The following is a 57,671-nucleotide window of genomic DNA, read 5'->3' on the forward strand; positions in this document are numbered from 1 at the left end:
CACGTCCTTGAGGGCCGCCCAACGGGACTCGCGGGTGGCCTCGCCGGGCCATGCGGCCGCCGGCTGGGGCGAGGGTTCGGCGGGCAGGAAGTCGTACGGCCCGAACCCCGCCTCCTCCTGGTCGCGCAGCGCGCCGTACGCGTCGTCCTGGTCGTAGGGGGCGGAGAGCGTCCCGGCGTCCGCCGGATTCTGCGCCCCGCCGGAAGCCGACTTCTTCTTCCAGAACCGGCCCCTGCCCTTCGCCTTCACCGCCTTCTCCGCCTTCTCCGCCTTCTCCGCCTTCTCCGCCTTCTTCGCCTTCTCCTGCTTCCCCTGCTTCTCCTGCTTGGAGTCCGCGGCCTCCGGCCTCGGCTCGGTGGTCTTCGCTTTCGGGTCGATGGTCTTCGGCCTCAGATCGAGGGTGTTCGACCCGGGTTCTCCGCCGCGCCCCCGGCGCGTCCGGCACCGCCAGGCCCGCACGCCCACCGCCGTCGGAATCGCCGCGACCGCCGTCCATACGACCGCCGCGCCCCCCGTCTCCCACCACACCGGCCCGAACCTGGCAAGCTCCCCGACGCCGAGCCGCCCGCCCGCCATCGTCGCGAGTACGGCCATGGCGGCCCCGCACAGCAGAGCCGCCAGCAGGGCGGTGCCCGCGGTCTGCCGGGCGCCGGAGGTTCCGGCATCCGCCGAGGAGGACGCACCGCGCGCCTCCGCCCCGCCCACGAACCACCCCACCGCCAGTCCGGCCGCCACCGGCACCGCTCCCGCGACCCAGTTCGGCCACCCCCCGGCCCCCGCGTCCGGCACCGCGGCCAGCAGCGGAAACGGGGGCAGCAGCGGGGCCGGCGCCGAGGACAGCGGGTCCACCACATGCCCCGTGCCGAGCACGAACCCGGGCCCGAGGGCGTACGCCGCCCCCCACACGGCCGCGTTCGGCACCAGCACCAGGCACAGGAAGAGCACCGCGAAACGGCCCGACCAGCCCTCCGTGAGCTGCAGGAAGGAGACCCGCGCCGTCCCGCCGTGCCACACCAGCGACACGGCCACCAGCGCCGCCCCACCCCCGACGAGCACCGCCGCCCCAGCCCCCGCGGACCGCGCCGCGATGCCCAGGCGGGCGTGGGAGCCCGGCCCGCGGACGAAGCTGCGCAGACCGGACGGCAGCAGCTTCAGCACACCGTCGAACGCCCGGCGCGGATGCCCGTACGCCGTCCACACCCCGGCCCCCGCCATCACCATGACGAGCACCGGCAGGCACAGCATGTCCCGCCCCCACGAGGGCCGCAGCTCGCCGCCCGAGGCGTACAGTGCCGTGGCCGCGCCGACGCCGAGGTAGCCGAGGACCACGCCCGCCCAGGCCGTACGGGCGGACAGCAGCGGCCCGTCCTCCTCGCCGCCGTACACCACGTCCCGCGCCGCCCGGTGCACCAGCAGCACCGGGACCGCGAAGAGCAGCAGCGGAGTGACCCCCACCGGGGCGGGGACACCGGAGAGCGTGTCGGTGCGGAGCAGTTCGGTGCCGTGCGCCAGCAGCCACAGCGCGGCGGCGACATGCAGTGCACCGCCTGGCCCGCTGTCGGGGTACGGCGAACTGATCCAGAACACCATCACCAGCACGGTGATCGCCCCGAGCCCCAGCCCGGCGGCCACCGCACCGCCCGCCACGCCGGCGCCCAGCCCGGGCGATCGGTCCCGCATCCTCGCCCGGATCCGGGCACGCAGGTACGGCAACGGAGCTCGGCGAGCGGTCGTCTGGATCACGACCGCCATGCTCCCAACGACACGCGCTTTCTCGTCGTAATAGGCAAACCGCCGAAGTGTCGCTCAATATAAGTTTATGTACTTTTTCGTACGAAAGGGCGCCCCGTGACGCCGAACCCTGCGAGCCCGCTGGCGCCCGAGCTGACGCCTGCTCAGGCCTTCGACGCGCTGTACGCGTTCTGCGCCCCCGCCCTCGTACGGCAGACGTTCCTGCTCACCGGGCGGCGCGAGCTGGCGCGCGAATCGGTCGAGCGGGCCTTCCAACTCGCCTGGCAGCGCTGGCCCGAGGTGGCCGTCGACCGGGATCCGGCGGGGTGGGTGCGGGCGACGGCGTACGAGTACGCGCTCTCGCCCTGGCACCGGTTCCGCCCGAGCCTGCGGCACCCCGAGCCGCCACTCGTCGACCGGCGCGACCGCGAGCTGATGAACGTGCTCATGGAACTCCCGCCCTCCTACCGTCGGGCGCTGCTGCTCTACGACGGTGTCGGCCTCGATCTGCCGGAGACGGCGGCCGAGGCGGAGGCGAGCACTCCGGCGGCGGCGCACCGGCTGCTGCACGCGCGCGAGGCGATCGCCGCACGCCTGCCGGAGCTTGCCGACCCGTCCGAGTTGAACCGCCGCCTGGTCGAACTGGCCTCCACGGAGCGGCAGCCCGCGCCGAACCCGCCGGCCGTCCGCAGCCGCGGCGAACGCAGCGCCCGCTTCTGGACGCGGGCCGCCATCGCCTTCACAACGGCCCTGATCGGAACGACCGCCCTGGCCCTGCGAACGGCCCCCACCCACTACGAGGCCCCGGTGCCGCCGGGCGCAGCCGTGCAAGGGGTCCCACCCCGGGTGGCCCGCGGAGCCCTGCCGGCCCCCCAGGCCCAACTCCGGGCAAAACTACGCTCGGGGACGGCCCACGGCCCGGAACGGCTGGTACCGCTGATGTCGTAGCTGGCCTCCTTGGCCTGCGGGCAGTCGTGCCGCTGGGGCGGCACCCGTCCCAAAGAGAGGCGGCACCCCGCAAGCGCGGGCAAGCGAAAACGCCGGTGGGCCCGCCCCCACCCCGGGGAACGGGCCCACCAACGCTCAGCTATGAAACCGTTCAGCCGGCCAGGATCTCCCGCGCCAGCTTCGCCGTCTCGGTCGGCGTCTTGCCGACCTTGACGCCGGCGGCCTCAAGGGCCTCCTTCTTCGCCGCAGCCGTACCGGACGAACCGGAGACGATGGCACCGGCGTGGCCCATGGTCTTGCCCTCGGGCGCGGTGAAGCCCGCGACATAGCCGACGACCGGCTTGGTCACGTTCTCCTTGATGAACGCAGCCGCGCGCTCCTCGGCGTCGCCACCGATCTCACCGATCATCACGATCAGGTCGGTGTCGGGGTCGACCTCGAACGCGGCGAGCGCGTCGATGTGGGTGGTGCCGATGACCGGGTCGCCACCGATGCCGACGGCGGAGGAGAAGCCGATGTCACGCAGCTCGTACATCATCTGGTACGTCAGCGTGCCGGACTTCGAGACCAGACCGATGCGGCCCGGCTTGGTGATGTCGCCCGGGATGATGCCGGCGTTCGACTGGCCCGGGGTGATGAGGCCGGGGCAGTTCGGGCCGATGATCCGGGTCTTGTTGCCCTTGGACACGGCGTACGCGTAGAACGCGGCCGAGTCGTGGACCGCGATGCCCTCGGTGATGACGACCGCGAGCGGGATCTCGGCGTCGATCGCCTCGACGACGGCGGCCTTGGCGAAGGCCGGCGGGACGAAGAGGACGGACACGTTCGCGCCCGTCTTCTCGATCGCCTCGGCGACGGTGCCGAAGACCGGGATCTCGGTGCCGTCGACGTCCACGGTCGTGCCCGCCTTGCGCGGGTTGACGCCACCGACGATGTTGGTGCCGTCGGCGAGCATGAGCTTGGTGTGCTTCATGCCCGTGGAGCCGGTCATGCCCTGGACGATGACCTTGCTGTCCTTGTTGAGGAAGATAGCCATGGCTGTGTGTCCCTCGTCCCTTACTTCGCAGCCGCGAGCTCGGCGGCCTTGTCGGCCGCGCCGTCCATGGTGTCCACGCGCTGCACCAGCGGGTGGTTGGCGTCGGAGAGGATCTTGCGACCCAGCTCGGCGTTGTTGCCGTCCAGACGGACGACGAGGGGCTTGGTGACTTCCTCGCCCTTGTCCTCCAGGAGCTTCAGCGCCTGGACGATGCCGTTGGCGACCTCGTCGCACGCGGTGATGCCGCCGAAGACGTTGACGAAGACGGACTTGACGTCCGGGTCGCCGAGGATGATCTCCAGGCCGTTCGCCATGACGGCCGCGGAGGCGCCGCCGCCGATGTCGAGGAAGTTGGCCGGCTTCACGCCGCCGTGGTTCTCACCGGCGTACGCGACGACGTCCAGGGTGCTCATGACGAGACCCGCGCCGTTGCCGATGATGCCGACCTCGCCGTCGAGCTTGACGTAGTTGAGGTTCTTCTCCTTGGCGGCGGCCTCGAGCGGGTTGGCCGCGTCCTTGTCCTGGAGGGCCTCGTGCTCCGGCTGGCGGAACTCGGCGTTCTCGTCCAGCGAGACCTTGCCGTCCAGGGCGATGACGTCACCCGAGGCGACCTTGGCCAGCGGGTTGACCTCGACGAGGAGGGCGTCCTCCTTGATGAAGGTGTCCCACAGCTTGACGAGGACGTTCACGACCTTGTCGGCGACCTCGGCCGGGAACTTGGCGGCCGCGACGATCTCGCGGGCCTTCTCCTCGGTCACACCCTCGTTGGCGTCGATCGGCGTCTTGGCGACGGCCTCGGGGCGGGTGGCCGCCACCTCCTCGATCTCCATGCCGCCCTCGACGGAGGCGATGGAGAGGAAGGTGCGGTTGGCACGGTCGAGGAGGAAGGAGACGTAGTACTCCTCCACGATCTCGGGCGCCGTCTCGGCGATCATCACCTTGTGGACCGTGTGGCCCTTGATGTCCATGCCGAGGATGTTGGTCGCGTGCTCGACCGCCTCGTCCGGGGTGGCGGCGAGCTTCACGCCACCGGCCTTGCCACGGCCGCCGACCTTCACCTGGGCCTTGACGACAGACTTGCCACCGAGGCGCTCGGTGGCTGCGCGGGCCGCCTCAGGCGTGTCGATGACTTCACCGGCCAGCACCGGTACATCGTGCTTGGCGAAGAGGTCCCTCGCCTGGTACTCGAACAGGTCCACGCGCTTCCGTCCCTATCAGTGATCTCGCGGTTCGTTGGATGCGTGGGCGTGCCGCGAAGGGCAACGTGACGTCCGCTAGTCACAGGGGAGGCGCACACGGTGTCCGAGCGCGCGGCATGTCCGTCTCGCAGGTTATCGCTGCTTGCGGAGGGCCCCTAAATCGAGGGTCACACCTGAGCGGTGATACCTGTCACATGATGCCGCGCTCACTGGCACGGCGTGCCGGATGTGAGGGCCGGGTCGGGTTCGCAAGGGCGTACGGGGCAGGTACGGGGAAGGGCCTCACCGGGCTGGGGTTGACCCGGTGAGGCCCCCTGTTCAGCCCCGAAGGGGGGCTCGGAGCAGTTGATCCCCACCCCAATGGGGATCACCTGGCTCCATCCGCGGGGTTCGGGCCGGCCGGTCCGACGGCTTTCGGCCGTCCGGGTCCCTGGGTCCGCGGAGTCGGTCGAGCGTCAGACGCCGTACGGACTGCCGTACTGCACGTTCTGCGCGTAGCCCGGCGTGATCGACTCGGTGACGCCCTGGACACCGGTGACGGCGTGCTCGGCGAGCGGGCCGCCGGTGGAGCGGACGGTGTCGGTCAGGTCTCCGGCGAAGGGCCCGGCCTCGCCCAGGACACCGTGGGCGAAGGGGTCGACGTCGCCGACGACGCCGTACGCGAAGGGAGTGGCATCGCCCGCGACGCCGTACCCGAGCGTCGTCGCGCTGCCGCCGACGCCGTGGACCACCGGCTCGACGAGGTCGACGACGGGCTGGGCGGCCCCGGTGACACCGTGCGCGAACTGCGGCACCTGCCCGGCGACGCCGTACGCCAGGCCGGTCGCGTCACCGGCCACGCCGTACGCGAGCGGCGCCACGTCGTCGGCGATCCCCCCGGCGAACGGCCGGACGTCACCCGCCACGCCGTACGCCAGCCCGTCCGCGTCCGCCACGGCCTGCCCGGCGACCGGCAGCACGCCGTCCACGGCGGTGTGCACGACCGGCGGCAGCACGGCCGCCGTCGCGTCCTCGGTGACCTGCCCGACCAGACCGGTGGCGTACGACGGCACGTCCGCGACGACACCCGCGGCGACCGGGGCCACGCCGTGCACGGCACCGCCGGCGACGGATCGCACATCGGACAGCGCGCCGCCGGCGACAGGAGTCACACCCCGGGCGACGCCTCCCGCCACCGGCTGGACGCCCTCCACGGTGTTCCCGGCGACCGGCTGGACGCCCCGCACCGTGTGGGAGACCACCGGCTGCACGCCCTCGACGACCCCGCCCGCGACCGGCTGGACCTCGGCCACCACGCCGTACGCCAGCGCCGTCGCGGCTCCGACCGCGTGACCTGCGGTCCGCCCGACGCCGGTCATGGCGCCGCCCGCGACCGGCAGCACGCCGTCCACCGCGCCGGTGGCGACCGGGGCCACGCCGTCCACCGCACCGGTGGCGACCGGCAGCACGCCGCTCACGGCGCCCGTGGCCAACGGCGTCACCCCGGCCACGGCGTGGGTGACGGTGGGCGCGATTCCGCCGACGGTCTGCTGGGCGACCGGGACGACGCCCGCCACCGCCTGGCCGGCGACCGGCGTCACGCCCTGCACGGCGTGGGCAGCGAGGGGCGGCACGACGGCCGCGGCCGTCTCCGCGACGACCGGGCTGACCGTGCCGGGAACGCTCTTCACGGTGCCGACGACCTTCTGCTCGACCCCGCCGACCGTGCCCGTGACATGGCCGGGAACCGCGGCCACGGAGGCCTGGGCGGCACCGGCCACGGCACCCGCCTCGCCCGGCGCGAGCGCCGTCACGCCCGCAGCACGCCCCTGGACACCCGCCACGGTGCGGCCCGCGCCCGCGACGGTCTGCTGCGGCTTCGTCCGTACGACGCCGTCGACGCCCTGCGCCTGGGTGCGGGCCGCCGACTGCACGCCCTGGAGCTTGGTCTGGGCGGCGGCCAGCGCCTGCTCCAATTCCGGCGCGAAGGCGGCGAGGGGGCCGAAGAGGTAGTCGACCCCGCCCTGTGGGGAGGAGGCCGTGTCGGTGACGGTGGTGGTGCTCTGGGCGGCCGCGGCCTTCGCCTCGGCCTGCGCGGCACGAGCGGCCTTGGCACCCTGGATGGCGGCGGCGCCCTTGATCTTGGAGGCCTTCCCGGCTGCCTGCGGGACGGACACCTCGGCGTCGACGTACTTACGGGCCTGCTCGGCGGTGCCGCCGGGCGTGGTCTTCTCCGCACTGGTGACCGTGGAGGTCGCCTTGGACGCGGTGGAGCCGGCCGTCCCGGTGACGCCGGAGACGGTGTGCTGGACGCCGGTGACGACGCCGTCGACCGTGCCGGTGACGGTGTCGGTCAGCGCGCCGAGGGTGCTGCCGGAGTCGACGGTCGCGTCGGCGGCCGGATCGGAGGTCGTGTCGGACACGGACAGGGAGGAAGAGGGCAACTCGTCAGCGCTGGCGACGGCCGAACCGAGCGCCCATGCGCCGGTGACACCGGCGGCTATGACGATGGAGCGGCGGATGTTCTTGTTCATGCGTGCGTCAGATCCTTAGATCCCTGGAAGCTCCGCGCTCCTTGATCTCAGGGGAGATCCGGGGAGTTCCGGGGCTTCTTCGAAAGGCTTGGGGACAATTCCGGCGCCGCTTCCGGTCCTGGTCCGGGGAGTCGGGACCAGCGGAGTCGGCGGCTTGCGTCCGGATAACGAAGGGATGTCCGGACGGGCGGGCAGACCTGCTCCACCCCCGCGCGGCAGGTCCGTGGCGGGGGAAGGGCCTGCCCTAGCCGGGGAATACGGGGATGTCCCGGTGCCTGTCCCGGGTTGCGGCCGCGGCTGCGCGCACGGCGGCGCCGGGCACGAGCCGCACGAGCGGCCGGTGGTCCAGGGCGACGGCGTGTGCGTCACCGTGCCTCGGGGTGCCGTTGTCGACTGCGGCCCGGTTGGCCGGAACACCTGCCGGGTCGCCGTCGGGGGCCTGGTGCGCCGGGGTGTACCCGGCACCGGCGGCTCTCCGGCCGCTGCCCTGCACGGCGGTGGTGTCGCCCGCGGTCACGTCCACGACGAAGCGCGGACCGTACGCCGTACCGCTCGCGGCCGCCGCGGAGCGCCTGTCGTCCACGGCGCCTTCTGTCTCCGAGCGCCCTGCGGCAGCCGGCTGCGGCGCCTGCGCGACGGGCGCGGGCAGTATCCGGCCCGGCGCCGGAGGGAAGCCTGGCAGTGCGGGCAGGCCCGGCATCGACGGGGCCCCGGACAGCCCCGGCAGGGAGGGCAACGACGACAACGGCGGTATCTGCGCGGTCACTCTGCCCAGCCCGGCGGTCACGGTCTCGACCAGACCACCGACCGGCTGCACGACGCGATCGTCCACGGAGCGGACGAGCTCACCGGTCAACGGAGTGAGGACCTGACCGGCTGCGCCCGGGGGCGCGGGAAGGGCGCCGGGATTCGGGGCGGGCTTGGGATCGGTCGCTGCCGGGACTGGTGCCGGAGCCGGAGCCGGTACCGGAGCCGGTGCGGCGGGAGTCGTCGGCTTGGGCTGGTCCGGAGCGGCCGGCTGGGGTCGGGGCGCCTGCGCCACGAGTGCGGCCGAAGTGCTCGTCAGCCGGCCGACCGTGGCGGCCGACGTGTTCGTGAGCCGGGTGACCGTGGCGACCGTGTCGCTCGTCAACGGGGCCCGGACGCCGTCTGCCGGAGCGGTCGCCACGACCTCGGACGAGGAGGCGGCCGGCACCCCCTCCGCCGCGTGCGCCTGTTCCCCACAGAGGAAGCCCAGCGCGAACAACCCGCCCACCAGCAGAACCACTTGCAGCGCACGCCGTCCGGCCGCCGTGCGCATCACGCGCAGAGCGGCACCGGGCAAGGCTGCTGGCCAGGTCAAGAGGGGGTGGTCCTCCCGTGCGGCGGAACGAACTTCACGTAACGAGCCGTAACGAGCTACGAGTCGGCGCGACGCGGTGCGGTACGGACGAGGCGGCGCAACGGCGCGCCGCTGATGAGGCGTCGATCCTCGCACGCTCCTCCCGAGGTTGCGCAAGCCCCCTGTTACTGATGGGTAGGCATGTCCGTTTTGCTGGGCGAAGTCGGACGACGATGCATCGACAAATCGTCAGTGACCGTTCCCTGTCAGCCCGGTCGCGCTCTTTCCGGTCATGCCGTGTCGTGTCCGGTCATGCGGTGTCAGGTATGGGCAGCGGTCGCTTCTCGATGGCCGCCGCCATCACTTCGGGGAAGAGATCGGGCGTGCACGCGAACGCCGGCGCCCCCAGCGCGGCCAACGCGGCCGCGTGCTCCCGGTCGTAGGCCGGCGCCCCTTCGTCCGAGAGCGCAAGCAGCGTGACGAACTGCACTCCCGACGCCTTCATCGCGGCCACCCGCTTGAGCATCTCGTTCCGTATCCCGCCTTCGTAGAGATCGCTGATGAGAACGACCACCGTCTCGGCGGGCCGGGTGATCTGCGACTGGCAGTAGGCGAGTGCCCGGTTGATGTCCGTACCACCGCCCAGCTGTGTGCCGAAGAGCACGTCCACCGGGTCGTCGAGCTGGTCGGTGAGGTCCACCACCGCCGTGTCGAAGACGACGAGTCGCGTGTTGATCGACCGCATGGACGCGAGCACCGCCCCGAACACGGACGCGTAGACCACGGACGCCGCCATCGACCCCGACTGGTCGATGCAGAGGACGACTTCCTTCTTCACGGACTGGGACGCCCGCCCGTAGCCGATGAGCCGCTCCGGCACGATCGTCCGGTACTCGGGCAGGTAGTGCTTGAGGTTGGCCGCGATGGTGCGGTTCCAGTCGATGTCGTGATGGCGCGGCCGGTTGATCCGGGCGCTGCGGTCGAGGGCGCCGGTGAGGGTGGCCCGAGTGCGGGTGGCGAGCCGCTTCTCGAGGTCCTCGACGACCTTGCGCACAACGGCCCGTGCCGTCTCCTTGGTCGTCTCCGGCATCGCCTTGTTGAGCGAGAGCAGCGTGCCGACGAGGTGGACGTCGGCCTCCACCGCCTCCAGCATCTCCGGCTCCAGCAGCAGCGCGGACAGCCCGAGCCGGTCGATGGCGTCGCGCTGCATGACCTGGACGACGGAGGAGGGGAAGTACGTCCGGATGTCCCCGAGCCAGCGCGCCACCGAGGGCGCCGACGCCCCGAGCCCCGCCGACCGGTCCCGCCCCGTCTGCCCGTGCTTGTCGCCCTTCCCGTAGAGCGCGGCCAACGCCCCGTCCATCGCGCTGTCCTGCCCCGACAGAGTGCATCCCGTGCCGTCGGCGGCGTCGCCCCCTAGCACCAGCCGCCAGCGCCGCAGCCGCTCCTGCGCCGGGGCTGCCGGATCCATCGCCTCGGCCGTCATCGGCACACCCCCGTGCAAGGCCGGTCCCAGAGCGGCATCACGGCGACGGTGCCCGACGGACGGTCCTTCGCCCCGCCCCCGTACCTGCTGCGATTCCTGTTGCCTTTCCTGTTCCCGCCGAGGGCCGTTGCGCCAACGTCCTCCTGGGCTTCCGCCAGTCCGTCCTTCGTCATCCCGCCACCTCCGCAAGGTCGTTGTCGATGCCCTCTCCCGCTCCGCCCGGGCCGCCCGGTCCGTCCAGGCCCAGCAGCAGCCGGACCACCGGCAGCACGGCGTCCGCGCGCCCGGGGTCGAGTTCGGCCGCGAAGCCCGGTATGCCGGAGCCGGCGGCCGTCACACTCCCCCGCTCCCCCGGTCCGCGCCGGACCAGTTCGCCCAGCGTCCGGCGCACTCCCGGCTCGTACGCCGAGAATGTCCGCCGCAGCAGGGGCAGTACGTCCGTGAACGCCTCCGCCGGCACCCCGGTCAGCCAGGAGTCGACCAGCCCGAGCAGCCGCTCGTCGTGCACGAGGAGCATTCCGCCGCCGGACCCTCCGCCGACGAACCCCTCGATCCATGCGGCGGCATCCCCCGGCGGAGTCCCCGGCGACAGCACGAGACCCATGAGCCGCGCCGCCTCGTCCTGCCCCAACTCCCCGTCGTCCAGCAACAGCCGCACGGCCCGCCCCCGGACCACACCGGGCACGGTGTCCCGCACCGACAGCACGCGCAGAACCGAGTGCCAGCGGTCCCGCAGGTCCTGGTGGTCCGGCGCGGGCGCGTCGCCCAGCAGCGCCACCGCCCCGTGCACCGCGTCCACATGGCGCCGCATCTCCTCGGCGGCGTGCGCGTCCAGGGCCGCGCAGGCAGGGGGCAGGCCGACGAATATCCGCTCGGCGAGGCCCGCGGCGACCCCGGCCAGCGCTCCTGTGTCCGTGCCGCGGACGTCGCCGTACCGGAGGGAGCGGACCAGGGCCGGCAGGGCCTGCGCGAGGTGGCCGACGTCCGTGTCGAGCGCGGCCCGGTCGGCGAGGACCTGCATCACCACCGGTAGCGCTTGGGAGAGTTCGGCCAGCAGACAACGCTCGGCGAGTCCGGTGACATCGGCCAGGGCCTGTGCGGCGACGGCGTCCGCCTCCGCCTTGGCCGTCGCGGCGGCGAGCACCGTCGTGCCCCACACCCCGGCCTCCGCCACCCGCACCGCCAGCTCCGGCTCCCAGCGCAGCCGCCAAGTCTCCCGGAACGTGCCCGTGCTCCCCCGCGAAGCCACCGGTTCACCCCACGCCACGCCCAGCAACCGCAGTCGGTGCAGCAGCCTGCTGCGGCCTGCGTCGGTCTCCTTGCGCAGGTCGAGCTCCAACTCCCGCTCCAGTGCCTCCGGTTTGAGCCGGAGCCGGCGCTGGCTCCGGTCCAGGTCCCGCTGCAACGGCACCGCCGGCGCCGCCCGCGGCACCTCCCCCAACACGTCCCCGACGACCAGCCGGTCGTGCACCAGCGCCAGCGGCACGTCCGAGCCCTCGCACATCACCGCGCGCACGGCATCGGTCGTCTCACCGAGCCCCGGCAACGGACGACCCCGCATCGCAGCAAGCGTCTCCGCCAGCCGCACCGCCTCGATGACATGCGCCGAGGAGACGATCCGGTCCTCGCCCCGCAGCAACCCGGCCACCTTGGTCATCCACCGCTCGACCGGCCGGTCCGGGGCGGCGAACAGATGCCCGTACCAGCCCGGCGAGTCGATGCCCGCCCCGTACCCGCTGGCCCGCGCGAGCCTGCGGTACGTCCACGGCACCCATGTCATGTCCGTCTTGACCTTGGGCAGCCCCTTCACCAGCGCCCGGTCGGCGGCGACGGCCGTCTTCTGCCGCAACGCGGGCACATGCCAGGCCCCGCACACGACAGCCACCGCGTCCCCGAACTCCCGCTGCGCAGCCCGCACCTGGAGCCGCATGTACGCCTCCCGTACGAGATCCCGGTCGTGTCCCCCGCTGCCGTACGCCTCCCGCAACGCCCCCATGGCCTCTTCCAGCACCAGGAACGGCGCGAGCGCGTCCCCCTCTCCCGCCCCCCGGTGCTCGACGACGTCCTCCCACCAGCGCTCCGGGTCGTCGTACCCGGCGGCATCGGCGAGCACGGCGAGCGGGTCGATGCGGATGTCGGTCTCCATGGCCGACCTGTCGGCAGAGGGCCGGCCACCAGAATCGGCACCGGGATCGGCGTCGGCACGCCTGTCGGTGTCGGGGGTGGCCTCGACGCCGGAGCCGGCTCCGGTCTCGGTCTCGACCTCGGTCTCGGCCTCGACATTGGATCCGGCCGTGGTGTCGGCTCCTGCGCCGGGGGCGGCGTCTGGCCTGCCCCCGAACGCTTCCACAGCACCGGTACCGGAGCTGGCTTGCGATCCGGCCCCGGGCCCTGCCCCGGAGTCGGCCCCGCCCCCGCGCTCGGCCCCGTCGCCGCCCGCGTCCCCGCCGAGCTCACCCTCCGTGTCCCTGCTCCACGCCAGGGTGTGAGTCGCGGGCAAGTCGATGAAGCGAGCGGGTACTCCGTGCTCCAGGGCCCACCGGATCGCGACCCACTCCGGGGAGAACTCGGCGAGCGGCCAGAAGGCCGAGCGGCCGGGCTCGTCCACCGCGTGGGCGAGGAGGGCGACCGGCGGCCGCATGTCCTCCTCGGCGGCCAGCGGGATCAGTACGTCGGCCTCGGGCGGCCCCTCGATCAGCAGGGCCCGGGGCCGGGCAGCGTCCAGCGCCGCCCGTACCGCTCGTGCCGAGCCGGGTCCGTGATGTCGTACGCCGAGCAGCAGCGGCCCACCGCCGGCCGCGCCGCTCCCGCCCCTCACCGTCCCTGTCACGCCGTCCCCCTCGTCGTCCTGGTCATCGCGCCCCTCGAATGCGGCCGCCGAATGCCTTCCGGGCGCCCTCCAGGCCGCTGCCGTCCAGGTGCGCCCTGCACGCCGACCCGCCCGACCCCTTGGTCCCGCTGTTTCCGCCGCTCCCGCTCGACCGGCCCCACCCCAGGTCGTTCACGCGCTCACCTCACGGCAGGCCCGGTAGAAGTCCTTCCAGCCGTCGCGTTCGCGGACGACCGCCTCCAGGTACTCCTGCCAGATCACGCGGTCGGCCGCCGGGTCGCGGACGACGGCACCGAGGATGCCCGCGGCGACGTCCCCGGCCCGCAGCACGCCGTCCCCGAAGTGGGAGGCCAGGGCGAGTCCGCTGGTGACGACCGAGATCGCCTCCGCCGTCGACAGCGTGCCGCTCGGCGACTTGAGCTTCGTACGCCCGTCGGAGGTGACCCCGTCGCGCAGCTCGCGGAAGACGGTCACGACCCGGCGGATCTCGTCGATGCCGTCGGGCACGGCCGGCAGGTCGAGCGAGCGGCCGATCTGGTCGACGCGGCGCGAGACGATGTCGACCTCGGCCTCGACGCTCTCCGGCAGCGGCAGCACCACCGTGTTGAAGCGACGGCGCAGGGCGCTGGAGAGGTCGTTGACCCCCCGGTCCCGGTCGTTGGCCGTGGCGATCAGGTTGAAGCCCCGGACGGCCTGCACCTCCTGCCCCAACTCCGGTATCGGCAGCGTCTTCTCGGAGAGGATCGTGATGAGCGTGTCCTGGACGTCGGCGGGGATACGGGTCAGCTCCTCCACCCGCGCCGTCATCCCCTCCGCCATGGCCCGCATGACGGGGCTGGGCACCAGGGCGGCCCGGCTCGGGCCGTTCGCCAGCAGCTGCGCGTAGTTCCAGCCGTACCGGATCGCCTCCTCCGGCGTGCCCGCCGTGCCCTGCACGAGCAGCGTCGAGTCGCCGCTGACCGCCGCGGCCAGGTGCTCGGACACCCAGGTCTTCGCGGTGCCGGGCACGCCGAGCAGGAGCAGGGCGCGGTCGGTGGCGAGGGTGGTGACGGCGACCTCGACGATGCGGCGCGGGCCCACGTACTTCGGTGTGATCACCGTGCCGTCCGGCAGGGTGCCGCCGAGCAGGTATGTCGCCACCGCCCACGGCGACAGCTTCCAGCGGGCCGGGCGCGGGCGGTCGTCCTGCGCGGCCAGCGCCGCGAGTTCACCGGCGAAGGCATCCTCGGCGTGCGGCCGCAACGCCTCCGCCGGCTCCTTCGCGGGTACTTCGGCAGCTTCGACGATCGTCGGTTCCACGGACACAGACATGGCTGAGGCCCCCTCCAGCTCGGCCGGTTCGGATCTGGCATCCACGTTGCACTACGCCACTGACAATCCGTTCTGACCTGCGGAAACTCCTGTGCGACCGCGCTCGCAGGACCGATTGTCAGTGGCGGGATCTACCTTCGATGACATGACTCAGCAGGGGGTGCGCTGGAGCGCGGATCAGGTGCTGGCGCTGGCGCCTGACACCGCGTCACGCAAAGCGGGCAGCAAACTCGGCGCGGCGGGGCCGTGGTCCGAGACGGGGAGTTCCGACGAGGGGACGGTGTGGGGGCAGTGCAAGGGCAGCGGCAGCAAGCCGTACCAGACGGTCGTGGACATCGCGGATGCCGCGGGCCCCGCGTACAAGTGCAGTTGCCCGAGCCGCAAGTTCCCGTGCAAGCACGCGCTCGGGCTGCTGCTGCTCTGGGCGGGTGGGGACGGTGCGGTGCCGTCGGGGCAGGCACCGGACTGGGCGGAGCAGTGGATAGCGGGGAGAAGGCAGCGGGCCGAGCAGAAGCGGACGGCGGGGGCGTCCGCATCACCGTCCGGGTCCGGTGATCCGGAGGCCGCGCGGCGCCGGGCGGAGCGCCGGGCCGAGCGGATCACCGCGGGTGCCACCGAGCTGGAGCAGCGCCTGGCGGATCTGCTGCGCGGCGGTCTGGCGAGCGCGGAGCAGGCGGGATACGGGCTGTGGGAGGAGACTGCGGCCCGCATGGTCGACGCCCAGGCCCCTGGGCTGGCCGCACGGGTGCGGGAGTTGGGGGCGATCCCGTCGTCCGGACCGGGCTGGCCGGTGCGTCTGCTGGAGGAGTGCGCGTTGCTGCATCTCCTCGACCAGGGCTGGCTGCACCGCGAACGGCTCCCGGACGGCCTGGCGGCGACGGTCCGCTCCCGGATCGGCCTGCCCGGCTCGGCGGACGGCCCGCCGCTGCGCGACCGCTGGCTGGTCCTGGCCCAGTACGACACCGCGGACGCACGGCTGACGACCCGCAGGATCTGGCTGCACGGCACGGACTCGGACCGCACCGCGCTTCTCCTTTCCTATGGCGCCGCGGGGCGTGCCCCGGAGTTGGCGCTGCCCGTCGGGCTGACCCTGGACGCCGAGGTGTCCGCCTATCCGGGTGCCGGGCAAGTACGGGCAGCCCTGGGCGAGCAGTTCGCACCACCGGCACCCTCGGTGACACGGCCGCCGGGAGTGACGACGGCCCAGGCGGCTGCCCGCTATGGCGAGGCACTGCGGGACGACCCCTGGCTGGACTCCGTCCCGGTCACGCTGGACCGGGTCATACCGGTCCCGGACGGTGAATCCTGGCAGTTGGCGGACGCCGACGCCGATGCAGCGCTGCCACTGACTCCCACTGCCCGTACCCGCCCCGGCCTCTGGCGCCTGGTCGCCCTGTCCGGCGGCGCCCCGGTCAAGGTCTTCGGGGAGTGCGGCCACCGGGGCTTCACGCCGCTGACGGCGTGGTCGGAGGGGGCGGGAGAGGCGGTGCGGCTGTGCTGACCCACCAGTCCGGGGACCGCCGTACGACGACTGCAGCGGACGGGCCCTCACGGAAAGGAACCGCATGAACAGGACGTCCACGCCGGTGGATGCGCCCGCCTCGGGCGCCTGGGAGGAACTCGTCACGGCGGCACTGCTGGGGACGGAGCGGCGCACCCCGCCGGGTGGAGCGCCGGGGCGGGAGGCGCCGGTGGCGCTGCTGGACGCGGTGGCCGCGGAGACCGTTCGGCGGCGGGCCGGGCTGCGGGCGGCGCGGGCGGCCGGACGGCCCGAGCCGGCTGCCGAGGACCCACGGCCCGAACTGCCCCCCGCGGCGACCCGCAGGCTCGCGCTGCTGCTGGCCGACCGGCCGGGCACGGGCGGCGGCGGCCGTAGGGGCACGGCGCCGGACCTCATGGAGCTGCTGCCTCAGTGGCTCGCGGCGGCGAACGCCCGCGGTTTCGCAGCACCCCCTCAGGCGCTGCCCGCACTGCTGGACGCGGCCAGGGGGCGTACGGATCTGCGACCGGCGGCCCTGGCGTTCGCGGGGCCGCGCGCCGTGTGGCTCGCCCGGCTGAACCCCGACTGGCGGTTCGCCCTGCGTGCGACCCTGGGCGGGGGCACCACCCTGCCGCACCCCGAGGACACGGAGCGGACCCGGCGCCTGTGGGAGGAAGGCCTGTTCGCCGAGCGGGTCGCGCTGCTGTCCGCCATACGCGCCCGCGAGCCCGCCGCCGCCCGCGAACTGCTTGCCATGACCTGGTCGACGGAGCGGGCCGAGGACCGACTGATGTTCCTCGACTCGCTGCGCACGGGCCTCGGCCCCCAGGACGAGCCCTTCCTGGAGCAGGCGCTGGCCGACCGCAGTCGCAACGTGCGGGCGACGGCAGCGGAGTTGCTCTCCGCACTGCCGGGTTCGGCGCTCGCCGCGCGGATGGCCCTCAGGGCCGCGGCCTGCGTGGCCGTCGACCACACGGGCGACTCACCGATGATCGCCGTTGAGGCTCCGCACGAGTGCGACGCGAGCATGGAGCGCGACGGTGTCGTGGCCAAGGCTCCGGCAGGACGGGGTGAACGGTCATGGTGGTTCGGCCAGTTGGTGGAGGCGACACCGCTCGGGACCTGGTCCACGCGGCTGGGCGGGCGTACGCCAGGGCAGATCGTGGCGCTGCCGGTGACGGACGGCTGGCAGAGCGAACTGCACGCGGCCTGGTGCCGGGCCGCCGTGCGGCAGGGGGACCCCGAGTGGGCCCGTGCGCTCCTCGGAACCCCGTCCGCCCCGGAGGCCGGCGGTCCGGGCGCGGTGTCGCTGGCCGAACGCGCCAAGCTGCTCGGCACGCTGGGTGCAGCCGAACGGGCCGACTGGGTGGCCGGTTTCATCGCGGCTCACGGCCTGTCCGAGGCGTTTCAGCTGCTCGGGGTGTGCGCGGTGCCCTGGTCCGCGCCGCTCGGACGGGCGGTGGTGGACGCGCTCAACATCGCGCGGGACGCGGGGAGTTATCCATGGAGCTTCAGCGGAGTGATGGGCCTGGCCGAACGCTGTCTCGACCCCTCCGAGGCGAGCCGCCTCGACGGCCTGCTGGCGATACCCGACGAGACGGAGGACGCATCACCGGGGGCGGGCGGCTACTGGGCGGAGGCGTTCCAGCGCCTGGTGACGACCTTGCGGTTGCGGGCGGCGATGGCGGAGGAGCTGAGGGCGTAGGGCCTGTCTGTTGTGGCGCTCTCCGGCACTGCTTCAGCGCCGGTCAGCGCATGTCACCCCGTCGTGGGGGTCCCCCCGCTCGAGCGAAGCCGAGAGTGGGGGAGTTCGAGGACGAGGCCGTTCAGGCCGAAAGGGGGTCTGGGGGTGAAGCCCCCAGGGCCGGTCACCCCGTCCCACCCGCACCGGAGAACCCTCGCACCGCCGGAGGCCTACGCCCCTGCCGGCTGCCTGACATTGGCCCGCACCCAGTCCACGATCGACTGCGTCGTGGCCCCGGGCGTGAAGATCTCCGCGACGCCCTGCTCCTTGAGCGGCGCGATGTCCGCCTCGGGGATGATCCCGCCGCCGAAGACCAGGATGTCCTCAGCGTCCCGCTCCTTGAGCAGCTTGATCACCGCGGCGAAGAGCGTGTTGTGGGCACCGGAGAGGATCGACAGCCCGATCGCGTCGGCGTCCTCCTGGATCGCGGTGTCGACGATCTGCTCGGGGGTCTGGTGAAGGCCGGTGTAGATGACCTCCATACCGGCGTCGCGCAGTGCACGCGCGATCACCTTGGCCCCGCGATCATGGCCGTCGAGCCCCGGCTTGGCCACCACCACGCGGATCGGACCGGCTGCCACACCCATCACTGCCTCCATGAAGCGACTGCATCCATCCCTACCGACAAGTACTGGGTACCCGAACCGGCCCGGGAAGTGAACGAACGTTATCGCCAGCATCCCGCAACCGGCAGTTTCGCGGTGAAGACAGAGGGGGAAATCACACGATGGGACACGTTCACCGCGCACCGTTCCGGCGGGAACACGCGCAAGGGGAGCCGCAAAGAGGTCGCCGCACCACCGCGCCGCAGGCCGCGCGCCGTGGCGGTGCGGCGTGTCGGCGATGCCGTGAAGGGCTGCCGACCGCCTTCCTCGCGGCCTCCCACGAGGGCACACGGGGGACAGAGGCGTCCTCCTGCGTGCCGACAGGAGGTCGGCCATGAAGGTCACGAGGGCAGCGCTGCCCTTTCTCCCGCTCTGCCAGCGACTGCTCCCGAGCAGACTGGCGGGACTCTCCCTGGCCTTGCTGAAGGCGACCGCTCTGGAACTCGCGATCCTGGCGGGACACCTCCTGCTCTATCCCTCCGGCGTCGCGCAGGAACGCCGAGGACCATCCGCCCCGCTCCCGTCGGCGGACGGCGCCGCACAACTGCCGACCGGGACCAAACCCCCGGTCGTCCTCCTGCACGGCTTCATCGACAACCGCTCGGTCTTCGTGCTGCTGCGCCGCAGCCTCGCCCAGCACGGCAGGCAGCAGATCGAGTCGCTCAACTACTCGCCGCTGACCTGCGACATCCGCACCGCGGCAGAGCTGCTGAGCCGGCACATAGAAGAAATCTGCGAGCGCACGGGCAGCAGGCAGGTCGACATCGTCGGACACAGCCTCGGCGGACTGATAGCGCGGTACTACGTGCAGCGGCTGGGCGGTGACCTCCGGGTCCGCACTCTGGTGACGCTCGGCACCCCGCACTCCGGCACCCGGGTGGCACCGCTGGCGAACGCGCACCCGATCGTCCGCCAGATGCGCCCCGGCTCGGAGCTGCTCGAGGAGCTGACCCGGCCCGCGCCGGGCTGCCGTACGCACTTCGTGAGTTTCTGGAGCGACCTCGATCACCTGATGGACCCGCTGGAGACCGCCTGTATCGACCACCCCGACCTGCTGGTGCAGAACGTGAGGGTGAGCGGGATCGGACATCTCGCCCTGCCCGTGCACCCCGCCGTCGCGACCGGGATACGGCAGGCCCTCGACGCCGAGCGGACAGGAGCAGAAGCCACCGCGCACGCGGGCGGCCTGACCGTGGCCTGACCCCGCCCCTTTCGGCCACGGCCGGTACGGCCATGTCCCGCACAGCCGGCCCACAGCCCTGGGACGGTGCCCGGACAGCATCCGCACGGCCATACGACAGCCATTTGGCCTCGAACATCCTTCGAACACAGGGCCAAAGCCGTGCCCGTCGTCCCCCGAAACACGGCCGAATGCCCGTTTCCTGCGCGCACGAAACCTGTTGAAGATTGTCGAGCCCGTATACCGCCGGGTACAGTCACCGCACTGCTCTGGCAGCCCCTGTTGTCGAGGCGAAAGAGAAGTTGGTGAACGACCGTCACCCGTCGGGGACCATGACCCCGGCTCCGGCTTCCGATGCCGCCTCGGCGCACTACGCGTCGTACGGCACGCAGGAAGCCCAGTACGGCGACTTCACCACGTTCGGCGACTACGACTCCAACGGTTTTGCGACCGGCAGCCATGCCACCGCTACCTTCGCCGCAGACCCCCTGTTCGGCAGCCTCCCGGGCGAGGGCACGGGTTCGTACGACACCGGCCACTGGGCCACGGGTGGCCACCAGACCCTCAACTACGATGCGTACGCGGCCCAGCACCATGCCGCCTATGACACCGGCGTGTACGACACGAGCGTCTGGACCGCCGACCACCAGCCGCTTTCCGTCATCCCGCCGCAGGCCACCGGGCACGACGTCTCAGGTCAGTGGGATGCGAACGCCTGGCTGCAGCCCGACCACGCGGGCGGCCACGCAGACCAGACCCAGCAGTGGGAATGGGGCACCCAGGCCTTCGACACCGGCGCGTACGACGCCACGCAGTGGAACTCCGAGGGTCCCGAGACCGGCGACACGGCCCCGACCGCCGGCCCCGCCGACGACTACGAGCAGCAGGCCGAGCACGGTTCCTACGACGAATCCGTCCCGGACGGCGGCCGGTCGGACGCCACCGGGGAGCTGCCCTCGGTGGCCCCGCTCCTCGACGAGCAGGAAGAGGTCACGTCGGCTCCGGCGTCGCGCGCGGGCTCCCGCAGCGCGGCCCGTTCCCGCCGCCGCGCGCCCGCCAAACGGTCCGCGCTGCTGACCGTCGCCGTGCCCTCGGCGTGTGTGATGGGCGTGGCCGGTATCGCCGCCGCCTCCGTGGGCACCTTCACCGGCGACCAGGGCACCTCGACGACCGCGTCGGACGCCCATGCGGTGAAACCATCCGCCGCCAACAACAAGCTGGACACCCAGCTCCGGAGCCTCTCCGCCGGCGCCGACGACTTCGCCGACCGGGCCAGCCGTACGCAGGAGCGCATCGACCTCAAGGCCCAGCAGGAGGCCGAGAAGAAGAAGGCGGCAGCGGAGGCGGCCCGCAAGGAGCGGCTGCGTCCGAAGTACGTCCTTCCGGTCACCCAGAAGGGGCTCAGCGCCTACTTCGGCCAGGCAGGCATCAACTGGATGTCCGTGCACACCGGCATCGACTTCCCGGTCTCGTACGGCACGACGGTGATGGCCGCGACCGACGGCACCGTCCGCACGCAGTGGAACAGTGCGTACGGGAACATGATGATAGTGACCGCGAAGGACGGCACGGAGACGTGGTACTGCCACCTCTCCAGCTATCGCGTCGCCTCCGGTACGACGGTCAAGGCCGGCGACCCGATCGCGTACTCCGGGAACTCCGGCAACTCGACCGGCCCGCACCTGCACTTCGAGGTCCGCCCGGGCGGGGGTTCGGCGATCGACCCGCTGCCGTGGCTGCGGAGTCATGGGCTGGACCCGACGTAGGAGAGCCGGGGGTTGCGCCCCCAGACCCCCCATGTCCGGCCTGAACGGCCTCGTCCTCAAATGCCGGACGGGCTGTTGCAGTTACTCCTACAGCTTCTCCACCGGTGCGTACCTCAGCAGCAGGCGCTTCGGCTTGGTGTCGCCGAAGTCGATCGTCGCCTCGGCGTTGCCTCCCGTGCCCTTCACGGCCACGACCGTGCCGAGCCCGAACTGGTCGTGAGTGACCCGATCGCCCACGGCCAGCGAGACCACCGGCTTCTCGGAGGCGCGGCTCGTGGCGAAGCCGGACGCGCCCGACGCCGACGAGCGCGAGCGGGAGGAGGACAAAGAGGCGGCAAGGCCCGACGCCGGGCCGGAGGAGACCGGGGCGGTGGCGCCCGTCCGCTTCCAGTCGACGTGCTGTGCCGGGATCTCCTCCAGGAACCGGGAGGGCGGGTTGTACGACGGCTGCCCCCACGCGCTGCGCAGCGACGACCGGGTCAGATACAGCCGCTCACGCGCGCGCGTGATGCCGACGTACGCGAGCCGCCGTTCCTCCTCCAGTTCCTTGGTCTGGCCGAGGGCGCGCATGTGCGGGAAGACGCCGTCCTCCATGCCGGTGAGGAAGACGACCGGGAACTCGAGGCCCTTGGCGGTGTGCAGGGTCATCAGGGTGATGACTCCGGAGCCGTCCTCGTCCTCGTCGGGGATCTGGTCGGAGTCGGCGACGAGCGCGACGCGTTCCAGGAAGTCGGCGAGGGAGCCGGACTCCTCGCCCTCACCGGACTCCTGCTCGAACTCCAGGGCCACGGCGGCAAGTTCCTGGAGGTTCTCGATGCGGGTCTCGTCCTGCGGGTCGGTGGAGGCCTGCAACTCGGCGAGGTAGCCGGTGCGTTCGAGGATCGCCTCCAGGACGGTCGCCGGGCCCGCGCCGGACTCGACGATCGTCCGGAGGTCCTCCATCAGTGTGTTGAACCGCTTGACGGCGTTGGCCGACCGCGCGGCCATGCCGTACGCCTCGTCGACGCGGCGCAGCGCCTGCGGGAAGCTGATCTTCTCCCGCTGGGCGAGGGCGTCGATCATCGCCTCCGCGCGGTCGCCGATGCCGCGCTTGGGGACGTTGAGGATGCGGCGCAGCGGCACCGAGTCCTCGGGGTTGGCCAGCACCCGCAGGTAGGCCAGGACGTCCCGGACCTCCTTGCGCTCGTAGAAGCGGACACCGCCGACGACCTTGTAGGGCAGGCCGACGCGGATGAAGACCTCTTCGAAGACACGGGACTGGGCGTTGGTGCGGTAGAAGACGGCGACGTCCGAGGCCTTCGCCTCGCCGGCGTCCGTGAGACGGTCTATCTCGTCGGCGACGAACTGGGCCTCGTCGTGCTCGGTGTCGGCGACGTAGCCGGTGATGCGGGCGCCCGCGCCGGCGTTCGTCCACAGGTTCTTGGGGCGGCGGGACTCGTTGCGCTCGATGACCGCGTTCGCGGCGGAGAGGATCGTCTGGGTGGAGCGGTAGTTCTGCTCCAGCAGGATCGTCGTCGCGTCCGGGTAGTCCTCCTCGAACTGGAGGATGTTGCGGATCGTCGCACCGCGGAAGGCGTAGATCGACTGGTCGGCGTCGCCCACGACGCACAGTTCGGCGGGCTGCAGGTCGTACTCGTTCGGCGGTACGTCCTCGTCGTGCGCCCCGGTGCCGACGAGTTCCCGTACGAGCGCGTACTGGGCGTGGTTGGTGTCCTGGTACTCGTCGACCAGGACGTGCCGGAAGCGGCGGCGGTAGTGCTCGGCGACGTCCGGGAAGGCGCGCAGCAGGTTGACCGTCGTCATGATCAGGTCGTCGAAGTCGAGGGCGTTCGCCTCGCGCAGCCGCGACTGGTACATGGCGTAGGCCTGGGCGAGGGTCTTCTCGAAGCCGTCGGCGGCCTGGGCGGCGAAGTCCTCCTCGTCGATCAGCTCGTTCTTCAGGTTCGAGATCTTGGCGCTGAAGGACTTAGGCGGGTAGCGCTTGGGGTCGAGATCCAGGTCGCGGCAGACCAGGGCCATCAGGCGCTTGCTGTCGGCGGCGTCGTAGATCGAGAAGGAGGAGGTGAAGCCGAGCTTCTTCGACTCCCTCCGCAGGATGCGCACACACGCGCTGTGGAAGGTCATCACCCACATCGCGTTCGCGCGCGGGCCGACGAGCTGCTCGACGCGCTCCTTCATCTCGCCCGCGGCCTTGTTGGTGAAGGTGATCGCGAGGACCTGGCCCGGATGCACGTTCCGTTCGCCCAGGAGGTAGGCGATGCGGTGGGTGAGCACGCGGGTCTTGCCGGATCCGGCGCCGGCCACGATGAGCAGGGGGCTGCCGGAGTGGACGACGGCCGCGCGCTGGTTCTCGTTCAGCCCGTCCAGGAGCGCGGCCGGGTCGATCGCCGGGCGGGGGGCACCGTTGCGGTAGTAGGCCTCCCGGTCCGGTGGCACGTCGAACTTCCCGCCGAACAGATCGTCCGGAACCGGCTCCGGTCCGTGATCGCCCTCGGGCGGCGGCGGAGGTTCCTCCTCGTGCCCCCGGGGGGCCTGGAGGTTCGCCAGGAAGCTGTCGTCAAAGAGGCTGCTCATCGCTCTCCGAGTCTAGGGTGCCCCACTGACAGCCCGCCGCCGCCCTGAGCACATCGCCGGAATCCTCGGGCTCCCCTGGGCCTCCACGGCCGCAGAATCCCCGATTCTTCCAGACCTGGCCGCCAGGCGTCCTCTCGCTCTCCAGAACCGTGCCGTCACGGACCGTGATCGAATCCTCCCGGATTGCCGACCACGTGCGACCCGCTGACCGAAGGTCACGAAAATGTATCGGGCATATCGAACATCAACCTTCACAGGGGCCACACGAGTTGGCTACCGTTCCGGCAGGCCGCACGACCCCCACCGGCGAACGTCGCCGGGCCGCGCGGCCTCCGCCGAGTCCGGGGCGCCGCCGCGCATCCGGAGCCGGGGACCCACACCGACCTTGGGGTGAATCGGTCTCCTCCCTTTCGGGGCACGGACCGTAGGGCAACCCTTCCGAACCACCCGCCCGAACCCGACAGCTAACTCGGTAGGCGGAGCATGGAAGGAGTCGCCTCCCTTGGCGTCGCACCGCAAGTCGCGCCCCGCGGGTACGCGCGTAGCAGGCATACGCACCCCCGCCCTCGCCACGGCCGCCCTCACCTCGGTGGCCCTGCTGTCCCAGTCGGCGAACGCCGCCCCCGCCGCCGACGGCAAGCCCAGCCTCGAAGAGGTCGAGAAGAAGGTCGACGACCTCTACCGCCAGGCGGAGTCGGCCACCGAGAAGTACAACGCGGCCAAAGAGAAGACCACCAAGCAGCGCAAGAACGTCGACACCCTCCTCGACGACGTCGCCAAGCGCATGCAGAAGCTCAACGAGGAGCGGGACCGGCTCGGCTCCTTCGCCGCGGCCCAGTACCGGACCGGAGCCGCCGCACCCGACACGGCGACCTTCCTGCTCGCGGACTCTCCGCAGGACTACTTCGACCAGACGCAGCTGATGGGGCGGCTGACCTCCCGTCAGAAGAGCGCGGTCGACGAGTACTTCACCGAGCAGTCCGCGACGATGAAGAAGCGCCAGGAGGCCTCCAGGAGCCTCGAGACGCTGACCGCGACACAGAGCGACCTGCAGACCGCCAAGTCCGCGGTGCAGAAGAAGCTCTCCGACGCGCGCGAGTTGCTGTCGAAGCTGACCGCCGAGGAGAAGGCGCGGCTCGCGGCGATCCAGAAGCAGCAGCAGGAGGCGGCGGCCCGTAAGGCTGCTGAGCTGGCGAAGCAGCAGGCGGCGGCGGAGAAGGCCAAGGAAGAGGCCGCGGCCCAGGACGGCGGCTCCACCTCGGGCGCGGGATCCACCTCCGCCGGCGACTCCTCGTACGCCACCAAGGCCGAGAAGGCGCTCGCCTTCGCCCGCGCGCAGATCGGCAAACCGTACGTCTGGGGCGCCACCGGCCCCGAGTCCTACGACTGCTCCGGCCTCACCCAGGCCGCATGGAAGGCCGCCGGCGTCGACCTCCCCCGTACCACCTACGACCAGGTCAACGCCGGCACCACGGTCTCGCTGGCCGACGCCCGGCCCGGCGACCTGATCTTCTTCTACGACGACATCAGCCACGTCGGCATCTACATCGGCAACGGCATGATGATCCACGCCCCGAAGCCCGGCGCGTACGTCCGCGAGGAGTCGATCTACTACGGCGGCGAATCGATCATCCACAGCGTGGTACGGCCTGCCTGAGGCACCAGAGGGCAGGGCACGCGCGCGTGCGGGGCAGTTTGTGATGCACGCGCGCGTGGCCCGCCCTCAACCCGAGCCGCACTCCTTAGCATCGGCCCCATGTCCGGCCCGACCTTCCTCCGCGCCCGGTGGGCGCAGCGTTCGCCGGCGGCCGGGGCCGCCGTGATGGCGACCGGCAGTGTCACGCTCGGACTGCATCTGACGGGGCACGAGGTGCTGTCGCGGATCGCCCTGGGGCTGGCCTGTGTCTCCTGGGCGGTGCTTGCGGCGGGCTTCGGCGTCCGGCTGGTGCGGGAACCGGAGAGGTGGCGGGCGGAGGCGGGGACGCCGGGGGCGCTGAACGCCGTCGCGGCGACCGCAGTCCTCGGCACCCGGTTCTCCGCCCTCGGACGGCAGACCCTCGCCGAGGCCCTGCTCGCGCTGGCGGCCGTGCTGTGGCCGCTGCTGCTGGTGCAGGTCGCACGGCACTGGCGGCGTCACATGCCCGGCGCGGTGTTCCTGTGCTGCGTGGCCACGCAGGGGCTCGCGGTGCTCGGCGCCACGCTCGCCGAGGTCGAGGCGACGGCATGGCTCGCGCACGCGGCGCTCGCGCTGTTCTGGCTCGGCCTCGTCCTCTACGGCTGCGTGCTGGCCCTGTTCGATCTGCGACAGGTGACGGAAGGGCTGGGCGACCAGTGGGTGGCGGGCGGCGCGCTCGCCATCTCGGCACTCGCCGGATCGAAGCTCGTCGCGGCGGACAGCGCGCGCCTGTACCTGTGGGACGACGACGACCGCGGTGTCCTGCGCGCCGTCACCGTGGCGCTGCTCGTGCTCGACCTGGCCTGGTACGCCGTACTGCTCGTCGCCGAGGCGGTCCGGCCGCGGCGCGGCTACGACGTGCGGCGCTGGGCGACCGTTTTCCCGATGGGGATGACGGCGACGGCCGTACTGTCCGTCGCCGCCGCCCTCGACGCCCCGTGGCTGAGGCGGCCCGGGGAGGTGCTGCTGTGGATCGCGGTGGCGGCGTGGCTGGCCGTTGCCGCGGGGGCCGTCGCCGCGGCCCGCGCCGGCATCAGGTCCACAGCACCGCGATGAAGATGTTCGCCGTGGTGAGCAGGCCCACCAGCCCGAACAGGCTCTTGTCGATCTTCTCCTCGTCCCGCTTCACATAGACCAGGCCGAGGATCACGATCAGCAGGGCCAGCTTGATCCCGATCTTGATGTTGTTGACGTGATGGTCGTCGGCCTGGTTGAGGCCGACCAGGATCGCGCCCGTGACCAGCATCGTCAGCGCACCGTGCAGCATCCCCGGGACGAAACGGGCCTCGCCGCGGCCCATCGCCTTCATCTGGGTGAGGAAGCCGCCGAGGAGCGCGGCGATGCCGACGATGTGCAGGCCGACGAAGAGATGGATGAGTACGTCCATGAGGCCGGAGCTTAAACAGGGGCGCACGGGGCGCCGGACACCGCCCCCGGCCTTCATCGGTGGATCCTGCATATATGCGGCCCATAGCACCCCGTCATCCGTACGGGTCCCGGAACCGTCACATCGGTCAGCGCACTGCGTGAAGTCGACGGTGCGAGTCCTGGATCACGGCCGCATACGGTCACCCGGCGATCCGTCCGGGGCACTTCCGCACATCCCGTTACCGGGCCGACACAGACAGGTTTAGCGTCCTCCACCAGGTGACCGGCTCCCCACCGCCGCCCGGGCCAGGGGCGGCAGTCGGCCACCACCGCCGAGAAGGTCCGGCGGCGGCCCGCTCCCCCTGTGCGGGCCGCCGCCGGACGCGTAAGCCGCCCCGGAACGGGGGGTCCTACGAAAGGACGGGCAGTCCACGTGGCAGCGCACCGAAAGCCCAGTCGGCGCTCGCTCAGCGGCAGTCCGGCCCGGACGGCGTTCACGATCGCCGTGGCGGGCGCGGCGACCGCGACGGGCTTCGACGGGACCGGGCACGCCGAGCCGGACCTGACGCCGACGCAGGTCAGGGCGGAGGTGGACAAGCTGTACCAGGAGGCGGAGGCCGCCACCGAGAAGTACGACGGGGCGAAGGAGCAGGCCGACGCCGCCGAGCGGCGGCTGTCGGCGCTGCGGGACGAGGCGGCGCGCAAGACGGACCGGCTCAACTCGGCGCGGGACGAGCTGGGTTCGATCGCCGCGGCGCAGTACCGGGGCGGCGGTCTCGACCCGGCACTGCAACTCGCGCTGTCGGACGACCCCGACCACTATCTCGAGGGCGCCGAGTTCGTCGACCGGGCGGGCACCCGGCAGGCAGCGGCCGTGGCGGACGTACGCCAACAGCTGCGGGAGATCGAGCAGTTGCGCGGGGCCGCCCGCATCGAGCTGGCCGGGCTCAGGTCGCGGCAGGCGGAGCTGAAGCGGGACGAGAAGACGATCACCGGGAAGCTGGATGCGGCGCGGCGCCTGGTGTCCCGGTTGTCGGCCGCCGAGCGCGCCCGGCTCGGGGACGGCGGCAACCGCGCCTCACGGTCCGCCACGGGTGCCCGGGACGGCCTTGTGCCCCTGGGAACGGCGACCGCCGAGGCGCCCGACTCCCGTGCCGCGGCGGCCCTCTCGTATGCGTACTCCAAGCTCGGCAGCCCCTATGTGTGGGGCGCGACCGGCCCGGACGCCTTCGACTGCTCGGGCCTCGTCCAGGCCGCCTACCGCTCCGCGGGCATCTCCCTGCCCCGCACGACGTATGCCCAGATCGACGCCGGCCGCCGCGTATCCCGCTCCGAACTGGCCCCGGGCGACCTGGTGTTCTTCTACTCCGGCATCAGCCACGTCGGCATCTACGTCGGCAACGGCATGATGATCCACGCCCCGAATCCGTCGGAGCCCGTGAAGATCGCGCCGGTCGACGAGATGCCGTTCGCGGGCGCCACACGCGTGGTGTGAGCTTCGGACGGACGCCCTCAGACCAGCCGTCGCGCCGTAGCCCACCGCGTCAGTTCGTGCCGGTTCGACAACTGCAACTTCCGCAGGACCGCCGAGACATGGGACTCGACCGTCTTCACGGAGATGAACAACTGCTTGGCGATCTCCTTGTACGCATACCCCCGGGCGATCAGACGCAGCACCTCCCGCTCGCGCTGGGTGAGACGGTCGAGGTCCTCGTCGACCGGCGGGGCGTCGGTGGAGGCGAACGCGTCGAGGACGAAGCCCGCCAGACGCGGGGAGAAGACGGCGTCGCCCTCCTGCACGCGGAAGATGGAGTTGACGAGGTCCGTGCCGGTGATCGTCTTGGTGACGTAGCCGCGGGCGCCGCCCCGGATCACTCCGATCACGTCCTCCGCCGCGTCCGACACGGACAGCGCGAGGAATCGGACCGGCTGCTCGGCGTCCGCCATCAACGCGGCGCAGCGGCGCAGGACTTCGACGCCACCGCCGCCCGGGAGGTGCACGTCGAGGAGGACCACCTCGGGGCGGGTCGCGGTGATGACCGTGACCGCCTGGTCGACGTCCGCGGCCTCACCGACGACCTCGACTCCGGTCTGCTCGGTCTGGCCGATCTCGGCCTGGACTCCCGTACGGAACATACGGTGGTCGTCGACGAGGACCACACGCACGTGCCGTTCGCCCGCGCCACCGCCGGCCGCCGGCTCCACAGGCTCCGCGTTCCCCTCGGTCGGGTCGCTCATCACGTCTTCTCCGCCCTCTCCATCTCCAGCTCGACCTCCGTGCCGCCGTCCGGCACCGCGCGCAGCCGCGCCGTACCGCCGTGGCGCTCCATGCGGCCGATGATCGATTCTCTGACGCCCATGCGGTCGGCGGGTATCGAGTCCAGGTCGAAGCCGGGGCCGCGGTCCCGGACCGACACGAAGACGGTCTTTCCCTCGACTTCGGCGTAGACCTGTACGGCGCCGCCCTCGCCACCGTACTTGGCGGCGTTCACCATCGCCTCGCGCGCGGCCTGCATCTGCGCGCCGATCCTCTCGTCGAGCGGGCAGTCGCCGACGATGACGACCTCTATGGGGACGCCGTGCTTGTCCTCCACCTCCGCGGCGTTGCGGCGCACCGCGTCGGCCAGGTCGGTGGGTTCGTCGGCCTCGTCCTTGCCGGTGCCCTCGGGCTTGTAGAGCCAGGTGCGCAGGTCGCGCTCCTGGGCGCGGGCCAGGCGGCGCACCTCGTTCGCGTTCTCCGCGTTGCGCTGGATCAGGGTCAGGGTGTGCAGCACGGAGTCGTGGACATGGGCGGCGACCTCGGCGCGCTCCTGCGCGCGGATGCGCATCAGGCGCTCCTCGGAGAGGTCCTGGGTCATACGGACGAGATAGGGCCCCGCGAGGAGCGTTATCCCGACGAGGACCGCGAGGGCCGCCTGCAGGACGGAGCCGAGGTGGGCGGCGGAGCCCTGGAGCACGAAGATGCCGGAGACGCCGGCGGTGACGAGGAGGACACCGCCTGCCGCGCGCAGCAGGGTGAGCGTGCGCCGGCGGCTGCCGACCTCGACCCAGCGGGCCCGGCGGGCGTTGTCCGCCTGGCGCCAGACGAGGGCGACGCCCGCGCCGACGAGGACGGCGGGCCAGAGGTAGGCCTTGGCTCCGCCGCCCACCTTCACATTGCCCACGAAGACCAGGGCCACGACGACCATGAGGAGCAGGGCGACGATCTGGCCCTTGTCCGGCTTGCGGGCGACGAGTCTGCGACGGCCGTCCGGCGAGGTTTCGGTGGTGACCAGCGAAGGGGGTTTCTGGCCGCCGACGCCACCGACGCCGAGCGGCACGAAGAACCAGAACGCGGCATACAGCAGCGCGCCCAGGCCGTCCGCCATGAACAGGCCCACGAACACCAGGCGCACCCAGATGACCGGCAGCCCGAGATGCCCGGCGAGCCCCCGCGCCACGCCACCGAGCCAGCGTCCGTCGCTGCTGCGGTAGAGCTTGCGCGGCGGCCGCGGTTCGACGAGTGGCGCTGCAGCGGCTTCCGGCATGCCATCGATACTCGCAGGGTCGGCGGGCAGGGGCATCAGGGTCGACCCCCGAGACACCCCTGATCTTCGAACCCGGGCCCGGTCGAACGGTTCCCGGTCGCCGGCTCAGGGGCGATATCAGGGTCCGGCCAGGGTCGTACCGACTCCCGTCCGAGCGGCTCGGCCGTCACCATGGACACATGACAGATCACGAGCGCGCCGCGACGGGTCCCGGGCCCGGCTCCGGCCCGCGCCCCGCTCCGGGCGCCGGGCCGCAGGACGCCGCGCCCGCCGCGGATGCCGCACCCGCCGCCGGGGCTGGGCCCGGTGCGGGCGCGGGCGCGCAGGAAGAGGGGGTCGCGGGCGCGGAGGGCACCGAGGCTCCCCACAGGTTCCGCCGCGACCGCCGGTACAAGGTGCTCGCCGGGGTCTGCGCCGGGCTCGGGCGGCAGTGCGACATGGATCCGGTGATCTTCCGGATCACCCTCGCCGTGCTCTCCGCGACCGGCGGCATCGGCCTGCTCTTCTACGGCTTCGCCTGGCTCCTCATCCCGTACGAGGACGAGGAGGAGAACGAGGTCCGCAAGCTGCTGACCGGCCGCGTCGACGGCCAGGCGCTGACCGCGGTGATGTTCGCGCTGGTCGGCTGCGGGGTGTTCCTGACCTTGCTGAAGAACGGCGGGGTGCTGGCCTTCGCCGTCGTCCTCTCCCTGCTCCTCGCGGGCGCCGGTTACTGGTCACGGCAGCGCGGCGCCCCCGACCCCGACCCGCTGGCCGCGCAGGCCGTGGCCGACGCTCCGCCGGAGGCCCAGGCGCCGCCGGTCATGGTCACCTATCCCTCCTGGTGGCGCGACCCCATCGTCAAGGACGGCACGCACGTCGGCGGCACCGGCTATCTGTGGGGCCCCCGGGACTCCCGCGAGCGGGACATCGCGGCGGCGGTCAACATCAGCCTCGGCACGTCCTGGACCGACCGCGCGGACATCCGCACACCGCGCCCTGCGGCACCCAGACCGCGCGGCCCCCGCTGGATCGGCGGCTGGGTCTTCCTGCTGGCCCTGCTCGCGGGCGGCCTCGGCACCGGGCTGACCTGGGACGACCATACGCTCGGCACCAGCCTGCAGACCGGGCTGTCCTGCGCGCTCCTGGTCCTCGGTCTGGGCATCGCGGTCAGCGCCTTCCTGGGGCGCACGGGCGCCGGCTCGGTCTTTCTCGCCCTCATCACGGCGGCCCTGCTCGCCGGCTCGGCGGCCCTGCCCAAGGACGTCGGCACACACTGGACACGCACGACCTGGCAGCCGGCCACGGTGGCCGACGTGCAGGGGAAGTACGAGGTCGGCAGCGGGGTCGGCACCCTGGACCTGAGCCGGCTGCACCCGGCCAAGGGAGAGACGGTGAACACGAGAGCCGACGTCGGTCTGGGCCAGCTGAAGGTGATCGTGCCGAAGGACGTGACCGTGAAGCTGAGCATCGACGTGGGGGTGGGCGACATCCAGATGCCGGGCGACAAGCCGGGAGACGTGGACGTGGAGCCGGGCAGGCACAAGGAGGTGACCCTGTCGCCGGTCTCGGGCGGCAGGAACACCGGCACGCTCGATCTCGGGCTCCAGGTCGGCCTCGGACAGGCGGAGGTGAGCCGTGCTGCGTCATGAGTTCCAGCCGGGGAAGCTGGTCGCAGGCGTCTTCCTCGCCCTCGCGGGCGCCCTCTACGCCGGTGACGCGGCCGGCCTGTGGGAGACACCGTGGTTCGAGGTGATCCCGGTCGTCACGGGCGGCCTCTGTCTGGCCGGAGTAACGGGAGCAGTGGCCCGGGGCATACGGCGGCGCAGGACGGCAGTGTCCGGAAAGGGCACGAGTGAGGCACAGCTGAATGCTCCGGGAACCTGACCAAACCCGGGTCGTGCCCCCAGGGTTCGCCACCGGTGGCCCCCGCCGACCAGGAGCTACCGGTAACCGGCCGCCCGTTGCCTGCGCCGTGCGCGGAGTGCGGCGTCCAGGGAGAACGTGGCGGCGCCCGCGAGGACGAGGGGGAGCCAGGCCATCAGGTAGGCGAGGTCGTTGCCGTAGTAGTACGGGTCGGAGGCCCAGCTCACGGTCAGCCACAGGCTGAGGGAGATGAGTGCGCCGCCGAGCGCTGCCAGGCGGGCGAACAGGCCGATCAGGGTGCCGATGCCGACCGCCAACTCGCCCAGGGCGATGGCGTACCCGAAGCCCACCGGGTTCTTCAGGGCCATGTCGACCATGGCCGGGATGGCGGAGGAGTCGCGGACGTTGCGCATCATGTCGCCGATGGACCCGGAACCGGAGCCCTTCATGAACGCGCTGTCGGTGAGCTTGTCCAGCCCGGCGTAGATGAAGGTGACGCCGAGGAAGACGCGGAGCGGAAGGAGGGCGTATCGGGCGGCGAAATCGCGCCGGCTCCGGTCGCCGTCGAGGTACGGGGTGTGCGCTTCGCTGCGTATGCCGTGAGTCATCGCTGTCGCCTCTCGCCCGCGGTGCCGGGACCCTCACAAGACGATACGTACGTCGAGGACGATGCGCTCAATGTGTTCGTGCCGATTTCAGTGCCCGTGCCCCGCGTGGAGAGGGGGTGTCCCATTCAGCCCGTCAGGATCGGTTCGGTCCATCGGGATCGGTTCAGTCCGTCACGTCGATCGCGTATCTGTTCGTCTCCACCCCAGCTGCCGTGACCACTTGCACCTCGACCCTCCCGGGTTCCACCTCCGCCGGCACGGGCACGGTCAGTGCCGTGTCCGTCGGGTTGCTGAAGCCGCCGGTCACCGGGACGAGGGGCACATGGACGTTCACCGTGCCGATGCGGACCACCATCCGGGTCAGCCGGTCGGCGCCCTGGGCGCCCGGCGGGACGAAGCCCGCGCCGCGGATCTCGATGTCGTCGCCCGTGCGGATCGGGGCGTCGAGGTCGCCGGCCTCCCGGGCGCGCACCACGGAGAGGATCACCGGGCGGCCGCCCTCCGCGTACTTGCCGGCCACATAGGTCGCCGCCGACACCAGCACCACCACCGCGAGACCCCACGGAAGGTCCGGCAGCTGGTCCGGGCGGCGGGCCAGCCGTACCGCGGCGAACAGGACGGCGACGGTGCTGATCACGACGTACTGGATGTCGGCGAAGGTGCCCCGCCCCGAGTCGTCGGTCAGCAGGTCGGCCGCCCGGGGCCGGTCCGCCCGTACCTTCTGCAGCCGCTGGCCGAGGACCCGCAGCCCCACCACGCGCCGTACCAGCACCGCGATGCCGCAGACCACGGCGAGGACGGTGACGACACCGGCGCCGCGGGCGAGTTCGAGACCGGAGATCACGGCGTCGCGCTCCGCGTGGTCGGAGGCCGCGGCGAGGCGGCCGGCCAGCAGCAGCACGGCGTAGGCCACGAACAGCACCCAGGCCGCCGCCACCGTGCGGGAGGTGGACAGGCGGTTGTCCTCGCCGACGACGGGAGCCAGCACACCGCCGCGCGCCCGGTGGAACCAGGACGCGGCGGTCAGTACCCCGCCCACGACCACAGCCGCGAGGAGGCCCGCCGTGCGTGCCGCGGTCCAGCCTGCGCCGATCGCCGTGAGCGACTGCACCAGCAGCAACAGCACCACCAGGGCCCACACCGCACACACCGTCCGCCGCCACAGCCGGGCCAGCCAGGCCTCGCCCTCGGCGCGACCGCGTTCGGCGACGAGTTCCGCGGACTGGGTGAGCTCCTCCGAGACCCACTGGCGGGAGGCCGAGGCCGAGTGCGCCACCGCGGCGGGCAGCCCCTTCCCGGCCGCGAAACCGTCGCGCATCAGCAGGAATTCGGCGACCGCGCGCCGGTGCCCCTCGCGCGCCCCGTGCGGGCAGTCCCCGCAGGTGCAGCCACCGCCGTGCGCACCTCTGCGGGCGCCCGCGTCCGCGCCGCCTCTCGCCTCCTGCACCGCCACGCCCGCCGCCCGCCTTCCCCGCAACGTCTACGGCCGGCGGCCCTGTCCGGCAGTCGGCCGCCGCCCTGCAACACCCGTGTGATGACAGCGAATTGTGCCCTACGCCATGCCACCCCCGCCCGCCAGGTCTGGTCAGCCCGGGGTGAAGTGGGGCCGTCGTGTTGACCCTGCTGCGAGAATTTCCCTATGGCCGAGATCATCCAGCGGGACGGGACCTGGGCCTTCGACGGCACCACGGTCAGGATCACGCCGGGTCTCCACCGCTCCGTGCCGCTCTTCCGGCAGACGTACGGGGAGGTCGCGGTGCCCCTCGAAGCCGTCGCGGGCGTGGTCTTCGAACCGGAGCGCAAGCGCGGACGGCTGCGGATACGGCTGCGCGAGGGCGCCGATCCGCTGCTCCAGGCGACCGGCGGTCGGCTGCCGGATCCGGCCGACCCGTACCGGCTGGTGGTGGACGTCGACCGGGCCGGGGTCGCCGAGTACGTGGCCGAGGAGATCCGCCGGGCCCTCCTGCTCGACCAGATCCCCAAGGAGCCGACCAAGGCGTATCTGCTGCCGGGGCCGCCCGTCCCGGTGTCGGTGCGGTCCTCCGACGGCACCGTCTCCTTCGACGGCACCCAGGTGCGCATCGACTGGGCCGACACCTCCGACCGGGTGAAGCGGGCGACCGGGCCGCGGATCATCGCCGTCGGGGACCTCGTGCAGGTCGAGTGGCTGCCCAACTCCGGTTACGAGGACGGCTTCCTGCGCTTCGTGACCCGCGAGACGGTGTTCTCCAAGCTGCCGCCGGAGAAGGACCCGTACGCCCTGGACCTGTGGGGCAGCGCCCGCCGTGACCTGCTCACCGCGCTCGTCGCCACCGCGATCACCGCGCGGCTGCCGCATCCGTCCACCCGGGGCGGCGGCGAGCAGGCACAGCGACGGCCGCCGACAGCAGCCGTGCCGCCCGCGGCCGACCACCACGACGTACTCCTACGGCGGCTGCGGGAGTTGGGCGAGCTGCACCGGGACGGGGTGCTCACGGACGAGGAGTTCGCGATGACCAAGGCGGCGGTACTGCGAGGCTTCTAGCTGAGCAGATCGGGTTCGCTGCGGCTGATGTCCTGCCACAGCGGCTGGTAGTTGATCCATGCCACCAGGTCGCCGCCGAGCTGCTCGCGGGTCGCCACCGCCGCCCTGTGGTCGATGAGCAAGGGGCGTCCGGCGGCCTTGGCGGTGAGCTGCACCTGGGCGGAGCGTTCCATGGACAGGAACCACCAGGCCGCCGCGTCCACCGAGTCCCCGACCGTCAGCAGCCCGTGGTTGCGCAGCACGAGCGCCTTGCGGGTACCGAGCGCGGTGGCGATACGGCGGCCCTCCTCGGCGTCGACGGCGACACCGGTGTAGGCGTCGTAGAGGGCGTGGTCCTCGTAGAAGGCGCAGCTCTCCTGGGTGATGGGGTCCAGGAGGTCGCCGAGCGCGGACAGGGCGCGGCCGTGCACCGAGTGGCAGTGGGCGACGGCCACCACGTCCGGGCGGGCCGCGTGGACCTGGGCGTGGACGGTGAAGGCGGCCTGGTTGACGTGGTAGCGCCCCTCGATCACCTGCCCGTCCGAGTTGGCGAGCACCAGGTCGCTCACGGTGACGTGCTTGAACGGCATTCCGAACGGGTTGACCCAGAAGCAGTCGCTGTACTCGGGGTCGCGCGCGGTGATGTGCCCCGACACGCCGTCCTCGAAGCCGAGCCGCCCGAAGATCCGCAGCGCGCCCGCGAGCCGTTCCTTGCGATGCCGGCGCTCGTCGTCGACCGAGTCGTGCATCGGCGGCATCGCGAACCGCAGCCGGTCGCTGGGAAGGGCGGGCGGCGGAGTGGGCCCGGTCCCGGGGGTCCCGTGCATGTGTCCTCCAGCACTGGGTTGCTGTACGGGGCGGAAGTTACCGTCGGTCAGCCCAGGAGAACAGAGATGTTCTGTAAAGATGACGCGCGCAGCCGTTGCGAGGGCGCGTGGACGGAGGCCCGCGCCCCCATTCACGCGGGCCCGCGCCCCCATTCACGCGGGCCCGCGCCCCCGTCCACGCGGGCCGCGCCCCGCGAATACCCGACAGAAGGTGTCGGGTATCGGCGTCACACTCGCCCTATGACAGCGAACTGGGCGGCTTTCGTCGCCGCCGAACCGGAACTGGCCCGGACCGTCGAGGAACGCTTCGGCACCTTCACCCACCATGTCCTCGCCACTCTCCGCAAGGACGGCTCCCCGCGCACCACCGGCCTGGAGGTCCGTTTTCTCGACGGTGAACTGTGGCTCGGGATGATGCCGGGCTCGCTCAAGGCCCTCGACCTGAACCGCGACCCCCGCTTCGCGCTCCAGGCGAACCCGGGGCCGGGGACCGGGATGGGCGGTGGTGACGTGCGGATCGGCGGGCGGGCGATCGGCGTCGAGGACGGCGCGGCGAAGGCGGCGTACAGCAAAGAGGTGGAACCGCCGGAGCCGTTCCACCTCTTCCGTACCGAGCTGACCGAGGTCGTGAGGACCTACGTGAAGGACGACAAGTACCTCGTCGTCCAGGTCTGGAAGCCCGGTGAACCCCTGCGCACGATCAAGCGCACCTGAGCCCGATCCCCGCAGGGGCCTACTCCCACTCGATGGTGCCCGGCGGCTTCGACGTCACGTCGAGGACGACCCGGTTGACGTCCGCGACCTCGTTCGTGATCCGGGTCGAGATCTTCGCGAGGACGTCGTACGGCAGGCGCGACCAGTCCGCCGTCATGGCGTCCTCGGAGGAGACCGGGCGCAGGACGATCGGGTGGCCGTAGGTCCGGCCGTCACCCTGGACGCCGACCGAGCGGACGTCGGCGAGCAGGACCACCGGGCACTGCCAGATGTCGCGGTCCAGGCCGGCCGCGGTCAGTTCCTCGCGGGCGATGGCGTCGGCCTCGCGCAGCAGGTCCAGACGCTCCTTGGTGACCTCGCCGACGATACGGATGCCGAGGCCGGGGCCCGGGAAGGGCTGGCGCTGGACGATCTCCTCCGGCAGGCCCAGCTCCTGGCCGACCATCCGGACCTCGTCCTTGAACAGCTTGCGCAGCGGCTCGATCAGCTGGAACTCGAGGTCCTCGGGGAGGCCGCCGACGTTGTGGTGGGACTTGATGTTGGCGGTGCCGGTGCCACCGCCGGACTCGACCACGTCCGGGTAGAGGGTGCCCTGGACCAGGAACTCCACCGCCGGGCCCTCGTCCGCGATGATCTCCGCCTGGGCCTGCTCGAAGACCCGGATGAACTCGCGGCCGATGATCTTCCGCTTCTCCTCGGGGTCGGAGACCCCGGCGAGCGCCTTGAGGAACCGCTCCTCCGCGTCGACGACCTTCAGCTGGACGCCGGTCGCGGCCACGAAGTCCTTCTCGACCTGCTCGGTCTCGCCCTTGCGCATCAGGCCGTGGTCGACGTACACGCAGGTCAGCTGGGATCCGATGGCCTTCTGTACGAGCGCTGCCGCCACGGCGGAGTCGACGCCGCCGGACAGACCGCAGATGGCGCGCTTGTCGCCGACCTGCTCGCGGATCGCTGCGACCTGCTCCTCGATGACGTTCCCGGTGGTCCAGGAGGGGGTCAGGCCCGCGCCCCGGTACAGGAAGTGCTCCAGGACCTGCTGGCCGTGCGTCGAGTGCATGACCTCCGGGTGGTACTGGACGCCGTAGAGCTTCTTCTCGTCGTTCTCGAAGGCGGCGACCGGGACGACGTCCGTGGAGGCCGTGACGGTGAAGCCCTCGGGGGCAGCGGAGCAGGCGTCGCCGTGCGACATCCACACCGACTGCTCGTCCGGGGTGCCCTCGAAGAGGGTGGAGCCGGTCTTGGAGACGTGCAGCGGAGTACGGCCGTACTCGCGGGCGCCGGTGTTGTCGACGGTGCCGCCGAGGGTCGTGGCCATCAGCTGGAAGCCGTAGCACATGCCGAAGACGGGGACGCCGGAGTCGAAGATCTCGCGGTCGAGGCGCGGGGCGCCCTCCGCGTAGACCGACGAGGGGCCGCCGGAGAGGATGATCGCCGCCGGGTTCTTGGCGAGCATCTCCGCGACCGGCATGGTGCTCGGCACGATCTCGCTGTAGACCCGGGCCTCGCGGACGCGACGGGCGATGAGCTGGGCGTACTGCGCGCCGAAGTCGACGACCAGGACGGTGTCGGGAGCGGCGGCAGCGGGGGTCGCTGATGACACGGGGTGCCTTCCGGCGGTTGGGCGGGGTCTTTACTTGCCGAGTCTACCGGGGTGGCCGCGTGGTGACCTCGCCGTCTGCTGGGGGCTGCGCCCCCAGACCCCCGCTTCGGCCTGAACGGCCTCCTCCTCGAAGGCCGGACGGGCTGGAGTTGCCGGACCCGGCGCTGGGATGCCGGACCCTCGCTGAGATCGGTTCCCCCGGGTCTCACGATGCGAACCAGGTTGGACCGGATCGTGCGGCCGGGCATACTGGCCCCATGCTCACGCACCCGACCTTCCTCTTTACCTATGGCAACCGGCCCGCCGGCTGCCACGGTCGTGCTGCTTGAGCTACTGACAAGCGACTTCCCAGGCGCCCCGGGCCGACAAGGCCCGGGGCGCCTGTCGTTTCCGGGTCCTGCCGCTCCGGGGCACCGCATCCCACCCACCGATGAGGAGCCCCCGACATGACCGCCACCGCAGCTGAGAAGAACGTGGCCGAGAAGACCGGCGCCCGTACCGCCGAGGCCGCCGACGTGATCACCGGCGCGCGGGAGCGCATCGACGCTCTCGACGACCGGATCATCGGCCTGATCCAGGAACGGATGGCCGTCTCCGCCGTCATCCAGGAGGCCCGCATCGCCTCCGGCGGGCGGCGCGTGAACCTGTCCCGCGAGTTGGAGGTCCTCGGCCACTACAGCGAGGCCCTCGGCAAGCCCGGTACGTCCCTCGCGATGACGATGCTCGAACTGTGCCGCGGTCGCATCTGAGTTCGCAGCCCCTTTAACCCGTACGGCGCGTGACCGCCCGGCGAGCCCCTTCGTTGGTGGTGGTGTCCGTGCCAGCCAGGGGCGGGCCCGAAAGAACCACGCGTGGCTTGCTGGAGTGATGAGACGTGCGGGTCGTGCCGAACGTCGTGGGACCTCACTCCAGGGTTGTGACCGGACGGCAGGGGACAGCAGCCCGGTCACCCAAGTAAACGGTCGGCCCCGGGGACGCCCGGGGCCGACCGTTCGGAAAATGCAAAAATGCACAACCCTGGGTCAAACGGTTGCGTACGCCCCGTCCATCCAGCACGATGCGTAGAAAGCCCCCAAGTCCCGCCGCAGACCACTGCATTGCCTGCACTTCCGTACCGTCAGAGGTCGAGACCATCCGCGCGCCCCGAATGCGCCGGGGCGGCGACCCAGGGCACACAGGACAAGCGGCGCAACCCCCCGGCGCCGCTCCCAGGCACCGGCGCTGCCCTGACGTCGGTGCTGACGGAGAAGGGCCCCGCGGCCCAAGCCCGCGGGGCCCTTCGCATGTCCGTGCACCGGCCGGACCACCGTGCACCGGTCAGGCCTCGGGCACCGGTCAGACCCTGGACACCGTCCCGCAGCCCTTCGTGAGGCCCTCGTCGATGCCCTTGCTGCGGTCGTACGGGTCCGTCGTCGGGCCCGTGGGAGGGGCGCCGGTCGCGGTGTCCGACGTGAACGCCGGGTGCAGATAGCCGTCGTAGACGTCACAGGCGGAGTTGCCGATGTCGCGGTCGTAGCGGCGAATGGTGATCTTGCCGGGGGTGACCTTGTAGCGGACCGGGTCGGACATCTGGATGTCGAGGACGCGGCGCACGATGGTGCGGGTGACCTCCTTCGAGCCGCCGGCGCGGGCGACCGGGTAGACGAAGGTGTAGTCCGCGTGCACGGCGACGGAGGACTGTTCGCCGGCCTTGAAGGTGATGCGGCCGCGGGTCTTGATCACGTCGCCGACGAGCCTGATCTCCGCCGGGTCGAAGCGGCTGAACATGGACAGCGGGTCGTGCTTCTCGTCCGGTTTGCTCAAGGCCGTGTCGAGCCGTGCGAGGAGCTCCGTCTGCCGCGGTTCGATCACGCCCAGCGCGGCGGCGGGGCGTTCGCCGCGCAGGGTGGCCGGGTCGAGGTTTGCGGCGACCAGGAGGGTTCGGGTCTGCTGCAGGACCTGCTCGACCTGGGCCTTCGAGAGCGTGCCGACACGGGTCGCCTTCGGCAGGACGATGCCCGCCGCACCGTCGGCCCAGCGCTCGGCCGGGGAGCCGGCGAACGGCCGGGCGAAGGAGGGGGTTTCGGAGTCCGCCGGGGAGGGCGGGGCGGTGGGGGCCGCGGTCTCCGCCGGGAGCGGGGAGGCGGAGGGGCCCGCGTGGTCCTTCGTGCCGAAGGGGTCGCCGGGGAGGACCGACGGCTTCACGGCCACGACGGCCACGGCGACGGCGAGCAGGACGCCGAGCACCGGCCAGACGCGGCGGCGCCGTTCGGGGTGGGCCGGAGCGCGCCAGGTCTCCGGGCTCTCGCCGCGCGCGTCCTGCTGCCGCAGCCGCTCGGTGACCATGCGGGCGCGGGCGGAGGGCTCCTTGGGGGCGGCAGCGAGCTCCGCCTCGGTGTCCTTGAGGAACTTGTCCCACACGTCGTCGGGGACGGAGGGCTCCTCGCCGGAGCCGGAACTCCGCTCTGGGGACGATCTGTCGGCCACGACGCGGACGCCTTTCTGTCAGGGCTCTTCGGGGTTCTCAGGGGCTCATCGAGGTTGCTCGTCGGCGGCTGTCATGTGCATCGCCTGTCGAGCAGCAGAGCGTACGTGACCCGGCTTGCGTGAGGAACGGCGGCTTCGTGAACTGCCGCCTGCCGGGAGCGAGTGACGTAGGCCACATAAGAATTCGGTTAATGCCTGCGCAACCATTCACAGGCTTCACGGATCCAACCATGCGAACCAAGGGCCACACCCGCGCCCCACACGCGGAGCCCTCCCATTGGACTGGACTCCCTTGAGGTTGTCATGAAGCTTCGTCGTGCCATGGGCGTTGCGGCCGCCACCGCGGTCCTCGCGCCCCTCGCGCTGCTGTCCGCGCCCGCCGCCTTTGCGGACGAGACGCCGGCAGGCGCCACCGAGACCGTGTCCGAGACCCCCACCGAGACGCCGAGCGACACGGCCACGGCGACGGCGACGGACACCGGCCGGCCGACCGACACGGCCACGGCGAGCGCCCCGGCGTCCAGCTCGGCGCCGGCCACGAGCGCCCCCGCGAGCGAGTCGGGCAAGCCCACGTCCTCCACGTCGGCCGAGCCGAGCGAGGACCCGTCGCCCTCCGACGGACCGGTCGACGAGTGCAAGGACTCCAAGGTCGACGTCAGCATCACCGGTCTGCCGGGCAAGATCGCGGCGGGCAGCGGCTGGCACAAGTTCTCGCTGAACGTCCTCAACAACTCCGACTCCACGCTGAACGACCTCGACTTCTTCGCGGGGGCCTCCCCCGACAAGAACGGCGAGGACCTGTTCAAGAGCAAGCAGGTCCGGCTCCAGGCGTGGAACCCGGACGACAAGGTCTGGGAGGACCTCGACGAGGGCGGTTACGCGGTCGGCTACGTCGGCTACGCCGACGAGCTGAAGCCCGACTACGAGATCGACATCCCGCTCCGGGTCAACGTCACCTCGTCCGCCCCGGTGGGCGCCGGCTTCTCGCTCGGCGCCACGATCTACGGCGACAGCGACGGCAAGTGCACCGGCTACGGCGACGTCGCCTACAAGTTCCAGATCGTGTCCGGCGGCACGGACACGTCCGGCACCAAGCCGCAGGAAGGCGGCGAGGCTCCGGTCACGGACACGAAGCCGTCCAGCGACACCCCGAAGGTCACCGGCAGCCTCGCTGCGACCGGTTCGAGTTCCGCCCTGCCCGTGATCGGCCTCGTCGGCGGTGTCGCCGTCGTCGCCGGTGCCGGTGCGGTGTTCGCGGTGCGTCGCCGTCGGGCCGGCGCGGGCGCGTAACAACAGCTCACTGCAGGAAAGAAGGACCCGCACTCGGAGGGGGGTGCGGGTCCTTCGCCGTGTCTGAGCGGTTACTTCTTCGGCGGCATGGCCGGCATTCCCAGGAACGGCAGCTTCAGTGCACCGAAGGCGTCCGCCGGGACCGCGGGGGCCTTGGGCTCCACCGGCTTCAGGCGTTCGTACGCCGCTCCCTGGGCCGGACGCGGGTCCTCCTCGCCCTTGTTGGGCCAGTACGACATCGCGCGCTCGGCCTGGGCGGTGATGGTGAGGGACGGGTTCACACCGAGGTTGGCCGAGACCGCCGCGCCGTCCACCACGGAGATGCCGGGGTGGCCGTAGAGGCGGTGGTACGGGTCGATCACGCCGGTCTCGCGCGAGCTGCCGATCGGGCAGCCGCCGAGGAAGTGGGCGGTGAGGGGCGTGCCCATGAGTTCGCCGACGTTCGAGCCCGCGAAGCCGTTGATGTCGGCGGCGATCGCCGAGGCGCCCTCCGAAGCGGCCCTGATCTGCTTGGGGTTGGGGGCGCCGTGGCCCTGGCGGGCGGTGAGCAGGCCCTTGCCGACGCCGTCCGGCTTGAGGTACGTCGTCAGGGAGTTGTCCAGCGACTGCATCACCAGGCCGATGATGGTCTTCTCCGACCAGCGGCGGTTGGAGAGGGAGCGCAGCACCAGGACGGGGTGGCGGGCCGCGTTGGCGAGCCAGCCCATGACCCTCGACGAGCCCTCCGCGTACGGCACCTGCAGGATGGACAGGCTGCCCATCGAGTTGGAGCCCTTGCCGTAGCGGACCGGCTCGATGTGGGTGTTCTCGTCCGGGTGGATGGACGAGGTGATGGCGACTCCCCTGGTGAAGTCGACCTTCGGTTGGCCGGTCGCCTTGCGGTAACGGCGGTTGTCGGTCTGCGCGCCGACCAGCGCCTCGGAGTTCGTACGGGTCAGCTCACCCAACCTGTCCGAGATGTACGGGAGTTGACCGCCCGCCTTCATGCGGTGCAGCAGGGTCTGGGTGCCGTAGGTGCCGGCGGCCAGGACCACTCTGCGGGCCTTGAAGGTGCGGCCCTTCGACGACTTGCGGCGGTCGTCGGTCGGGAGGGTCGCCACCGCGTAGCCGCCCTGCGAGTCGTCCGTGATCGACACGACCGTGGTCATCGGGTGCACGACCGCGCCCGCCTTCTCGGCGAGGTGGAGGTAGTTCTCGTTGAGGGTGTTCTTCGCGCCGTGCCGGCAGCCGGTCATGCACTCGCCGCACTCGGTGCACGCCCTGCGGGCCGGGCCCGCGCCGCCGAAGTAGGGGTCGTCGACCTGCCCGCCGGGCGCCGCCTTCGCCTTCCCGTCCGCGTCCTTCCCGTCGCCGAAGAACACGCCGACCGGTGCCATGTGGAAGGTGTCGCCGACGCCCATCCGCTCCGCCGCGGCCTTCAGATGGACGTCGGACGGGGTCATCGTCGGGTTCAGCCGTACGCCGAGCATGCGCTGGGCCTGGTCGTAGTACGGCTTCAGCTCCTCCTGCCAGTCCGTGATGTCACGCCACTGGGGGTCCTCGAAGAACGGCTTCGGCGGTACGTAGAGGGTGTTGGCGTAGTTGAGGGAGCCGCCGCCGACGCCCGCGCCGGCCAGGACCATGACGTTGCCCAGCAGGTGGATGCGCTGGATGCCGTACATCCCGAGTTTCGGCGCCCAGAGGTAGTTCCTGAGGTCCCAGGAGTTCTTGGGGAGGGACTCCCGGGTGAAGCGGCGGCCGGCCTCCAGGACACCTACGCGGTAGCCCTTCTCGGTGAGGCGAAGGGCGGTGACGGAACCGCCGAAGCCGGAGCCGACGACGATGACGTCGTAGTCGTAGGTGTCCTGTGACACGTGCTCTCCTCGTTGAGAACGGGTGTTTCTACTTGAAGCGCAGGGCCTTCATCAGCCGGAGGCTGCGGCTCATGAACTGCGCGTACTTCTCGTCGTCCATGCCCAGCGAGGGGGCCATCGGCAGGAGCCGCTGGTGGGCGACCGTCTGGGCCTCCGTGTACTTGAGGATGCCCTCGGAGCCGTGGCGGCGGCCGAGGCCGGAGTCCTTCATGCCGCCCATGGGCGACTGGACGCTGCCGTAGGCGGGGGCGTAGCCCTCGTTGACGTTCACGGTGCCCGTGCGCAGTCGGGAGGCGACCTCGCGGCCGCGGCTGCCGTTCTTCGTCCAGACCGAGGAGTTCAGGCCGTACGGCGTGGAGTTGGCGTGCTCGATCGCCTCCTCGTCGGTCTTGAAGCGGTAGATCGAGACGACCGGGCCGAAGGTCTCCTCGGTGCAGACCGACATCGGCTCGGTCACGCCGTCGAGGATGGTCGGCTCGAAGAAGTACGGGCCGATGTCGGGACGGGCGACACCGCCGGCGACGACCTTCGCGCCCTTCGCCACGGCCTCCTCGACATGGCGGGTGACGGTCTCCAGCTGGCGCTCGCCGACCAGGGAGCCCATGTCGGCGCCGTACGCGAGGGAGGTGCCGAGGCGCATGGCCTTGGTGCGGGTGGCGAAGCGCTCCAGGAAGGTGTCCGCGATCGACTCGTGGACGTACAGCCGCTCGATGGAGATGCAGAGCTGGCCGGCGGAGGAGAAGCAGGCGCGGACCGCGCCCGCGGCCGCCTTCTCGATGTCGGCGTCGTCCAGGACCAGCATGGCGTTCTTGCCGCCGAGTTCGAGGGAGACGCCGACCAGGCGGGCGGCGGCGCCCTGGGCGACCTCGCGGCCGGTGCGGGTGGAGCCGGTGAAGGAGACGTAGTCGGCGTGCTTGACGACCTCGGGGCCGACGACCGGGCCCTCGCCGAGGACGACCTGGAAGACGTCGGCCGGGAGGCCGGCCTCGATGAGCAGGTCGCGGGCCCACAGGGCGGTCAGACAGGTCTCGGTGTCCGGCTTCATGACGACCGCGTTGCCCGCCACGAAGGCCGGGAGCGCATCGCCGACGGAGAGTTCCAGGGGGTAGTTCCACGGGGCGATCTGACCGACCACACCGCGCGGGTGACGGAGTTCGGTGACCTTCGTCAGCGTCGGCATGGCGCCCGCGTGCCGCTTGGGCTTCAGATAGGCGGCGGCCCGGCGGCCGTAGTGGCGGCTCGCGACCGCGACGGCCTGGACCTCCTCGTGGGCGTGCAGCCGGGCCTTGCCGGTCTCCAGCTGGATCAGGTCGAGGACCTCGGCCTGGCGGGCGAGGATCAGGTCGTGGAAGCGGAGCAGGACGGCCGCGCGCTGCCGGACGGGGGTCTGCGCCCAGACCGCCTGGGCGGCGCGGGCCGCGTCGAAGGCCTTGGCGACGTCCTCGGGCGTGGACTCGGGCAGGTCGGCCAGCTTCTCGCCGGTGAACGGCGTGTGGTTGGCGGTGCGTCCGGAGCCGACCACGCCCTTGGTGAGCTGCGCGATCAGCTCGGGGGTGACCACGTCGGCGGCGGTACGGGCGCCTTCGGGGGCGGGGGCGAGGGGGTTCGTGCCGGTCTTGGCCTCGGCATGCGCTTCCGTCATGAGGCGCAGGGTATGACGGAGCGGGGCCTTTGGGTACCCGTCGGTAACGCGGCTTCACGCAGTACACACACGCCGCCAGTGCTCACTGGCAAGGTTTGCGCTGATCAGGCGTTGTGCGGGGACGACGGGGACTGGTTCAGGTTTTTCCGATCACGAGGCGGTCGCGTGCGCCTTTGAAGAGGGCGGTGCCCTTCTTCTCGGCCGGGGTGCCCTTGGGCATGTCCACGCGCAGCTCGAACATGCGCCCGTCGTCGGTGCGGATCATCAGCTGCATCACCCGCTCCGGGGTGCCGTCCAGACCGTAGGTGGTGTCGGCCTGGACGGCCTGGTAGCCGTGGAAGGTGGTGCGGGTGTACTGGGTGCGGGCGTCCCCGTTGTAGGAGTTCCAGTCGGCGTGCGCCTGCTGTGCCTGGGCCATCGGGGAGCGGGGGGCCTTGTCCCACTGGGTGAGGCGGATGGTGACCTTGCTGTCGGGCCCGTCGTACTCGACGAGGCGGGGCGGCCTCGCGGCGCTGCCTTCCCTGGCGGACTGCCGGTAGCGGCTCGGCAGGGCCAGCACGGCGTTCATGCCCTGCTCCCGGTGCGCGGTCCAGACGGTGGCGCTGGGGCCGGGGGTCTCCTCGCGGGCCGGGGCCTCGGTGAGGGTGGCGGTCCGTTCGGTGACGCCTCCGCTGTCGGTCTCGACGAAGTAGGGGGTGCCGAGCCATGCGCCTCCGACGAGCAGGGCGGCGAGCGCGGCGAGGGAGGTGCGGCGGCGCAGGCGGGCGCGCCTCGGGGCCGGGTCGGGGTGCGGGACGCTCGCCGTCGCGGGTTCGGCGGACGGCTCGGGACCGGACCGCTCGGGTGCCGGCCGGGGCCCCGAGGTGGGTGCGGTATCGGATTCCGGTACGGCCACGGGGGCCGCCGCCTCGGCCGGAGCGGCCGGCGTCTCCGGCACCGGCGCCGCTCCCAGCCGTACGGTCCCCAGGTCGTCGGCGAACTCCCGCAGCCCTGCCGTGCCCTGGGCCACCGTCTTACCGGCCTCGACCTGCGGCACCGGCCAGCCCTCCGCCACCGCCTCCAGTACCGCGCCGGTCTCCTTCGCGCCCGGCCGCTGCTCCGGGTCCTTCACCAGCAGCCGGGCGATCAGCGGGCCGAGCGGTCCGGCCTGTTTCGGCTCTGGGACCTCGGAGGCGATGACCGCGGCGAGCGTGGACTCCACCGTCGTACGCCGGAACGGGGAGACTCCCTCCACGGCCGCGTACAGCAGCACGCCCAGCGACCACAGGTCCGAGGCGGGACCGGCGCCCCGGCCCGACATGCGCTCGGGCGCGACGAACTCCAGGGAGCCGACGAACTCCCCGCTCACGGTGAGGGATTCCTCGCCCTGGACATGGGCGATGCCGAAGTCGGTGAGGACGACCCGGCCGTGCGCGCCGAGAAGGACGTTGGCGGGCTTGACGTCCCGGTGCACGATGCCGACGGCGTGCGCCGCGTCCAGGGCGCCGAGGACGGCGAGGCCGATACGGGCGGCCTCGGACGCCTCGACGGGACCGCGCCGGAGGACTTCGTGGAGGGACTCGCCACGGATCAACTCCATGACGATCCAGGGCAGTCCGTCCTCCTCGACCACGACGTCATGGATGGAGACGGCGGCCGGGTGGTCGACGCGGGCGGCGGCGCGGGCCTCGCGGTAGAGGCGGTGGGCGGCCCGCCGGTGGTGCTCGTCCTCCGGGTCACCGGGCAGCCGCGGCTGCTTGACGGCGACGTCCCGCTCCACGAGTTCGTCGTACGCCTGCCAGACGGTGCCCATGCCGCCCGAGCCGATGCGCTCGGTCAGCCGGTAGCGCCCGCCGAGCAGCCGACCTTCGCGCGTCTGTTCGCCGCCTGCACTCATGCCTCATGAGTACCTTGCGGAACGGGGACTTGTCGACGCGGGGCCCGTGTCACGGGGTCCAGCGGGCGAAGACGAGGGCGTCGCCGCGTCGCCGCACCTCCACGACCCCCGAGCCGCCGAAGTGCGCGGGGATCAGCAACTCGCCCTCGTCCACGGCTCGTTCGAGCACCCGGCGGCGGCTGGCGGCCGCCTGCCGGGGGTCCAGGCAGAAGCAGCTGCTGCACTCGGGGAGCAGGATCTGGACCGGGCTGTGCAGCAAGTCCCCGGCGAACACGGCCCGTTCACCGCGCGAGGCGACCCGCAGGACGGACGAGCCGGGGGTGTGGCCGGGGGCGGACTCCAGGGTGAGGTGCTCGTCGATGCGGTGCTCGCCGTCCCACAGCAGGGCCTGCCCGGACGTGTGCACGGGGGCGATGCTGTCCTCGTAGATCAGCCGGTCGTCCGGGCGCACGCCGCCGCCGTATCCGCCGCCGGGGCCGAAGTGGTGGTCGTCGGCGGCCGGGAGGAGGTAGGTGGCGTTCGGGAAGGCGGGGATCCAGTCGCCCTCCACGTCGTGGGTGTTCCAGCCGACGTGGTCGCCGTGGATGTGGGTGTTGACGACGACGTCGACGTCCTCCGGACGCACTCCGGCCTGCGCCAGACGCTCCGGGAAGTCGCCCTGCCGCTGGTGGAAGAGGGCGTTGCCGGGTCGCTCGCGGCCGTTGCCCACGCCGGTGTCGACGAGGACGGTGCGGCCGGCGCTGCGGAGCACCCAGGTCTGCAGCGCGACCACGACCCGGTCGCTGCCGGGCTCCCAGTGGTCCGGGACGAGTGCCTCCCGGTTGTCCTGCCACACCTCGGGGCCGACGCCCGGAACGAGGTCCCGGGCCGGGGCGTAGGGCGCCCGCCACTCGACGACCCGGACCACCTCGACGTCACCGATCATGAAACTCTGCACGTTCTCATCAGCCATGACAAGAACTCTAGAAGTGCTGCAGTGAGCAACCCAATGCCTGTCTGGCTCATTCGGATACGCTTACGTCTCATGGACGTGGTGAGTGACGCGATCTCCGCGATACGCATCGGACAGCCCTCCTCGAACCGGCTGCGGGTCGCCGGCACCTGGTGCACGCGGCTCGCCCCGTACGAGGGCGCCGGGTTCCACGTGGTCCTCGCGGGTGGCTGCTGGCTGCTGCCCGACGGAGGCGGCGAGCCGGTGACGCTGGGCGCCGGGGACGTCGTACTGCTGCCGCACGGGGCGGGGCATGTGCTGGCGGACGCACCGGGCGATACGACGCGAGCCGTGCCGTTCGAGGAGATGAGACGGTCCGCGGGGGCGCCGGGCGGGCGTGAGGTGGAGTTGCTGTGCGGCAAGTACCGCCTCGACCGCAGCCGGGTGCACCCGCTGCTCGCGGAGCTGCCGCAGGTCGTCCATCTGCCGAACCGGGTCGGCGCCCATCCCGAACTGCGCGCCGCCGTGGACCTGTTGGCCCGCGAGCTCGACGAGCGCCGCCCGGGCTCCTGCCTGGCCCTGCCGAGCCTGCTCGATCTGCTGCTGATCTACATGGTTCGGGCGTGGACGACGGAGGCGGACACGGCGACGGGTGCCTGGCCGGCCGTGCTCAGCGACCCGGTGACCACGGCCGCCCTCCGCGCCCTGCACTCGGACCCGGCCGCCCCGTGGACCAACGACCGGCTGGCCGCCGAGGCGGGCGTCTCCCGTGCCACGCTGGCCCGCCGGTTCACCGCCCTGGTCGGCCGTCCGCCCATGGCGTATCTGACCTGGTGGCGGCTGACCCGCACGGCCACGCTCCTGCGCGACACCGACGCCCCGCTGGCCTCGGTGGCCCGCGAGGCGGGATACAGCAGCCCGTACGCCCTGTCGCACGCGTTCAGCCGGGAGTTCGGGGTGACGCCGGGGAGGTACCGGGCGCAGGTGCGGCGCTGACGACGGGTCAGAGCTTGTCGACGGCGAGATTCGCGATCGCGGCCTGCGCGACCTCACGTCCGCGCGCGGTGAAGTCGCCCTTGCCCGGGTAGCTGACGATCAGCTTGTACAGGTCGCCGGCCGCGGACTTGTAGTAGAAGATCCGCACTTCGCGCGGGAGCGGGTGCTGGCTGTCGTTGCTCTTGTAGGCCACCGTGTTCTCGGCGGACGGCTTGTTCTTGTACGTCGTCAGCCTGGTCTTCGTCCTGGTCTCCGGGCCGCCCGGCATGTTCAGCTCGTACGCGCCGCTCTGCTTGAAGGTGCCGTTGTCGTCGTACATCTGGGCGGCCGCGGAGTCCTTGATGGCGCCGCCGGTGTCCTCGGACTTCTTCTGGAGGCTCAGGGTGATCCCGATCGCGCCGCTCAGGTCGCTGTAGGTGACCCAGTGGTTCTTGTCGGTCTTCCGGTCCGGCACCTGGCGCTGGTAGCCGTCCGGTACCGCCAGCGTGGCGGCCACGTCGCTCTCGTGGTGGGTCTTCCAGCCGTCGGGCAACGGGCCGGAGAAGGGATTCGCGATCACCAGCCAGGCCGCCAGCGCCGCCGCGAGGACGCCCGCGCCGGCGCCGAACCACGCCTTGCGGCCGAGCCGGAGCCCCTGGGTGACCACCCGCCCGGGCTGTGTGAGCTGCAGGGGTGCCGCGACCGGCGGGTTCGCGGTCTGCTCCAGCAGCGCCCGGACCTGAGCGGCGTTCGGACGCCTCGCCGGGTCCTTCTGCAGCAGACCGGTGATCAGCTCGGCCAGCGGTCCCGACGCCGAGGCGGGCGGTGCCGGCGTGGCGTTGAGGACCGACTGGAGGGTGGCCGGGGTGTTGCTGCGGCGGAACGGGGAGACGCCTTCCGTTGCCGCGTAGAGGACGACACCGAGGGACCAGAGGTCGGAGGCCGGGCCCGGGCGTTGGCCCAACACGCGTTCCGGGGCGATGAATTCGGGCGAGCCGACGAATCCGCCCGTGTCCGTCAGGCTGGTCTCGCCCTCGATCCGGGCGATGCCGAAGTCGGTGAGGACGACGCGGTCGTGGCGGCCGAGCAGCACGTTGTCCGGCTTGACGTCCCGGTGCAGGATGCCCGCCGCGTGCGCGGCCTCCAGCGCGCCGAGCACCTCCAGGCCGATCCTGGCGGCCTCGCGGGCGTCCAGCGTGCCCTCCTGGAGGGCGCTGCCGAGCGAACGGCCCTGCACCAGCTCCATCACGATCCACGGCCGGCCGTCGACGACCGCCACATCGTGGACGGTGACCACCGCCGGGTGGTCGAGCCGGGCCGCGGCGCGGGCCTCGCGACGCATCCGCTCGTAGACGTTGGCACGTTCGCGTTCGGGAAGATGGTCCGGGACGCGGGGTTCCTTGACGGCGACCTCGCGGTCGACGGTCTCGTCCTTGGCGCGCCACACCGTGCCCATGCCACCGTGCCCGAGCTTGGCCAGCAACCGGTAACGGCCCGCGACGAGACGTCCGGCGCCGGGCTCCGACTGCCGAGGTCTGGGAGGTTGCAGAACAAAACTCGTCGTGTCGTCGGACTCCTGGCCGACGCCCCCACTGCTGCTCATGGACCATCCATATCGCGCCAGACGCTCACGCAGCCAGGGCCGACGCATTCCGGTCACACACCCGTGACGTATCCCCCGGGAAATCCCGGACCCACGCCTCACCCGGCCACGAAGGTGTCCACCGCGACGTCGAAGTACTCCTTCGCCTCCCGCACCTTTCCGACCGGCGCCGACACCCACACGTCGTACATCCGGCCGCCCTCCTCCCAGCACAGGTCGTAGGTGTGCCGGGGGCCCTCGGCCGTGCTGAAGCCGTTCCAGGTGAACTCCCAGAGCGCGGCCGGTTGTCCGTGCTGGGTGGTCGAGACGACCCGGCCGTCGTGGTAGCCGGGGTTGGTGTCGGAACCGTTGGCGGCGGCGCGCCGCATCACTGCGAGCGGGCCGCCCGTGTCGGGGTCGGTGGCTTTGATGCCGAGGCGGAAGGTCTGCCCCGGTGACAGGTAGAAGACGCGCTCGCCCTGCGGTGAGCGGGTGAAGTCCTCCGGTACGGCGAGGGAGAAGCCGGCCGGGTCCTCGGCGACGCGGTAGCCGGAGGGGGCGGAGGGGCGGGTCGCCGTGACGGGGGACTTGGACGGCGTGCGCGAGGGGCTCGGCGTGGTGGAGGTGGGTGACGGCGACGCGCTCACCGAGGTTCGCGGCGGCGGACTGGTCGGCGTGCCACCCCCTTCGCCGCCCCGGTTCATGAGCAGCGCCGCCGCCGAGACCCCCGCCCCGGCCATCGCGGCGACCAGCAGGGCGGCCACCAGCACGCCCCGTGTGGAGCGCCTGGTCTCCACGGTGGGCGACGGCGTCGGTGCCGGCGTGGGCTGCGGCGTGCGCGGGCGGGGCACGTCGTGCTCGGTCGGTGTGTAAGTGGGGGGCAGGGCGGGGGTGCGGCCGGTGTCGCGGTAGGCGCGCAGCATGCGCTCGGCCTGCGCCGCGTCCAGCCGGCGGTCGGGATCGCGCTCCAGCAGGCCCAGGACGACGGGCAGCAGCGGCTCGGCCTGTGCCGGCGGCCGTATCTCGTCGAAGACGACCGCATGCAGGATGCCGCCGAGCGAGTCGCGCCGGAAGGGGGACTCGCCGCTCAGCGCGGTGCACAGCAGCGCGCCCAGCGACCACAGGTCGGACTCGGGGCCGGTCCTCGCCCCGGACATCCGCTCGGGCGCGGTGTACTCGGGCGAGCCGACGAAGGAGCCGGTCTCGGTGAGCGTGGTGGCGCCCGCGACCTGGGCGATGCCGAAGTCGGTGAGGACGACCCGGTCCGTGCCGGACTCCAGCAGGACGTTGGCGGGCTTGATGTCGCGGTGCAGCACACCGGCCTCGTGCGCCGTGCGCAGGGCGCTGAGCAGGGCGACGCCGACCCGGGCGGCCTCGGCCGGGGCGAGCGGTCCGCGCTGGGAGATGCGGTCGGCGAGGGAGCCGCCGTCGATCAACTCCATGACGATGTAAGGGCGTTCGTCGTGCTCGACGACATCGTGGACGACGATGATGTGCGGGTGGCGCAACTGTGCCACCGCACGCGCCTCACGCAGGGTGCGGTCGCGCTGCCGCCTGGTCTCCTCCGCGGACAGCGTCTCGTCGAGGTCGAGGGGAAGCTCCTTGACCGCCACCTGCCTGCCGAGCAGCTCGTCGGTCGCCCGCCACACCACACCCATGCCACCGCGCCCGAGTCTCGCCTCGAGCCGATAACGGCCCGCTATGACACGGACGCCTTCCCCCTCGGTCCCCATGCGCCCCATCATGCCCCACCGGACGGATGTGCTCCGCTGCGGCGATTCGGCCAACCCCCGTCCGGCCCAACGATTACGGGGAGGTCTTCTCCTGCCAGCCCTGCAGGACCCACCTGAACTGCTTGCTCGTGGTGGCCCAGTCGGCAGCGGGCGACGAGATGTAGATCGCGTACTCGGTGCCGTCCCCGGACATGTACGTCTCCTCGACGGCACGGCGCGGACCGGGGAAGGGCACCTCAGGCTGCCCCTCCAGCGCGGTCCAGTTGTACTCCCAGACGGAGCCGGGCCGGTCGCGGTAGATGTTCGTTTCCAGCCGTACGCGGTGATAGTCGGCGAAGCGCCGCTGGAGCTGGTGCTCGAGGCTCACCTGGTGGGAGTAGGCGTCCTTGAAGTCCGGTGCGGTGTCCAGGGCGATGCGGACGAAGTGCTTGCCCTTGTCGGGTGTGTAGTCGACCTGCTTGATCTCGCCGGAGACGCCGAAGACCTTCCGGCTCCAGCCCTTGGGCAGATAGAGACTGAACCCCCAGGGGTCGTCGTAGCGCTGCCATGCCGCAGGAACGGTTCCGTTGGCGTTCGGGCTGGGCGAGCTCGTGGGCGTCGGGCTCTGCGTCGTGGTGCCACCCGCCGTGCTGCTCGGCGTTTTCTTGTCCCACGACTGGAATGCCACGGCCACGCCTCCGCCGACGATCGCCGCGAGGGCGATCGAGAGGACGACGGTACGCAGGCGACGGCGCTTCGGCGCGGGACCGGTGCTCGTCCGGTGCTCCGGGCCCAGCCCGGTCGGCCCGATCGACGTCGGCCCGGTGGCCGGCGGGTACGGCGTGGCGGAGCCCGTCTGCGGTCCCGTGCCGGAGCCGGTGCGCGGCCCCGTGGCGGTGGTCCCCGTCTCGTAGCGGGAGCCGGTGTGCTGCGTCGGAACGTACGCCTGCGCCGCGTTCGACCGCCGGCCCTCCGCAGCCTCGGCGAGCATCTGCTCGGCCTCGGCCGCGGACGGCCGTGCGGCGGGATCCTTGTGCAGCAGCGCGGCCATGACGGGCCCCAGCGGACCGGCGTGCTGCGGATCGGCTGCGTTCTCCTCCACGACCGCCTGCATGGTGGACAGCGGCGAGGTGCGGCGGAACGGCGAGCGGCCCTCCACCGCCGTGTACAGCGTGGCGCCCAGCGCCCACAGGTCGGAGGCGGGGCCCGGGTCGTGGCCGCGGACCCGCTCGGGGGCGAGGTAGTCGACGGAGCCGACGACCTCTCCGGTACGGGTGATCGTCGTGTCGCCCTCGATCTGGGCGATGCCGAAGTCGGTGAGCAGGACGCGGCCGTCGTGCCCGATGAGGACGTTGCCCGGCTTCACATCGCGGTGCAGCACTCCGGCGGCGTGCGCGGCACGCAGCGCGCGCAGCACCCACAGTCCGATGCGCGCGGTCTCGGTGGGCTCGACGCGGCCCCGCTCCTTGACGGCGTCGGCCAGCGAGTAGCCCTCGACGAGCTCCATCACGATCCACGGGCGGCCGTCGTGTTCCAGCACGTCGTGCACGGTGACCACGGCCGAGTGGTTGATGCGCGCGGCGGCGCGCGCCTCCGCCCGGGTGCGCGCGAGGAGCCGCTCCTGTTCGCTCTCGGACACATAGAGCGCGGCGGTCAACTCCTTGATGGCGACAGCACGGTGCAGCACCTCGTCGTGTGCGCGCCACACACGGCCCATGCCGCCGCTGCCGATCGAGTCGGCGAGCCGGTAGCGGCCCGCGACAAGCTGGCCCTGCATCTGATTCACGTTGCCCCGCAATGCTCTTGACAGGGTCAGACTAAGGACCGGCCCGTCAACTGGGAACAACGGGGGTCCCAAGGAGACCGCACTGTGACGGTTGTCGCGTCGGGGCCCGGCCAGCAACCGTTTTCAACTCACGGACCGTTCGCAGACGGGGTCAGCCCGTCACCTGATACGTGGCCGACGCCTGCTCGTACAGCTTCGTCACCTCGTCCCGCTGCGACTCGGGACCGCGCACCTGCACGATGTGGTACCGCCCGTCGATGAGCATCACGAGGTTGCGCACATACAGGTCGTTGCCTCCGGCGTCGGTCCAGGTGAACTGTCCCTCGGCCATGGTCCGGGTTCCCACCGTGACGGTGCGCAGCCCGGTCGCGGTGGCCCAGCTGGAGCTGCGGTACGGCTGCAACTCGTGCTCCGTGTCCCGCTGGTACGCCATCGGGTCGCTGCCGTAGGTGACCGCGCCGTCGCGTCCCTTCACGACGATGAGCTCGAAGGCGCCGTGCGAGTACACCACCTGGTTCCAGCTGTTCTTTCCGGCCCGGGACCAGCCCTTGGCCACGGCGATCCGGAAGCCCTCCGGGTCGCCCCGCAGCGTGAAACCGTCGGCGACGGCCGGTCCGGTGGTCTGGCTCTCGGTCGCGGTGGCCGAATTCGAGGGGCTGTCCTCGGACTTGGGCGAGGTCTGGTCGGGGCGTGGCTGACTGCTCGCGCCCTGGCCGGACTGCTCGGGCGCGGTGCTGACCTCCCCCGCACTGCCGGTACGGTCGCTGCCGGCATCCTTCTGCCCGGCCTTCGGCATGAAGAGCACGGCGTACGCGACCGCCGCGGCCAGCAGGAGCAGTATCAGCACCAGCAGGGTGCGGCCGAGGCTGCGCGGCGAACGCGCCTGCTCCCTGGCCCGCTTGTGCCGTCCGTGCGCACTGGTCGCGGGTAGCCCGGCGCGCCGCCTGCGCACCAGCTCGCCCCGCCGCCGTACGATCGGCAGCCGGTTCGGGTCGGCAGGGGGCGCCGCGATGACGTGCGCACCGGCGTCGGGTTCGGGCGCGGACCGCACGAGGGACCGCAGCCAGCCCCTGAGCTCCTCGAAGTCCAGCCGCTCGGTCGGGTCCTGACGCAGCAGCGACTCCACGACCGGCCTGAGCGGCCCGCACTCCTCCGCGAAGGCGGGCGGCTCGGCGCACACCATCTGCACCAGCTCGGCCGTCGACTCCTCCGGATACGGCGCATGCCCCTGTACGGCCCTGAACAGCAGCGCCCCGAGCGCCCACAGGTCGGTCGCGGGTCCGATGGGCGCCGCCAGCTGCCAGTTCTCGTGCACGGGCCCGGCCTGCTCCGGCGCCCACCGCTCGGTCACGGGCCCCACCACGGCCATCCGCGCCTGTCGGGCCCGCTCGGCGGCGAGCGGGGTGGCGGGGCCCCGCGGGGCGGGGGTGCCGGCCACGAGGTCGTCCCAGCGGCTGGGGGGCGCGAGGCCCGTGGGGGGAGCCTTGTCGAGGCGGGGGGTGGGAACGCCGGAGGCCGAGGGCGCACCGGCGCCGGGCGCCGAGGTGCCGCCGTTGCCGTAGGGGCTTCCGCCGGGGTAGGAGCCGCCGTAGCCCGGCGGGAGTGCCGTACGGCCGCCCTGGCCCGCGAGACCGGCCGCTTCACCGCTCTCGACGGCCGGTGCCCCGCCTGCTCCGCTCCGGGGCGCAGCCCCGTGCCAGGCGCTCACGCCGTACGGGTCGGCTATCTGCCCCGGCGGGTTCGTGGTGCGCGGCGAGGTCTCGACGCCCTCGCCGGAAGCGTGCGGCTGGGCCGTGCCGTTGGCCTGTGAGGCGGGGCCGCCCTCGGGCGCGGAACGGGCACCGGGCAGTGCCGCCCGCCCGCTCTGCTGCGCCTCCTGGACCCTGGCCGCGGCCCGGGCACCCGCCCGGTACGCGGCGATCGCCCCCGCCCGCGCGGCCCGGATGTCCCCGCCGGTCTCCAGGGCCTTGGGCGCGAGCGCACCCGGCGCCCCCGCCCCGTTCGCCGTGTCCGCCCCGGCGCTCGGCAGCCCCCCGGCGGTGCGCGCCCGGATGGCGGCACGCCGAGCGGCCTCGGGGTCGCCGCCCCCGGGACCGCCTTGAGCACCCTGGTATCCGGTCGGGCCCTGGGCGGTCGGCGCTCCCTGGACACCTGGCAGAGCCGGTCCACCCGGCTCACCCGCGGAACCGCCCGCAGCTCCGAACCCGGCGTCCCCGTCACCCTCCGGAGCCGGCACCGGGTCGTACCCGCACAGCGCCTCCTCCGCCGCGCCGACCGCGAGCCCGGTCAGCATCACCCGGCCGTCGTCGCAGACCAGCACCGTACGGGCCGTGATGTTCCGGTGCACCCAGCCATGGGCGTGCAGCACCCGCAGCGCCATCAGGACGTCGGAGGCCACCTCGGCCGCCCGATACGGCGTGAGCGGCTTCTCGGCGAGCAGCGCCGCCAGCGGCCGTGCCGACACCAACTCGCTGACGATCCACAGCGAGCCGCCCTCGGCGAAGACGTCGAAGACCTGGTCGAGCCGAGGATGGTCGGGGATCTGCGCCGCGGCCTGCGCGGCCTCGACCGCGCGCCGTACCGCGGGGTCGGTGGGCCGCCGCACCCCGGTGCGCGGCGCGGACCGACCGCTCCCCCGCTGCCGCGGGTCGCGCGCCGTGAAACCGTCCGGCAGCCCCTCCGCGTCGAGCACCTCCGCCTCGACGACTTCCGGCAACGGCACCTGCCTGACCAGGACTTCCTGACCGCTGTAGGTGTCGAAGGCGCGGGTGTCGGTGAGTTCGTACTCGTCGGCGGGTGGCAGCGGCAGGCGGTAGCGGTCGGCAAGAACCCGTCCCGCATAGTCGTCCACGTTGCCTCCCCCGGCCGCCCGGTTGGTCAATTCCGTTCGCCTTGCGTCCCGTTCCGCACCCATACCTGGATGCGTACGGTCCGCAAACACTCACGATACGTGCCGGAGGCAACCCGCAATGAGGGGATGCCAGATCTCACGGCTCAAACACGGGTTCGGTCACATCACGACTTGGGTTCGAACGTCTTCGCCAGGGTGCTCCAGGTGGCCTTACGCAGGTCACTGTCCCAGTTCGCGGCTTTCGCCGTGTACATCAGCGCATATCCGAGATGCTCGCTGACGACGAACCCGCGGTCGATCGTCCGGTACTCCGTCC

42 protein-coding genes and 1 riboswitch (1 of these 43 running past the window's edge) are annotated in these 57,671 nt (G+C 72.0%); of the genes, 15 read left to right on the top strand and 27 right to left on the bottom strand.

Features of this window, described 5'->3' with window-relative positions:
- The coding region (locus ACFY1E_RS17945; protein ID WP_389076756.1) for a DUF6350 family protein at positions 1-1,752 on the bottom strand (1,752 nt) is incomplete at its 3' end.
- Between the two features lie 96 nt (positions 1,753-1,848).
- On the opposite strand from ACFY1E_RS17945, the gene ACFY1E_RS17950 reads away from it, so the two are divergent.
- Positions 1,849-2,679 (top strand): RNA polymerase sigma factor, encoded by an 831-nt coding sequence (locus ACFY1E_RS17950; RefSeq protein ID WP_389076758.1) that lies wholly within the window; start codon positions 1,849-1,851, stop codon positions 2,677-2,679.
- 151 nt (positions 2,680-2,830) lie between these two features.
- On the opposite strand, the gene sucD is transcribed toward ACFY1E_RS17950, so the two are convergent.
- From sucD to ACFY1E_RS17985, 7 genes are all read right to left on the bottom strand, one after another.
- Positions 2,831-3,715: a succinate--CoA ligase subunit alpha gene (sucD, locus tag ACFY1E_RS17955; protein ID WP_389076760.1), complete on the bottom strand. Its 885-nt coding sequence runs from the start codon at positions 3,713-3,715 to the stop codon at positions 2,831-2,833.
- Between the two features lie 20 nt (positions 3,716-3,735).
- Positions 3,736-4,914, bottom strand: coding sequence for an ADP-forming succinate--CoA ligase subunit beta (gene sucC, locus ACFY1E_RS17960; protein ID WP_344404567.1), 1,179 nt, complete (start codon positions 4,912-4,914; stop codon positions 3,736-3,738).
- Positions 4,915-5,369: 455 nt separating this feature from the next.
- Positions 5,370-7,427, bottom strand: coding sequence for a hypothetical protein (locus tag ACFY1E_RS17965; protein WP_389076763.1), 2,058 nt, complete (start codon positions 7,425-7,427; stop codon positions 5,370-5,372).
- 244 nt (positions 7,428-7,671) lie between these two features.
- Positions 7,672-8,769 (bottom strand): hypothetical protein, encoded by a 1,098-nt coding sequence (locus ACFY1E_RS17970; protein WP_389076765.1) that lies wholly within the window; start codon positions 8,767-8,769, stop codon positions 7,672-7,674.
- 289 nt (positions 8,770-9,058) lie between these two features.
- Positions 9,059-10,234 carry a VWA domain-containing protein gene (locus ACFY1E_RS17975; protein ID WP_389076768.1) on the bottom strand — a complete coding sequence of 392 codons (1,176 nt, stop codon included), beginning with the start codon at positions 10,232-10,234 and terminating at the stop codon, positions 9,059-9,061.
- Between the two features lie 169 nt (positions 10,235-10,403).
- On the bottom strand, positions 10,404-13,064 hold the full coding sequence (locus ACFY1E_RS17980) for a DUF5682 family protein (protein WP_389076769.1): 2,661 nt from the start codon (positions 13,062-13,064) through the stop codon (positions 10,404-10,406).
- Positions 13,065-13,235: 171 nt separating this feature from the next.
- Positions 13,236-14,375 (bottom strand): AAA family ATPase, encoded by a 1,140-nt coding sequence (locus ACFY1E_RS17985; RefSeq protein WP_389076771.1) that lies wholly within the window; start codon positions 14,373-14,375, stop codon positions 13,236-13,238.
- 145 nt (positions 14,376-14,520) lie between these two features.
- On the opposite strand from ACFY1E_RS17985, the gene ACFY1E_RS17990 reads away from it, so the two are divergent.
- Positions 14,521-15,876, top strand: coding sequence for an SWIM zinc finger family protein (locus ACFY1E_RS17990; RefSeq protein WP_389076774.1), 1,356 nt, complete (start codon positions 14,521-14,523; stop codon positions 15,874-15,876).
- Between the two features lie 64 nt (positions 15,877-15,940).
- Complete coding sequence (locus tag ACFY1E_RS17995) at positions 15,941-17,560, top strand: DUF5691 domain-containing protein (RefSeq protein ID WP_389076777.1); 1,620 nt, start codon at positions 15,941-15,943, stop codon at positions 17,558-17,560.
- Between the two features lie 209 nt (positions 17,561-17,769).
- On the opposite strand, the gene ACFY1E_RS18000 is transcribed toward ACFY1E_RS17995, so the two are convergent.
- Positions 17,770-18,186 (bottom strand): cobalamin B12-binding domain-containing protein, encoded by a 417-nt coding sequence (locus ACFY1E_RS18000; RefSeq protein ID WP_030930230.1) that lies wholly within the window; start codon positions 18,184-18,186, stop codon positions 17,770-17,772.
- 352 nt (positions 18,187-18,538) lie between these two features.
- Between ACFY1E_RS18000 and ACFY1E_RS18005 the strand changes: the two genes are divergently transcribed.
- Both ACFY1E_RS18005 and ACFY1E_RS18010 read left to right on the top strand, forming a co-directional pair.
- Positions 18,539-19,405, top strand: coding sequence for a lipase family alpha/beta hydrolase (locus tag ACFY1E_RS18005; RefSeq protein ID WP_389076780.1), 867 nt, complete (start codon positions 18,539-18,541; stop codon positions 19,403-19,405).
- Positions 19,406-19,689: 284 nt separating this feature from the next.
- Positions 19,690-21,150, top strand: a complete 1,461-nt coding sequence (locus ACFY1E_RS18010) for a M23 family metallopeptidase (protein WP_389076782.1) — start codon at positions 19,690-19,692, stop codon at positions 21,148-21,150.
- 87 nt (positions 21,151-21,237) lie between these two features.
- Here the strand turns inward: ACFY1E_RS18010 and pcrA are convergent, their stop codons facing one another.
- Positions 21,238-23,724 carry a DNA helicase PcrA gene (gene pcrA, locus ACFY1E_RS18015; RefSeq protein ID WP_389076785.1) on the bottom strand — a complete coding sequence of 829 codons (2,487 nt, stop codon included), beginning with the start codon at positions 23,722-23,724 and terminating at the stop codon, positions 21,238-21,240.
- 323 nt (positions 23,725-24,047) lie between these two features.
- Positions 24,048-24,218, top strand: a riboswitch (cyclic di-AMP (ydaO/yuaA leader).
- A gap of 8 nt (positions 24,219-24,226) precedes the next feature.
- Here pcrA and ACFY1E_RS18020 point away from each other — a divergent pair.
- Together ACFY1E_RS18020 and ACFY1E_RS18025 are read left to right on the top strand one after the other, a co-directional pair.
- Positions 24,227-25,381 carry an NlpC/P60 family protein gene (locus ACFY1E_RS18020; RefSeq protein WP_389076787.1) on the top strand — a complete coding sequence of 385 codons (1,155 nt, stop codon included), beginning with the start codon at positions 24,227-24,229 and terminating at the stop codon, positions 25,379-25,381.
- 99 nt (positions 25,382-25,480) lie between these two features.
- Entirely contained in the window at positions 25,481-26,455 is a 975-nt protein-coding gene (locus ACFY1E_RS18025; protein ID WP_389076789.1) for a tellurite resistance/C4-dicarboxylate transporter family protein, read from the top strand.
- On the opposite strand, the gene ACFY1E_RS18030 is transcribed toward ACFY1E_RS18025, so the two are convergent.
- Positions 26,433-26,786, bottom strand: a complete 354-nt coding sequence (locus tag ACFY1E_RS18030; RefSeq protein ID WP_389076791.1) for a hypothetical protein — start codon at positions 26,784-26,786, stop codon at positions 26,433-26,435. The genes ACFY1E_RS18025 and ACFY1E_RS18030 overlap by 23 nt on opposite strands.
- Before the next feature lie 414 nt (positions 26,787-27,200).
- On the opposite strand from ACFY1E_RS18030, the gene ACFY1E_RS18035 reads away from it, so the two are divergent.
- Positions 27,201-28,262 carry an NlpC/P60 family protein gene (locus ACFY1E_RS18035; RefSeq protein WP_389076794.1) on the top strand — a complete coding sequence of 354 codons (1,062 nt, stop codon included), beginning with the start codon at positions 27,201-27,203 and terminating at the stop codon, positions 28,260-28,262.
- A gap of 17 nt (positions 28,263-28,279) precedes the next feature.
- Here ACFY1E_RS18035 and ACFY1E_RS18040 read toward each other — a convergent pair whose 3' ends face one another.
- Together ACFY1E_RS18040 and ACFY1E_RS18045 are read right to left on the bottom strand one after the other, a co-directional pair.
- Positions 28,280-29,005, bottom strand: coding sequence for a LuxR C-terminal-related transcriptional regulator (locus ACFY1E_RS18040; RefSeq protein ID WP_389076796.1), 726 nt, complete (start codon positions 29,003-29,005; stop codon positions 28,280-28,282).
- Complete coding sequence (locus ACFY1E_RS18045) at positions 29,005-30,294, bottom strand: PspC domain-containing protein (RefSeq protein ID WP_389076799.1); 1,290 nt, start codon at positions 30,292-30,294, stop codon at positions 29,005-29,007. Before ACFY1E_RS18045 ends, ACFY1E_RS18040 begins: the two co-directional genes overlap by 1 nt.
- A gap of 179 nt (positions 30,295-30,473) precedes the next feature.
- Here ACFY1E_RS18045 and ACFY1E_RS18050 point away from each other — a divergent pair, with 179 nt between their 5' ends.
- On the top strand, positions 30,474-31,925 hold the full coding sequence (locus ACFY1E_RS18050; protein WP_389076802.1) for a PspC domain-containing protein: 1,452 nt from the start codon (positions 30,474-30,476) through the stop codon (positions 31,923-31,925).
- The gene (locus ACFY1E_RS18055; RefSeq protein WP_389076804.1) at positions 31,912-32,160 is read left to right on the top strand and encodes a hypothetical protein; all 249 of its coding nucleotides are present in this window, start codon (positions 31,912-31,914) and stop codon (positions 32,158-32,160) included. Before ACFY1E_RS18050 ends, ACFY1E_RS18055 begins: the two co-directional genes overlap by 14 nt.
- Positions 32,161-32,216: 56 nt before the next feature.
- Here ACFY1E_RS18055 and ACFY1E_RS18060 read toward each other — a convergent pair whose 3' ends face one another.
- Together ACFY1E_RS18060 and ACFY1E_RS18065 are read right to left on the bottom strand one after the other, a co-directional pair.
- Positions 32,217-32,747 (bottom strand): DoxX family protein, encoded by a 531-nt coding sequence (locus ACFY1E_RS18060; protein WP_389076806.1) that lies wholly within the window; start codon positions 32,745-32,747, stop codon positions 32,217-32,219.
- Positions 32,748-32,910: 163 nt separating this feature from the next.
- A complete protein-coding gene (locus tag ACFY1E_RS18065; protein ID WP_389076809.1) occupies positions 32,911-34,200 on the bottom strand; it encodes a hypothetical protein in 1,290 nt (429 codons plus the stop codon).
- 186 nt (positions 34,201-34,386) lie between these two features.
- On the opposite strand from ACFY1E_RS18065, the gene ACFY1E_RS18070 reads away from it, so the two are divergent.
- Entirely contained in the window at positions 34,387-35,271 is an 885-nt protein-coding gene (locus ACFY1E_RS18070) for a DUF4429 domain-containing protein (RefSeq protein ID WP_389076811.1), read from the top strand.
- Here the strand turns inward: ACFY1E_RS18070 and ACFY1E_RS18075 are convergent.
- The gene (locus ACFY1E_RS18075) at positions 35,268-36,077 is read right to left on the bottom strand and encodes a class II aldolase/adducin family protein (protein ID WP_389076814.1); all 810 of its coding nucleotides are present in this window, start codon (positions 36,075-36,077) and stop codon (positions 35,268-35,270) included. The genes ACFY1E_RS18070 and ACFY1E_RS18075 overlap by 4 nt on opposite strands.
- A gap of 240 nt (positions 36,078-36,317) precedes the next feature.
- Between ACFY1E_RS18075 and ACFY1E_RS18080 the strand changes: the two genes are divergently transcribed.
- Entirely contained in the window at positions 36,318-36,791 is a 474-nt protein-coding gene (locus ACFY1E_RS18080) for a pyridoxamine 5'-phosphate oxidase family protein (protein ID WP_389076816.1), read from the top strand.
- Between the two features lie 19 nt (positions 36,792-36,810).
- Here ACFY1E_RS18080 and guaA read toward each other — a convergent pair whose 3' ends face one another.
- Positions 36,811-38,391, bottom strand: coding sequence for a glutamine-hydrolyzing GMP synthase (gene guaA / locus ACFY1E_RS18085; protein ID WP_389076819.1), 1,581 nt, complete (start codon positions 38,389-38,391; stop codon positions 36,811-36,813).
- A 446-nt stretch (positions 38,392-38,837) separates the two neighbouring features.
- On the opposite strand from guaA, the gene ACFY1E_RS18090 reads away from it, so the two are divergent.
- A complete protein-coding gene (locus tag ACFY1E_RS18090; RefSeq protein WP_389076821.1) occupies positions 38,838-39,140 on the top strand; it encodes a chorismate mutase in 303 nt (100 codons plus the stop codon).
- A gap of 586 nt (positions 39,141-39,726) precedes the next feature.
- Here ACFY1E_RS18090 and ACFY1E_RS18095 read toward each other — a convergent pair.
- Positions 39,727-40,857, bottom strand: a complete 1,131-nt coding sequence (locus tag ACFY1E_RS18095) for a hypothetical protein (protein ID WP_389076823.1) — start codon at positions 40,855-40,857, stop codon at positions 39,727-39,729.
- A gap of 303 nt (positions 40,858-41,160) precedes the next feature.
- Here ACFY1E_RS18095 and ACFY1E_RS18100 point away from each other — a divergent pair, with 303 nt between their 5' ends.
- A complete protein-coding gene (locus tag ACFY1E_RS18100) occupies positions 41,161-42,147 on the top strand; it encodes an LPXTG cell wall anchor domain-containing protein (protein ID WP_389076825.1) in 987 nt (328 codons plus the stop codon).
- A gap of 71 nt (positions 42,148-42,218) precedes the next feature.
- Here the strand turns inward: ACFY1E_RS18100 and ACFY1E_RS18105 are convergent, their stop codons facing one another.
- From ACFY1E_RS18105 to ACFY1E_RS18120, 4 genes are all read right to left on the bottom strand, one after another.
- Positions 42,219-44,000: a GMC family oxidoreductase N-terminal domain-containing protein gene (locus ACFY1E_RS18105; protein ID WP_389076828.1), complete on the bottom strand. Its 1,782-nt coding sequence runs from the start codon at positions 43,998-44,000 to the stop codon at positions 42,219-42,221.
- 28 nt (positions 44,001-44,028) lie between these two features.
- Positions 44,029-45,642, bottom strand: coding sequence for a succinic semialdehyde dehydrogenase (locus ACFY1E_RS18110; RefSeq protein WP_389076830.1), 1,614 nt, complete (start codon positions 45,640-45,642; stop codon positions 44,029-44,031).
- 136 nt (positions 45,643-45,778) lie between these two features.
- Positions 45,779-47,518, bottom strand: coding sequence for a serine/threonine-protein kinase (locus ACFY1E_RS18115; protein ID WP_389076833.1), 1,740 nt, complete (start codon positions 47,516-47,518; stop codon positions 45,779-45,781).
- A 49-nt stretch (positions 47,519-47,567) separates the two neighbouring features.
- Positions 47,568-48,470 carry an MBL fold metallo-hydrolase gene (locus tag ACFY1E_RS18120; protein ID WP_389076835.1) on the bottom strand — a complete coding sequence of 301 codons (903 nt, stop codon included), beginning with the start codon at positions 48,468-48,470 and terminating at the stop codon, positions 47,568-47,570.
- A 72-nt stretch (positions 48,471-48,542) separates the two neighbouring features.
- Here ACFY1E_RS18120 and ACFY1E_RS18125 point away from each other — a divergent pair, with 72 nt between their 5' ends.
- A complete protein-coding gene (locus tag ACFY1E_RS18125; protein ID WP_389076837.1) occupies positions 48,543-49,445 on the top strand; it encodes an AraC family transcriptional regulator in 903 nt (300 codons plus the stop codon).
- A 7-nt stretch (positions 49,446-49,452) separates the two neighbouring features.
- Here ACFY1E_RS18125 and ACFY1E_RS18130 read toward each other — a convergent pair whose 3' ends face one another.
- From ACFY1E_RS18130 to ACFY1E_RS18150, 5 genes are all read right to left on the bottom strand, one after another.
- Positions 49,453-51,027: a serine/threonine-protein kinase gene (locus tag ACFY1E_RS18130; protein WP_389076839.1), complete on the bottom strand. Its 1,575-nt coding sequence runs from the start codon at positions 51,025-51,027 to the stop codon at positions 49,453-49,455.
- A gap of 98 nt (positions 51,028-51,125) precedes the next feature.
- The gene (locus tag ACFY1E_RS18135; protein ID WP_389076842.1) at positions 51,126-52,739 is read right to left on the bottom strand and encodes a serine/threonine-protein kinase; all 1,614 of its coding nucleotides are present in this window, start codon (positions 52,737-52,739) and stop codon (positions 51,126-51,128) included.
- Between the two features lie 73 nt (positions 52,740-52,812).
- Positions 52,813-54,495 (bottom strand): serine/threonine-protein kinase, encoded by a 1,683-nt coding sequence (locus ACFY1E_RS18140; protein ID WP_389076845.1) that lies wholly within the window; start codon positions 54,493-54,495, stop codon positions 52,813-52,815.
- A 160-nt stretch (positions 54,496-54,655) separates the two neighbouring features.
- Positions 54,656-57,355, bottom strand: coding sequence for a protein kinase (locus tag ACFY1E_RS18145; protein WP_389076847.1), 2,700 nt, complete (start codon positions 57,353-57,355; stop codon positions 54,656-54,658).
- 164 nt (positions 57,356-57,519) lie between these two features.
- Positions 57,520-57,671 carry the 3' portion of a serine/threonine-protein kinase gene (locus ACFY1E_RS18150; RefSeq protein ID WP_389076976.1) on the bottom strand. Its footprint extends 2,056 nt past the window's final position, so the window shows 152 of its 2,208 coding nt (coding positions 2,057-2,208); its start codon lies beyond the right edge, outside the window — the gene reads right to left on this strand; it ends in the stop codon at positions 57,520-57,522.

It is taken from the genome of Streptomyces sp. NPDC001604 (assembly GCF_042893475.1).
Taxonomy (GTDB): Bacteria; Actinomycetota; Actinomycetes; order Streptomycetales; family Streptomycetaceae; genus Streptomyces.

Coding starts and splice junctions, on each gene's coding strand:
- sucD (WP_389076760.1), bottom strand. CDS start 3,715: ATGGCTATCTTCCTCAACAAGGACAGCAAGGTCATCGTCCAGGGCATG.
- ACFY1E_RS17965 (WP_389076763.1), bottom strand. CDS start 7,427: ATGAACAAGAACATCCGCCGCTCCATCGTCATAGCCGCCGGTGTCACC.
- ACFY1E_RS17975 (WP_389076768.1), bottom strand. CDS start 10,234: ATGACGGCCGAGGCGATGGATCCGGCAGCCCCGGCGCAGGAGCGGCTG.
- ACFY1E_RS17985 (WP_389076771.1), bottom strand. CDS start 14,375: ATGTCTGTGTCCGTGGAACCGACGATCGTCGAAGCTGCCGAAGTACCC.
- ACFY1E_RS17990 (WP_389076774.1), top strand. CDS start 14,521: ATGACTCAGCAGGGGGTGCGCTGGAGCGCGGATCAGGTGCTGGCGCTG.
- ACFY1E_RS17995 (WP_389076777.1), top strand. CDS start 15,941: ATGAACAGGACGTCCACGCCGGTGGATGCGCCCGCCTCGGGCGCCTGG.
- ACFY1E_RS18000 (WP_030930230.1), bottom strand. CDS start 18,186: ATGGGTGTGGCAGCCGGTCCGATCCGCGTGGTGGTGGCCAAGCCGGGG.
- ACFY1E_RS18005 (WP_389076780.1), top strand. CDS start 18,539: ATGAAGGTCACGAGGGCAGCGCTGCCCTTTCTCCCGCTCTGCCAGCGA.
- pcrA (WP_389076785.1), bottom strand. CDS start 23,724: ATGAGCAGCCTCTTTGACGACAGCTTCCTGGCGAACCTCCAGGCCCCC.
- ACFY1E_RS18025 (WP_389076789.1), top strand. CDS start 25,481: ATGTCCGGCCCGACCTTCCTCCGCGCCCGGTGGGCGCAGCGTTCGCCG.
- ACFY1E_RS18030 (WP_389076791.1), bottom strand. CDS start 26,786: ATGGACGTACTCATCCATCTCTTCGTCGGCCTGCACATCGTCGGCATC.
- ACFY1E_RS18040 (WP_389076796.1), bottom strand. CDS start 29,005: ATGAGCGACCCGACCGAGGGGAACGCGGAGCCTGTGGAGCCGGCGGCC.
- ACFY1E_RS18045 (WP_389076799.1), bottom strand. CDS start 30,294: ATGCCGGAAGCCGCTGCAGCGCCACTCGTCGAACCGCGGCCGCCGCGC.
- ACFY1E_RS18050 (WP_389076802.1), top strand. CDS start 30,474: ATGACAGATCACGAGCGCGCCGCGACGGGTCCCGGGCCCGGCTCCGGC.
- ACFY1E_RS18060 (WP_389076806.1), bottom strand. CDS start 32,747: ATGACTCACGGCATACGCAGCGAAGCGCACACCCCGTACCTCGACGGC.
- ACFY1E_RS18070 (WP_389076811.1), top strand. CDS start 34,387: ATGGCCGAGATCATCCAGCGGGACGGGACCTGGGCCTTCGACGGCACC.
- ACFY1E_RS18075 (WP_389076814.1), bottom strand. CDS start 36,077: ATGCACGGGACCCCCGGGACCGGGCCCACTCCGCCGCCCGCCCTTCCC.
- ACFY1E_RS18080 (WP_389076816.1), top strand. CDS start 36,318: ATGACAGCGAACTGGGCGGCTTTCGTCGCCGCCGAACCGGAACTGGCC.
- ACFY1E_RS18090 (WP_389076821.1), top strand. CDS start 38,838: ATGACCGCCACCGCAGCTGAGAAGAACGTGGCCGAGAAGACCGGCGCC.
- ACFY1E_RS18100 (WP_389076825.1), top strand. CDS start 41,161: ATGAAGCTTCGTCGTGCCATGGGCGTTGCGGCCGCCACCGCGGTCCTC.
- ACFY1E_RS18110 (WP_389076830.1), bottom strand. CDS start 45,642: ATGACGGAAGCGCATGCCGAGGCCAAGACCGGCACGAACCCCCTCGCC.
- ACFY1E_RS18115 (WP_389076833.1), bottom strand. CDS start 47,518: ATGAGTGCAGGCGGCGAACAGACGCGCGAAGGTCGGCTGCTCGGCGGG.
- ACFY1E_RS18120 (WP_389076835.1), bottom strand. CDS start 48,470: ATGGCTGATGAGAACGTGCAGAGTTTCATGATCGGTGACGTCGAGGTG.
- ACFY1E_RS18125 (WP_389076837.1), top strand. CDS start 48,543: ATGGACGTGGTGAGTGACGCGATCTCCGCGATACGCATCGGACAGCCC.
- ACFY1E_RS18130 (WP_389076839.1), bottom strand. CDS start 51,027: ATGAGCAGCAGTGGGGGCGTCGGCCAGGAGTCCGACGACACGACGAGT.
- ACFY1E_RS18135 (WP_389076842.1), bottom strand. CDS start 52,739: ATGGGGACCGAGGGGGAAGGCGTCCGTGTCATAGCGGGCCGTTATCGG.
- ACFY1E_RS18140 (WP_389076845.1), bottom strand. CDS start 54,495: ATGCAGGGCCAGCTTGTCGCGGGCCGCTACCGGCTCGCCGACTCGATC.